This is a genomic window from Burkholderia ambifaria AMMD (assembly GCF_000203915.1).
Classification (GTDB): domain Bacteria; phylum Pseudomonadota; class Gammaproteobacteria; order Burkholderiales; family Burkholderiaceae; genus Burkholderia; species Burkholderia ambifaria.
Window position 1 is genome coordinate 172,121 of sequence record NC_008392.1, and the last position, 57,671, is coordinate 229,791.

General features: G+C 66.5%; 47 protein-coding genes (2 of these 47 running past the window's edge). 17 read left to right on the plus strand and 30 right to left on the minus strand.

Annotated features, from left to right (window positions below):
* On the minus strand, window positions 1-1,446 hold the 5' portion of the coding sequence (locus BAMB_RS28510) for a hypothetical protein (RefSeq protein WP_011660618.1). Its footprint begins 60 nt before the window's first position; the window shows 1,446 of its 1,506 coding nt (coding positions 1-1,446); the start codon lies at window positions 1,444-1,446; its stop codon lies off the left edge, out of view.
* A 402-nt stretch (window positions 1,447-1,848) separates the two neighbouring features.
* Between BAMB_RS28510 and BAMB_RS28515 the strand changes: the two genes are divergently transcribed.
* Window positions 1,849-4,020 carry a PA5441 family protein gene (locus BAMB_RS28515; RefSeq protein WP_011660619.1) on the plus strand — a complete coding sequence of 724 codons (2,172 nt, stop codon included), beginning with the start codon at window positions 1,849-1,851 and terminating at the stop codon, window positions 4,018-4,020.
* 7 nt (window positions 4,021-4,027) lie between these two features.
* Window positions 4,028-4,735 carry a DUF3142 domain-containing protein gene (locus BAMB_RS28520; protein ID WP_011660620.1) on the plus strand — a complete coding sequence of 236 codons (708 nt, stop codon included), beginning with the start codon at window positions 4,028-4,030 and terminating at the stop codon, window positions 4,733-4,735.
* Window positions 4,736-4,816: 81 nt separating this feature from the next.
* Here the strand turns inward: BAMB_RS28520 and BAMB_RS28525 are convergent, their stop codons facing one another.
* Complete coding sequence (locus BAMB_RS28525; RefSeq protein ID WP_011660621.1) at window positions 4,817-5,653, minus strand: alpha/beta fold hydrolase; 837 nt, start codon at window positions 5,651-5,653, stop codon at window positions 4,817-4,819.
* Window positions 5,654-5,898: 245 nt separating this feature from the next.
* Here BAMB_RS28525 and BAMB_RS28530 point away from each other — a divergent pair, with 245 nt between their 5' ends.
* Window positions 5,899-6,273: a VOC family protein gene (locus BAMB_RS28530; protein WP_011660622.1), complete on the plus strand. Its 375-nt coding sequence runs from the start codon at window positions 5,899-5,901 to the stop codon at window positions 6,271-6,273.
* 80 nt (window positions 6,274-6,353) lie between these two features.
* On the opposite strand, the gene BAMB_RS28535 is transcribed toward BAMB_RS28530, so the two are convergent.
* Window positions 6,354-7,187 (minus strand): oxidoreductase, encoded by an 834-nt coding sequence (locus BAMB_RS28535; RefSeq protein ID WP_011660623.1) that lies wholly within the window; start codon window positions 7,185-7,187, stop codon window positions 6,354-6,356.
* Between the two features lie 94 nt (window positions 7,188-7,281).
* On the opposite strand from BAMB_RS28535, the gene BAMB_RS28540 reads away from it, so the two are divergent.
* Window positions 7,282-8,253: an AraC family transcriptional regulator gene (locus BAMB_RS28540; RefSeq protein ID WP_011660624.1), complete on the plus strand. Its 972-nt coding sequence runs from the start codon at window positions 7,282-7,284 to the stop codon at window positions 8,251-8,253.
* A gap of 30 nt (window positions 8,254-8,283) precedes the next feature.
* On the opposite strand, the gene BAMB_RS28545 is transcribed toward BAMB_RS28540, so the two are convergent.
* Both BAMB_RS28545 and BAMB_RS28550 read right to left on the minus strand, forming a co-directional pair.
* Entirely contained in the window at window positions 8,284-9,456 is a 1,173-nt protein-coding gene (locus tag BAMB_RS28545) for an aldose epimerase family protein (protein WP_011660625.1), read from the minus strand.
* Window positions 9,457-9,634: 178 nt separating this feature from the next.
* Entirely contained in the window at window positions 9,635-10,963 is a 1,329-nt protein-coding gene (locus BAMB_RS28550) for an MFS transporter (RefSeq protein WP_011660626.1), read from the minus strand.
* Between the two features lie 235 nt (window positions 10,964-11,198).
* Here BAMB_RS28550 and BAMB_RS28555 point away from each other — a divergent pair, with 235 nt between their 5' ends.
* Window positions 11,199-12,104 carry a ketopantoate reductase family protein gene (locus tag BAMB_RS28555; RefSeq protein WP_011660627.1) on the plus strand — a complete coding sequence of 302 codons (906 nt, stop codon included), beginning with the start codon at window positions 11,199-11,201 and terminating at the stop codon, window positions 12,102-12,104.
* A gap of 420 nt (window positions 12,105-12,524) precedes the next feature.
* Here BAMB_RS28555 and BAMB_RS28560 read toward each other — a convergent pair whose 3' ends face one another.
* From BAMB_RS28560 to BAMB_RS28580, 5 genes are all read right to left on the minus strand, one after another.
* Complete coding sequence (locus BAMB_RS28560; RefSeq protein WP_041491753.1) at window positions 12,525-13,442, minus strand: anti-sigma factor; 918 nt, start codon at window positions 13,440-13,442, stop codon at window positions 12,525-12,527.
* Window positions 13,439-13,987 carry an RNA polymerase sigma factor gene (locus BAMB_RS28565; protein ID WP_011660629.1) on the minus strand — a complete coding sequence of 183 codons (549 nt, stop codon included), beginning with the start codon at window positions 13,985-13,987 and terminating at the stop codon, window positions 13,439-13,441. Before BAMB_RS28565 ends, BAMB_RS28560 begins: the two co-directional genes overlap by 4 nt.
* A 202-nt stretch (window positions 13,988-14,189) precedes the next feature.
* On the minus strand, window positions 14,190-15,035 hold the full coding sequence (locus BAMB_RS28570) for a CPBP family intramembrane glutamic endopeptidase (protein WP_011660630.1): 846 nt from the start codon (window positions 15,033-15,035) through the stop codon (window positions 14,190-14,192).
* Between the two features lie 57 nt (window positions 15,036-15,092).
* Window positions 15,093-15,509, minus strand: coding sequence for an organic hydroperoxide resistance protein (locus BAMB_RS28575; RefSeq protein WP_011660631.1), 417 nt, complete (start codon window positions 15,507-15,509; stop codon window positions 15,093-15,095).
* 46 nt (window positions 15,510-15,555) lie between these two features.
* Window positions 15,556-15,801 carry a DUF4148 domain-containing protein gene (locus BAMB_RS28580; protein ID WP_011660632.1) on the minus strand — a complete coding sequence of 82 codons (246 nt, stop codon included), beginning with the start codon at window positions 15,799-15,801 and terminating at the stop codon, window positions 15,556-15,558.
* Between the two features lie 325 nt (window positions 15,802-16,126).
* Here BAMB_RS28580 and BAMB_RS28585 point away from each other — a divergent pair, with 325 nt between their 5' ends.
* Together BAMB_RS28585 and BAMB_RS28590 are read left to right on the plus strand one after the other, a co-directional pair.
* The gene (locus BAMB_RS28585; protein WP_011660633.1) at window positions 16,127-16,573 is read left to right on the plus strand and encodes a cupin domain-containing protein; all 447 of its coding nucleotides are present in this window, start codon (window positions 16,127-16,129) and stop codon (window positions 16,571-16,573) included.
* Window positions 16,574-16,663: 90 nt separating this feature from the next.
* Window positions 16,664-17,917: a phthiocerol/phthiodiolone dimycocerosyl transferase family protein gene (locus BAMB_RS28590; RefSeq protein ID WP_011660634.1), complete on the plus strand. Its 1,254-nt coding sequence runs from the start codon at window positions 16,664-16,666 to the stop codon at window positions 17,915-17,917.
* A 92-nt stretch (window positions 17,918-18,009) separates the two neighbouring features.
* Here BAMB_RS28590 and BAMB_RS28595 read toward each other — a convergent pair whose 3' ends face one another.
* The 7 genes from BAMB_RS28595 to BAMB_RS28625 all read right to left on the minus strand — a co-directional run bounded on the left by BAMB_RS28595 (window position 18,010) and on the right by BAMB_RS28625 (window position 28,759).
* Entirely contained in the window at window positions 18,010-19,203 is a 1,194-nt protein-coding gene (locus tag BAMB_RS28595) for an MFS transporter (RefSeq protein WP_011660635.1), read from the minus strand.
* 172 nt (window positions 19,204-19,375) lie between these two features.
* On the minus strand, window positions 19,376-19,798 hold the full coding sequence (locus BAMB_RS28600) for a DUF3331 domain-containing protein (RefSeq protein WP_011660636.1): 423 nt from the start codon (window positions 19,796-19,798) through the stop codon (window positions 19,376-19,378).
* Window positions 19,799-19,820: 22 nt separating this feature from the next.
* Window positions 19,821-20,669, minus strand: a complete 849-nt coding sequence (locus BAMB_RS28605; protein WP_011660637.1) for an SDR family NAD(P)-dependent oxidoreductase — start codon at window positions 20,667-20,669, stop codon at window positions 19,821-19,823.
* A gap of 378 nt (window positions 20,670-21,047) precedes the next feature.
* Window positions 21,048-22,178, minus strand: a complete 1,131-nt coding sequence (locus tag BAMB_RS28610; RefSeq protein WP_011660638.1) for a sensor histidine kinase — start codon at window positions 22,176-22,178, stop codon at window positions 21,048-21,050.
* 135 nt (window positions 22,179-22,313) lie between these two features.
* Complete coding sequence (locus BAMB_RS28615; protein ID WP_011660639.1) at window positions 22,314-22,697, minus strand: response regulator transcription factor; 384 nt, start codon at window positions 22,695-22,697, stop codon at window positions 22,314-22,316.
* A gap of 227 nt (window positions 22,698-22,924) precedes the next feature.
* On the minus strand, window positions 22,925-23,569 hold the full coding sequence (locus BAMB_RS28620) for a response regulator transcription factor (protein WP_012372787.1): 645 nt from the start codon (window positions 23,567-23,569) through the stop codon (window positions 22,925-22,927).
* Window positions 23,570-23,701: 132 nt separating this feature from the next.
* A complete protein-coding gene (locus tag BAMB_RS28625) occupies window positions 23,702-28,759 on the minus strand; it encodes a trifunctional serine/threonine-protein kinase/ATP-binding protein/sensor histidine kinase (protein ID WP_011660641.1) in 5,058 nt (1,685 codons plus the stop codon).
* A 546-nt stretch (window positions 28,760-29,305) separates the two neighbouring features.
* On the opposite strand from BAMB_RS28625, the gene BAMB_RS28630 reads away from it, so the two are divergent.
* Window positions 29,306-29,542, plus strand: a complete 237-nt coding sequence (locus tag BAMB_RS28630; RefSeq protein ID WP_041491754.1) for a DUF4148 domain-containing protein — start codon at window positions 29,306-29,308, stop codon at window positions 29,540-29,542.
* 406 nt (window positions 29,543-29,948) lie between these two features.
* Window positions 29,949-30,380 carry a universal stress protein gene (locus BAMB_RS28635; protein ID WP_041491755.1) on the plus strand — a complete coding sequence of 144 codons (432 nt, stop codon included), beginning with the start codon at window positions 29,949-29,951 and terminating at the stop codon, window positions 30,378-30,380.
* 76 nt (window positions 30,381-30,456) lie between these two features.
* On the opposite strand, the gene BAMB_RS28640 is transcribed toward BAMB_RS28635, so the two are convergent.
* The 3 genes from BAMB_RS28640 to BAMB_RS28650 all read right to left on the minus strand — a co-directional run bounded on the left by BAMB_RS28640 (window position 30,457) and on the right by BAMB_RS28650 (window position 33,034).
* Window positions 30,457-30,897 carry a DUF3331 domain-containing protein gene (locus tag BAMB_RS28640; protein WP_011660644.1) on the minus strand — a complete coding sequence of 147 codons (441 nt, stop codon included), beginning with the start codon at window positions 30,895-30,897 and terminating at the stop codon, window positions 30,457-30,459.
* Between the two features lie 96 nt (window positions 30,898-30,993).
* Entirely contained in the window at window positions 30,994-31,383 is a 390-nt protein-coding gene (locus BAMB_RS28645) for a BON domain-containing protein (protein WP_011660645.1), read from the minus strand.
* Window positions 31,384-31,621: 238 nt separating this feature from the next.
* The gene (locus BAMB_RS28650; RefSeq protein ID WP_011660646.1) at window positions 31,622-33,034 is read right to left on the minus strand and encodes a sensor histidine kinase; all 1,413 of its coding nucleotides are present in this window, start codon (window positions 33,032-33,034) and stop codon (window positions 31,622-31,624) included.
* A gap of 332 nt (window positions 33,035-33,366) precedes the next feature.
* Here BAMB_RS28650 and BAMB_RS28655 point away from each other — a divergent pair, with 332 nt between their 5' ends.
* Genes BAMB_RS28655 through BAMB_RS28670 form a run of 4 tightly spaced genes read left to right on the plus strand, consistent with a single transcriptional unit; the run spans window position 33,367 to window position 39,064 of the window.
* Entirely contained in the window at window positions 33,367-34,044 is a 678-nt protein-coding gene (locus tag BAMB_RS28655; protein WP_011660647.1) for a TetR/AcrR family transcriptional regulator, read from the plus strand.
* A gap of 57 nt (window positions 34,045-34,101) precedes the next feature.
* On the plus strand, window positions 34,102-34,956 hold the full coding sequence (locus BAMB_RS28660) for an FAD binding domain-containing protein (RefSeq protein ID WP_011660648.1): 855 nt from the start codon (window positions 34,102-34,104) through the stop codon (window positions 34,954-34,956).
* Entirely contained in the window at window positions 34,937-37,759 is a 2,823-nt protein-coding gene (locus BAMB_RS28665; RefSeq protein WP_011660649.1) for a molybdopterin-dependent oxidoreductase, read from the plus strand. Before BAMB_RS28660 ends, BAMB_RS28665 begins: the two co-directional genes overlap by 20 nt.
* A gap of 27 nt (window positions 37,760-37,786) precedes the next feature.
* Window positions 37,787-39,064 carry an MFS transporter gene (locus BAMB_RS28670; protein WP_011660650.1) on the plus strand — a complete coding sequence of 426 codons (1,278 nt, stop codon included), beginning with the start codon at window positions 37,787-37,789 and terminating at the stop codon, window positions 39,062-39,064.
* 40 nt (window positions 39,065-39,104) lie between these two features.
* On the opposite strand, the gene BAMB_RS28675 is transcribed toward BAMB_RS28670, so the two are convergent.
* The 10 genes from BAMB_RS28675 to BAMB_RS28720 all read right to left on the minus strand — a co-directional run bounded on the left by BAMB_RS28675 (window position 39,105) and on the right by BAMB_RS28720 (window position 53,838).
* Window positions 39,105-39,884 carry a GNAT family N-acetyltransferase gene (locus BAMB_RS28675; RefSeq protein ID WP_011660651.1) on the minus strand — a complete coding sequence of 260 codons (780 nt, stop codon included), beginning with the start codon at window positions 39,882-39,884 and terminating at the stop codon, window positions 39,105-39,107.
* 149 nt (window positions 39,885-40,033) lie between these two features.
* Window positions 40,034-43,555, minus strand: coding sequence for a pyruvate carboxylase (locus BAMB_RS28680; protein ID WP_041491756.1), 3,522 nt, complete (start codon window positions 43,553-43,555; stop codon window positions 40,034-40,036).
* 345 nt (window positions 43,556-43,900) lie between these two features.
* Window positions 43,901-44,902 (minus strand): LysR substrate-binding domain-containing protein, encoded by a 1,002-nt coding sequence (locus BAMB_RS28685; RefSeq protein ID WP_011660653.1) that lies wholly within the window; start codon window positions 44,900-44,902, stop codon window positions 43,901-43,903.
* A gap of 417 nt (window positions 44,903-45,319) precedes the next feature.
* A complete protein-coding gene (locus BAMB_RS28690; protein WP_011660654.1) occupies window positions 45,320-46,813 on the minus strand; it encodes an aldehyde dehydrogenase in 1,494 nt (497 codons plus the stop codon).
* Window positions 46,814-46,829: 16 nt separating this feature from the next.
* Window positions 46,830-48,161, minus strand: a complete 1,332-nt coding sequence (locus BAMB_RS28695) for an NAD(P)/FAD-dependent oxidoreductase (RefSeq protein ID WP_011660655.1) — start codon at window positions 48,159-48,161, stop codon at window positions 46,830-46,832.
* 6 nt (window positions 48,162-48,167) lie between these two features.
* A complete protein-coding gene (locus BAMB_RS28700; protein ID WP_011660656.1) occupies window positions 48,168-49,055 on the minus strand; it encodes a dihydrodipicolinate synthase family protein in 888 nt (295 codons plus the stop codon).
* 159 nt (window positions 49,056-49,214) lie between these two features.
* Window positions 49,215-50,510, minus strand: coding sequence for a serine hydroxymethyltransferase (gene glyA / locus BAMB_RS28705; RefSeq protein WP_011660657.1), 1,296 nt, complete (start codon window positions 50,508-50,510; stop codon window positions 49,215-49,217).
* Window positions 50,511-50,632: 122 nt separating this feature from the next.
* Entirely contained in the window at window positions 50,633-51,514 is an 882-nt protein-coding gene (locus BAMB_RS28710; protein WP_011660658.1) for a glycine betaine ABC transporter substrate-binding protein, read from the minus strand.
* A gap of 150 nt (window positions 51,515-51,664) precedes the next feature.
* On the minus strand, window positions 51,665-52,552 hold the full coding sequence (locus tag BAMB_RS28715) for an ABC transporter permease (RefSeq protein WP_011660659.1): 888 nt from the start codon (window positions 52,550-52,552) through the stop codon (window positions 51,665-51,667).
* Window positions 52,549-53,838: a quaternary amine ABC transporter ATP-binding protein gene (locus BAMB_RS28720; protein ID WP_011660660.1), complete on the minus strand. Its 1,290-nt coding sequence runs from the start codon at window positions 53,836-53,838 to the stop codon at window positions 52,549-52,551. The genes BAMB_RS28715 and BAMB_RS28720 overlap by 4 nt, the downstream gene beginning before the upstream one ends.
* Before the next feature lie 436 nt (window positions 53,839-54,274).
* On the opposite strand from BAMB_RS28720, the gene BAMB_RS35630 reads away from it, so the two are divergent.
* From BAMB_RS35630 to BAMB_RS28735, 4 genes are all read left to right on the plus strand, one after another.
* A complete protein-coding gene (locus tag BAMB_RS35630; protein WP_158380559.1) occupies window positions 54,275-54,427 on the plus strand; it encodes a hypothetical protein in 153 nt (50 codons plus the stop codon).
* A gap of 668 nt (window positions 54,428-55,095) precedes the next feature.
* The gene (locus tag BAMB_RS28725) at window positions 55,096-56,751 is read left to right on the plus strand and encodes an AMP-binding protein (protein WP_011660661.1); all 1,656 of its coding nucleotides are present in this window, start codon (window positions 55,096-55,098) and stop codon (window positions 56,749-56,751) included.
* Window positions 56,748-57,635 (plus strand): beta-ketoacyl-[acyl-carrier-protein] synthase family protein, encoded by an 888-nt coding sequence (locus tag BAMB_RS28730; RefSeq protein ID WP_011660662.1) that lies wholly within the window; start codon window positions 56,748-56,750, stop codon window positions 57,633-57,635. Before BAMB_RS28725 ends, BAMB_RS28730 begins: the two co-directional genes overlap by 4 nt.
* Window positions 57,635-57,671 carry the 5' end (the start) of a 3-oxoacyl-ACP synthase III family protein gene (locus BAMB_RS28735; RefSeq protein WP_011660663.1) on the plus strand. It continues 1,079 nt past the right edge of the window, so 37 of the gene's 1,116 nt are visible here — the first part of the coding sequence; its start codon is at window positions 57,635-57,637; the stop codon falls past the right edge of the window. The genes BAMB_RS28730 and BAMB_RS28735 overlap by 1 nt, the downstream gene beginning before the upstream one ends.

Genomic DNA, 57,671 nt, shown 5'->3' on the forward strand with positions numbered 1-57,671 from the left:
CTGCCAGACGAGCGCCATCGACCCCGTGCCGTTGACGGCGAGCGCCGGCCACGATGCGCTCTGCGCCGCCACCGTCGATGCGCTCCACGCCCCTTTCCGGTAGGTGGCCGCAACGACGGCCGACGCGCCCGGCAAGCCCGTGTCCTGCCATGCGGCCGTCACGTTGCCGGCCGCGTCGATCACCAGCGGCGGATACTGCGCGGCCGCCCCGTTCAGGTGCTCCGTCAGCCGCTGCAGCGGTCCCCAGTTGCCGCTGGCATCGGATACGCTCGCCTGCAGCACGGCGCCGCCTTCGGCCCACATCGCGGCGGCCACGCCGTTTTCGTTGACGGTCAGCATCGGCGTCGCGATGAACCCGGTCGGCTCCGCGATCGCCGGCGCGACGGGCTGCGCGGGCTGCCACCCGGTGCCGGCCACGTAACGTTGCGACATCGTCGCCGTGAGGATCTGTCCGCCCGTCACGTCGAGCTGCCCCCAGAGCAGCGTGATGTTGCCGTTCGCGTCCATGCCGGCCACCGGAGAGATGATCGTCGTGAACAGGCTCGAGTTCGAGACGGCCTGGTTGACGTCGGTCCAGCCGTTGGTCGCGTCGTACGTGGCCGTCCACAGCGCCGCCTTCGTATGGTTGGTCTGCCGCCACGCGAGCACCGCGCGGCCGGACGGCAGCACCGACAGCATCGGCCTCACGTTGTCGGTATCGCCGGTCACCGCGCCTGGCCCGGTCTGCACCGGCATCTGGATCAGCGCCGTCGGCGACCACTGTCCCGCCTGCGTATAGCGTGTCCATGCGATGCGCGTATCGAGCAGGCTGATCGATTGCGTCCACGCGACGAGCGCGTTGCCCTGGCTGTCGATCCCGGCCGTATAGGACGAACCGGCCATGTCCGCCGCCAGCTCGAGCGGCACGCCCCATCCGGTAGCCGGGCTGTACGGGCGCGCCCACAGTGCGTACGTGTTGGGGCCCGGCATCCATTCCGTCCAGAACGCGACCGCTTGCCCGCTCGCGTTGCCGACCAGTTGCGGCTGAACGCCGGTCAGCCCGTTCATCGAATGCGACCCATCGCTCGTATCGAGCCGCGTCGCGCTGGCCCAGCCCGAGCCCGGGACATAGCGCGCGCCCCACATTTCGTTGCCGTTCGTGCCGGCCGGGCCAAGGGTCATCCACGTGGCGAGCGCATTGCCGCTCGCGTCGATCGTCACGCTGGGGTCGCCTTCCGGTCCCTTGCCGTCCACCGCGACGGCCGTCGACCAGCCGGCCTGCGGCTGCGCGGTGCCGCCGCCCGTCGGGCCGCCGCTCGAACCGCCGCCGGGCGGTGTCGTTCCGGACGGCGAACCGGGATTGCCCGGCGTCGACGACGACGCGCCGCCGTTCGTGGCGACGTCGTCGCCGCCGCATGCGCTCAGCGCGAGAACGGCTGACATGACCAACCATGCAATGGGTTTCATCGGAATCCTCTTGTTTTCTTTTTCCGGCATGCTCTCGTCTGCCGTTGGCCGAAATGCCGCCGCATCGCGTCGGTCGGCCGATCGATTAGCAATACTATTGAACAGGCATGCAACGCGGCGCCGTTTCATGTCCCAGTCAGGATCGATTCCGTCGCGCGCTTCTGCAGACCACCCCCCTCGGACGGCGAAGACGACGGCTTGTCGTCGATCGCCGGATGTCCGTCACTGCCGGCTGCATCTTAATTCATGCGCTCCGGATTCAAGGTGGCGTTGCGTCTACAGTAAGTGGACTTCCATCTCGCCGGGCCGGCGATCGACGCGGCTCGTGAGGTACGATACGCGCCGAGGCGAAATGCCCGCTGAGAGAACCGGCCGCCGCGGCCCCACACCAGTACAAGAAAAATGCCGAGAAACCCGACGCTGAACCGAAACCTGCTCGCCGCGCTGGCGACCAGCCTGCTTTGCCTGCCTGCCGCCCACGCCAGCTCGGACGACAGCTGCAACGTGCCGCCCACGCTCCGCCAGGGTACGTACTCGTGCGGCAACGTGCCGATACTGAGCCCCGCCAACGACACGCGCATCAACGCGATGCTGATGATGGTCGACAGCGCCAAGGTCGCGCGGGTGTTTCCGGATCCGAAAACCATCCCGCCGAAAGACCGGATCAGCCAGATGATCGTGCCGTTCCCGATGGATTTTTCCGGGTGGATCGATATCGGCCAGAAGGCGCCCGACCCGGCCGGCGGCGCAGCGGACGCCGATGCGCCGTCGAACCGGTACGCCGACGGCGAAGGCAGCATCTGTCGCAGCATGGACGCGGGCGCGGACGCGTTCAACGACGCGCTGGACGGCGCCGGCGGCCTTCCCCCCGACGAAGCCGCCCGCCTGCGCGCGGCGCGCGCCGACATCGCTCAGAAAACCTGTGCGGCGGGCGGCGCAAGCGCCGCGTGGACGAAGCCGCCGGTCAAGTCGCCGCTCGGCCAGCAGTTCGCCGCGTACCTCGACGGCACGAACGCGTTCTACCGCGCCGACTTCCACGCCGCGACGCGCGCCTTCGCGAGCGCATCGCACAGCGCGAACCCGTGGCTGAAGGAAGCCGGCCTCTATATGGCCGGGCGCGCGCAACTGAACGCCGCGCAGGCCAACGCATTCGACAACGACAGCCCGACGCCGTCGCGCACCCGCGTCACGAAGGTGTCGCTCGACGCCGCGAACACCGTGTTTCGCACTTACCTGAAGGTGTACCCGCAGGGTCGCTATGCGGTTTCCGCCAATGGGCTGCTGCGGCGCGTCGCGTGGCTCGGCGGGGACGTCGCGCAGCAGGCCGATCTCTATGGCCATGCGCTCGCGCGCTGGTCGCCGGCGACGTCGAACGTGCCGCTGATCCAACTGGCGAACGAACTCGACAGCAAGCTGCTGTTCGGGTCGGAACTCGACGCGCGCCAGATCCAGTCGCCGACCGTGCTCGCGACCGTCGACCTGCTGCGCATGCGTACGCCGGAAAACAGCGAGTCGAGCCGCGGCAAGCCGCTGACGCTGGACGACCTGCAGGCGCAGAAACCGCGCTTCGCGAACGCGCCCGCGCTGTACGACTACCTGCTCGCCACCTGGTATGTGCAGATCGGGCGCAAGCCCGATGCCGCGCTCGCGTTGCTGCCGCCGACGCCCGCCGCGCCGCTCGACTATTTCGGCCTGAGCCAGCAGGCGCTGCGCGCGTTCGCGCTGGAGGATAGCGGCCAGGGCGACAAGGCGCGCCAGCTGTGGCGCGACCTGATTCCGCTCGCGAAATTGCGCTTCCAGCGCGAGGCGTTGGAACTCGCGCTCGCGATCAACCTGGAGCAGGCCGGGCTCGTCAACGACGTGTTCGCCGACGATTCGCTCGTGCAAAACGCCGCGATCCGGGCCGTCCTGCTGCAGCACACGGCCAATGCGGACCTGCTGCGCACGCAGGCGCAGAACCAGGCGGCCGGCGGTGCGCTGCGCGACACCGCGCTGTACACGCTGCTGTACAAGGAGCTCACGCGCTCGCACTACGCCGACTTCATCGCCGATACCGCGCTGGTATCCGGCGCGCCCGCCGCTCCGTTGAAACCGTTCATCGCATCGGGCGCCCGGAACGACGACGGCTATGTGTGCCCGTCCGCGCGCGAGATCGCCGCGGCGCTGCAACAGAATCCCGCCGATGCGAAAGGGCTGAACTGCCTCGCCGATTTCGTGCGCCTTCATCCGCCCGCGGCCGGCCTCGAAGGCGACGCGGTGCCGCCGTGGATGCGCAACGCGTCGGCGGCGGCCACCGCACGCGTGCCGCCGACGCTCGGCGGCGCGCCGTCGCAGTTCGCGGGCAAGCCGTACGAACGGATGTCGAGCTACGTGACCGTGATCGCCGATGCGCAGGCCAGCCCGAACGACCGTGCGTACGCGCTCTACCGCGCGATCAAGTGCTATGCGCCGGGCGGCTCCAACGAATGCGGCGGCAAGGACGTGCCGAAGAACACGCGCAAGCGCTGGTTCGACACGCTGAAAACCGCGTATCCGGGCACGCCGTGGGCGCAGAAGCTCCGCTACTACTGGTGAGCGCCGCGTGAAGCGCATCGCGTGTGTCGCTCTGCTGCTGGCCTGCCGCGTCGCGCTGGCCGGCACCGTCGATGCCGCGCGGTACGACGCGTTCTGGCTGTGGGCCGGCGTGAAGCCGCAGCCGGTCGTCAGCGGCGCGCGCACGCTGTACGTGCTGCAAGGGCAGATCGAAGCGTCGCCGCGCGACGAGTCGCAGGTACGCGTCATCGCGCAGGGCGTCGCGCTGCCGCCCGTGCCGAACGCCCGGGTGTGGCTCGTCTATCGTGCGCATACGCTGCGCTGGACGCCGCGCGTGACGCAGATCATGCTCGCGCAGCTCGAACGCTGGCGGGCGTCGGGCCGCACGATCACCGGTATCCAGATCGACTTCGACGCGCGCACGCGGCATCTGCAGGACTACCTCGAATTTCTGCGGACGCTGCGCGACACGCTGCCGGCCGATTGCCGGCTGAGCATCACGGGGCTGCTCGACTGGAGCAGCCGCATCGATACCGACCAGGTCAACCAGCTCAGGGGGATCGTCGATGAAGTGGTCGTGCAGACCTACCAGGGCCTCAGCACGATTCCGGACCATGCGGCCTACCTGCCGCGCGTCGCACGGCTGCAGCTGCCGTTTCGCATCGGCGTGATCCAGGGCGGCGAGTGGGACGCGCCGCCGTACCTCGCCGCGAATCCGTGGTTTCGCGGCTACGTCGTATTTCTACGCAACGATTAGCGGGCGAAAACGCGGTGGCCGCCATCCCGCCCGCATATCGGCGACGCAGCCCGCCGAAGCGGGCATGCACCGCTTACACCGTTACGCCTGCACGAAAGCCAGCAGGTCGGCGTTGAGCACATCCGCGTTGATCGTCAGCATCCCGTGCGAGTAGCCCGGATAGGTTTTCAGCGAGCCATTCTTCAGCAGCTTGATCGACTTCAGCGCGGCATCCGCGATCGGCACGATCTGGTCGTCCTCGCCGTGCAGCACGAGCGTCGGCACGGTGATCGCCTTCAGGTCCTCGGTCTGGTCCGTTTCCGAGAAGGCCTTGATCCCGTCGTAGTGCGCCTTCGCGCTGCCGATCATGCCCTGGCGCCACCAGTTCTGGATCACGCCCTGGTGCACCGTCGCGCCGGGCCGGTTGAAGCCGTAGAACGGGCCGCTCGGCACATCGACGAAGAACTGCGCGCGATTGTCGGCGAGCGCCTTGCGGAAGCCGTCGAATACCTCGAGCGGCAGGCCTTCCGGGTTCGCGTCCGTCTTCAGCATCAGCGGCGGCACCGCGCTGACCAGCACCGCCTTCGCGACGCGGCCGGCCGGCTCGCCGTGCCGGGCCACGTAGCGCGCGACTTCGCCGCCGCCGGTCGAGTGACCGATGTGCACCGCGTTGCGCAGGTCGAGCGCCTCGGCCACCGCGAACGCATCCGCCGCGTAGTGATCCATGTCATGACCGTCGGACACCTGCGCCGAGCGGCCGTGCCCGCGGCGGTCGTGCGCGATCACGCGATAGCCTTTCTGGACGAAGAACAGCATCTGGGCGTCCCAATCGTCGGACGACAGCGGCCAGCCATGGTGGAACACGATCGGCTGTGCATCCTTCGCGCCCCAGTCCTTGTAGAAGATCTCGACGTTGTCCTTCGTGGTGATGTAAGGCATGGCTGCAGGCTCCTTTGGGGTAGATGAACGCGTGCCGGCCGGGCACCCGGGCGGGTGTCGGCACGAACCGCGGCGCGGCGGCACACCGCGCCGATCGATGCGGCACTTAGGCGTTGTAACGGAAAACCGCGACCCTGTCATGAAACGAACTGAATCCGGCATGAACGAGGCCCGGCGCACGGCCGCGCCGTATGGCAATATCGCGTCGGATCCGCCGTGCAGCCCCACTCACTTCAGGGACATTCATGTTCGATCACGTCAAATTCGGTGTCAGCGACTACGCAGCCAGCAAGGCGTTCTTTCTCCACGCACTCGAACCGCTCGGCGTGGCGGTCCTCGACGAAGGCGTGCCGACCTACGGCGTCGAACTCGGCGTGCCGGGCAAGCCGACGCTGTGCCTGTTCCAGACCGACGAGAAGCCGGCCCATCTTCACCTCGCCTTCGCGGCCGACACGCGCGCGCAGGTCGACGCGTTCCACCGTGCGGCGCTGGCGGCCGGCGGCAAGGACAACGGCGCACCCGGGCTGCGCCCGCAGTATCACGCGAACTACTATGCGGCGTTCGTCATCGGTCCGGACGGGCACAACATCGAAGCCGTTTGCTCGCGGCCCGAAGCCTGATCGTTCGCTCGGCCCACGATGCACTGCATCCGTGCGTCACGCAGCCGAGCGCGGATGCGTGACACGCGAGCCATTGCGCGTCAACCGTCCGTCGACACGGTCACCGCCTCCCACGCGCGCATCTCGTCTTCCAGCGCTGACCATTTGGCGCGCACGAGCCGCAGCGCATCGCTGCCGAGCAGCAGATGGGCCGGCGGACGGTCCGCCGCAATGACCGCGAGCATCGCGCGCGCGGCCTTGGCGGGATCGCCCAATTGCCGGCCGCTTTTTTCCTCGCGCGCCTGGCGGATCGGATCGAAGATCGCGTCGTAATCGGCGATCGAGCGCGGCGTGCGCGTCATCGAACGGCCGGCCCAGTCGGTGCGGAACGAGCCCGGCGCGACGGCGGTCACCGCGATGCCGAACGGCGCGAGCTCCTGGCCGAGCGTTTCCGAAATCCCTTCCAGCGCGAACTTGCTGCCGCAGTAATACGCGATGCCCGGCATCGTGATGTGGCCGCCCATCGACGTGATGTTCAGAATGCGGCCGCGCCGGCGCTCACGCATGAACGGCACGACGGCCTTCATCATTGCGACGGCGCCGAACACGTTCACGTCGAACTGCCGGCGCATCTCCGACAGCGGCGACTCCTCCAGGATGCCTTCGTGCCCGTAGCCGGCGTTGTTCACCAGCACGTCGATGGGGCCGACGCTCGCCTCGATGTCGGCGACGACGCCGTCGATGCGCTCGAAGTCGGTCACGTCGAGCACGCGCCCGATCGCCGCATGCGCGGACAGCGCTTCGAACGCCTGCCTCGCCGCTTCACTTCTGACGGTGCCGACCACCGTATGACCCGCGGCCAGCGCTTCCTGCGCGAGCGCGCGGCCGAAGCCGCTGCTGACGCCGGTGATGAGCATGAGGTTGCCGGATGCCATATGTGCTTCTCCCAAATGTCGATCGAAGCATGCATACTAGTCTGACGATCTACGTCGAATAAGCCCGATTCTGCTGATTTTCTTGCACAAAACTATGAGCGCCGCGCCCTCCTCGCCCCGATCGCCGTCGCTGCCCGCGCGCGGCCGCCAACGCCTGATCGCGTTGCTGCACGCGTTGGCGCCCGACGAAGGCTACAACCTGACCGCGCTGCCGAGCGTGCGCATCCTGCGCTCGAACCGCGCGCTGTCGCGCACGCCGGTGTTGTACGACCCGGGCATCGTGATCGTGTGCCAGGGCCACAAGCGCGGCTATTTCGGCGGCGAACGCTATCTGTACGACGAGGATCACTATCTGGCGGTGTCGGTGCCCGTGCCGTTCAGCATGGAAACCGACGCGACGGCGGAGCACCCGCTGCTCGCGCTGTATCTGCACCTCGATTTCCCGATGGCCGCCGAACTGGCCGCGCAGATCGACCGCGCGGGGACCCCGGAGCCCGTGCAGGCGCCGAAGAGCATGATGTCGACGCCGATGGACGAAGCGATGCAGGCGAGCGTGCTGCGTTTCGTCGAGGCGATGCATCGGCCGCTCGAAGCAGCGGTGCTCGGGCCGGGACTACTGCGCGAGCTGTATTTCCGCGTGCTCACCGGCGCGCAGGGCAGCGCGATGAGAAACGCGCTGGCGATGCGCGGCCAGTTCGGCCGGATCGGCCGTGCACTGCGCGTGATCCACGCCGACTACGCGCAGGCGCTCGACGTGTCGCGACTGGCCGGTGAGGCCGGGATGAGCGTGCCGAGCTTCCATAGCCACTTCAAGGCGATCACGCAGGTGTCGCCGATGCAGTATTTGAAGTCGACGCGACTGCATCAGGCACGCCTCTTGATGGTGCGCCAGGACCTGACCGCGGAGGCGGCCGGTTATGCGGTCGGCTATACGAGCCCGTCGCAGTTCAGCCGGGAATTCAAGCGGCTGTTCGGGCTCACGCCCGCGCAGGAGACGAAGCGCATGCGCGCGCAGTTCGCGATTCCGGCGGCGTTCGACGATGCGGTGTATGTGTCGTCGCATTGACGTGCCGCATCCCGCCGCGCGTCAACGCGATCATCGCGCGCCCACCTTCCACACCGTCACCTCGTGCAGCGTCTGCCCCGGCTTGAGCACGGTCGTCGGGAAGGTCGGATGGTTCGGCGAATCGGGGAAGTGCTCGGCTTCCAGCGCGAACGCGTCGGTCTGCCGGTAAGCCCGCCCGCCCTTGCCCGCAACGCTGCCTTTCAACCCGTTGGCCGTATAGAACTGCAGCCCCGGCTGCGTCGTGTACACCTCGAGAAACCGCCCGGACGCCGGATCGTACGCGCGCGCGGCAAACGCCGGGGCCGACTGGCCGCCCTGGTCGAGCACCCAGTTCTGGTCGTAGCCATGCGCGACGACGAGTTGCGCATCGTTGTCACGCAGATGCGCGCCGATCGGCGTCAACTGGCGCAGGTCCATCGGCGTGCCCGCCACGCTCGCGAGTTGCCCGGTCGGGATCGACGTGGCGTCGGTCGGCGTGAAACGCGACGCGGCAATCTCGATCAACTGCCGCTCGACGCTGCCGCCATCCTGCCCGGCCAGGTTGAAATAGCTGTGGTTGGTCAGGTTGACGACCGTGGTCTGGTCCGTCGTCGCGCGGTAGTCGATGCGGACCAGGTTGTCGCGCGTCAGCGTGTAGGTCACGTCCGTCGTCAACGTGCCGGGGAAGCCGTTCTCGCCGTCAGGGCTCACGTAACGCAGCGTCACGCTCGCGCCGTTGCCGTCGCTGTGCGTGCCCGTCACCGTCCACACCTTCGCGTCGAAACTGTCGGGGCCGCCATGCAGCGTGTTCGGCGGGTCGTTGACCGGCAGCGTCCACGTCTTGCCGCCGAGCGTGAAGCGCCCGCGTGCAATGCGGTTCGCATAACGGCCGATCAACGCGCCGAAATGGATGTTGCCGTTGTGCGCTTCGTAGTCGCGCAGCGAATCGAAGCCGAGCACGATGTCGGCGACCTTGCCGGTGCGGTCGGGCACCTCGAGCGTGGTCACGATGCCGCCGTACGTGATGAGTTTCAGCGTCACGCCGCGCGCGTTGGCCAGCGTGTACTGGCTCACCGCCTGCCCCGCGGCGGTCGTGCCGTAGTCCGCGCGGCCGAGGGTGACGTCAGGCGCCGTCGATGCGGCGGTTGCGTATGGCCCGAACGTTGCGAATGCACAGATCGCGAGTAGCGAGTGGAGCGGGTGGAGCGGCCAAAGTCGTTTCATGGAATGCCTCCGAAGCGGGTTTTTCGCGTGGGGCAAATTGTATGCCCGTGCGGCGCCCGGAGATAGGCCGACCGACGCGCTCGGGGAATGCCGCCGGCCATCGCGCATGAACACATTGGACGACGGTCGACCCGCGCCGGTTCACGTCAACGCAGGTCCCGATCTTCGTGCGGCCCGGTCACGGCTTCGAAATGGCCGCCTCGATCCCGGATGACGACCTTGCGGGGCGCAACGCGAAGCCCGCCAACGCGCCGACGATGCACAGCGCGCCCACATAAAACTCCGCCGCGTGCGGGTTCGACTTCAGCATCACGGACACGAACACCGGCGTCAGGCCGCCGAACAGCGCATACGCGACGTTATACGAGAACGAGATCCCTGAAAAACGCACGACCGGCGGAAATGCGTTGACCATGGCGACCGGGATCGCCGCCACCGCGCCGACGAAGAAACCGGATACCGCGTAGAGCGGCAGCAGCAATGACGGATCGACGGCGAGCTGCCGGAGCATGAAAAAATACGATGCGCCGAGCAGCAGGCAGCCGCAGAAGATCGTGCGGGCGGTGCCGATGCGTCCGGCCACCGCACCGGCGACGATACATCCGATCGTCAGGCAGAGCGTCGCGGCCGAATTGGCCTGCAGCGCGAGCGCCGGCTCGATATGAAAGCGCTTGGCGACGAGCGTCGGCGTCATCAGGATCACGACGACGATCGCGGCGGTCAGCGTCCACGTGAGCATCATCGACACCAGCACGGCCCTGCCGTGATCGCGCAGCACCGCCTTCAACGGCACTTCGCGGGTCAGCGCCCGGCTGCGCTTCATGTCGATGAACACGGGCGTTTCATGGAGCCAGCGTCGCAGAAATGCGGACAGGATTCCGAACAATCCGCCGACCACGAAAGGAATCCGCCATGCATACGCGCCGATGGCGGCATGCGAGTAGTGCTGGTTGATCCCCGCCGCGATCAGCGAGCCGAGCAGGATGCCGAGCGTGAGGCCGCCCGTCAGCAGGCCGCACGCATAGCCGACATGGCGCGGCGGCACGTGCTCGGACACGAACACCCACGCGCCGGGCACTTCGCCGCCCACGGCCGCGCCTTGCAACACACGGCACAGCAGGAGCAGCACGGGCGCGGCGACCCCGATCGATGCGTAAGTCGGCAGCAACCCCATCATCAACGTCGGCAGCGCCATCAGCATCACGCTCATCGTGAACATGCGCTTGCGGCCGACGAGATCGCCGAAATGCGCCATGATCACGCCGCCGAGGGGGCGCGCGAGATAGCCGGCCGCGAACACCCCGAACGTCTGCACCTGGCGCAGCCAGTCGGGAATCGACTGCGGGAAGAACAATTGACCGATGACCGTCGCGAAAAACACGTAAATCACGAAGTCGTAAAACTCTAGTGCGCCGCCCAGCGCGGCAAGCACCAGCGTTCGGTGGTCGCTGCCTGTCAGCGGACGGGGCGGCGCAAGCGGAATCTGAGACGCGTTCAATGAATTCATTCCTGGAAGAGGTTGGGTTTCCGATCGGCATGCCGATCCGATGACGTGCCACCTCACGAGAACACGCGACGCGTTCGCGTCATTCCGTCGCGCATCCGATTTATCGGCGTCACGAAGGTGCCGGGAATAAACCGACGGTCTCGCGTGTTTGACGTGCATGGACGGGCCGACGTGCCTGTTTCACCCATGCGGCTTGTTCGCGCATGCCATGTTCATTGATTCCCTCGGAGACATCATGCGGTTTGCAGTGCTCGGCGCCGGCGCGGTCGGCTGCTACTTCGGCGGCATGCTGGCGCTGCACGGCCACGAGGTCGGGTTCATTGGCCGTCCGCTGCATGTCGATGCGATCCGCGACCACGGCTTGCGCATTCAGACGCGCACATTCGACACGCGCGTGTCCGCCCATGCGTCGACCGACATCGCCGCCGCCGGCTCGGCCGACGTGGTCTTCATCTGCGTGAAAGCGGGCGATACCGCCGAGGCCGCGCGCGGGTTGCGTCATGTGCTGGCGCCGGACGCCATCGTGGTCAGCCTGCAAAATGGCGTCGACAACGCGGCGCTGTTGCGGGCGGAGATCGCGCAGCCGGTCATTTGCGCGGCCGTCTACGTGGCGAGCGAGATGGCCGGCCCCGGGCATTTGCTCCACCATGGCCGCGGCGATCTCGCGATCGAAGCGTCGCCGTGCAGCGAACGGCTCGCACAGGTACTGCGCGCAGCGGACATTCCCACCCGGATCGCCGACGACGTGCGCGCGGTACTCTGGCGCAAGTTCATGCTCAACTGCGCATACAACGCGATTTCCGCGATCGTGCACCTGCCGCTGGGCGAGATGCCGCATCGCGATGCGTTGCGCGAAACGATGTGCGCGATCGTCGCCGAATGCATCGCCGTCGCCGCGGCCGAAGGCGTGCATGTCGACGACGAGCCGGCCGATATCGTCGCGCACATCGAAGCGACGATTCCCCCGGGCCAGTATTCGTCGACAGCGCAGGATCTGGCGCGCGGCAAACCCGGCGAAATCGACCATCTGAACGGCGCGGTCGTTCGGCGCGGTCTGGCCGCACGCATCGGCACGCCGGTCAATCGGACACTCCATCTGCTCGTGAAGATGCTGGAAGCCAAGGCCGCGGCGCGCTCGTGACGGGCGACGATCCCGCGCGGTCGACCGGGGCAGGCAGTCAGGTCGACCGCGACGGACGAACACATTCAGCATATCGCGAGCGATCGGATACACCGTCGCCTTCGCCAACAGTGCAGCCGCGTCGCCGAATCCGCCCGTGGTGGCGGCAGCGACGCCGGCGCCCGATGGCGACAGAAGCCATCTATCGGCGTCACCGCGGTGCCGGGAATAAACCGACGGTCTCGCGTGTTTGATGCAGGCCTCGCGAGCCGGCGTGCTATCAGGGATGCCAGCCAGGTCATCGCGAAACTTCAGCCCCACGCGCGGCAAATGGCCGCCAGCCTCAACCGGCTGCTCACGCCGACGCCTGACGGCCCCCGCGAACCGTGACGCACCGGCATGCCGGCCGCGATGCGCGCACGGTGTCGCCGTCGCGAACGCTCAGCTCGCCATCGCCGGGCCGGCCTGCTGCAGCTCACCGAGCACTTCTTCGATGCCGTTGTCGGCGATCCGCTTGCCGATCGCGCCGAGATCGGTGTCGCCGGGCGCGGCGATCAGCGCATAGGTGACACTGGCACGGCGCCACGTCACGACCTCCATACTGCCGACCTGTTGTCGCGCGAGCGCCGTGTCGGGCCGCTCGTCCTTCATCACGCACAGCGCCACGGGCAAGCCTTTTTCGGGCAGATAGACGATCTGCACCAGCGGCTTGTGATTGAAATTCAGCCGCTGTATGCGCTTGAAGGTCAGCCCGACCGAGCGCAGGTCCGGAATGCGGATCCGCAGCCCGTCGTCGCGGCGAATGTTTTCAACCATATGCGCGGCGGCCGCCAGATTCGACGAATCGAAAGCAACGGTGTCGCGCGTATAGAGCCGCTGATAGTTCACGGCTGCCATGATCCACGGGGATATCTGCGTCCGCGCGGTCATCAACGCGTCCCGCGGCGCGAAGTGCAGGACGGCGCCGCAGCAGAACGCGCCCGCGACGAACGCGGCCGCGAGCCACGGCATCATCGTGCGAACGCGCGAGCGAACCGGCGCGGAAGACGGCGCGTGCGCGTCGGGCCGCGACGCCGGCGCCGACGCATCCGCGCGACGCGCGCCGCCAACCGCGGACGGCGCCGAAGGCCCGGCATACGCCCGCGCGATTTCCGCGACCTTGCTGATCAGGCTCTGCGGCAGCGGCGGCCATTCCTGGCGCTGGAACGCATACTGATAAGGCAACACCGATGCTTCGAACAGGGCAACCCGCCTGGCGATATCGGCCGACGTGTCGATCGCCCTGTCGACCTCCTCTCGCTCGTGCGACGTGAGTTCGCCATCCACGTATGCCATGAGCAGGATGTCGTCCATTTTCATGCCCCCTGATCCTCACTCTTCGCTGCGCCCTTCATGGGTCGTTCCTTTCCATCGCTGAACAGGGCGCCGATCGTCTGACGGGCACGCGAAAGCCGGCTCATGATCGTCCCGATGGGTACGCCGAGCGCCTCGGCCGCTTCGCCATAGCTGAGCCCTTCCACCGCGACCAGCAACATCACCACGCGCTGCGCTTCGGGCAGACGCTGCACCGCCCTGACGATCTGCGCATCGAGCGCCTGCTGCTCCAGGGTCGGCGCGGTGGGATCGGCGATGGTTTCGAGCAGGTCGTCGTCCCAGTCCATGCCCGAGCGCCGACGCACGCTGCGTGCGCGGAGTTCGTTGAGCCAGGTGGATTGCACGATCGAGAACATCCAGCTGAGCGGCGCGGTTCCCGGTCGTAGCTGATGCGCGCGTTCGAGCGCACGGACGCACGCGCCCTGCACGAGATCCTCGGCGTCGTGCCGGTCGCCGGAGATTCGCAGCGCGAAACTCCAGAGACGCGGCAGCATCGCGGGGAGCATGGCGGACAGTTCGGCTGCGGTCATCTACGTCGATCCTCCCGCGGTGCTACCAAGCCGACGTTGACGAACTGCAGTATCTGACGTGTATCCATGGGTTTAGGCGAAATTGAGCGGGCAACACCCCTGCAGTGCACGTAAACAGCTGGACGGCGCAGATATTCCATCCGCCGTCGCGTATTACCCGAACTGCCGGATCACAGGTCCACGTGCCAGAGCGCGCGTTCGCTCAGGCCCGGGCGATGAATGGATAGGTCAGCAACCCGAACTGCACCAGATTGACGCCGAAGTGCGCGAGCACGGCCGATTGCAAGCCGCCGGCGCGAGCGGCGAGCCCGTAACCGATGCCGGACAGGCCGGCCAGCAGAACCAGCAACACGCCGCCCTGATAGTGAGCAAGCCCGAACAGCACGGCGCCTGCGACAAGCGCGAGCCAGCCGGCATTCGGTTGCGCGCGCATCAACCGGGTCGCACCCGCCTGGATATAGCCGCGGAAAAACGCTTCTTCCGCGAACGCGACCAGCAGCAGGTTGTCGAGCACCCACAGCCACGCGAACTGCGGCCACTTCGGCGCCCACGCAATCAATCCGGCCCACCACGCGATCGAGAAGCAGACCGCCGATGTCGCCGCGCACGCGACGACTGCCGCGATCACACGTGTCGACAGCGGCTTCTCCGGCAGAACCCACGGGTAGGCCAGCACCAGCCAGAACGCGATCAGCGGCTTGTCGAAGTTCAGATACATCGTGTAGGGCGCCGCATCCGGCGTCAGGCGTGCCGCATGAATCACCCTGAGATTGTCGAAACCCGGCAGCCAATGCTGAAACAGTCCGACCGCAATGACGCAGAAGACGACGTTGCACACGACCTTGCCGGCGAACGGCAGATTCCGCTGCAACAGCACGCCGGTGCCGACCAGCAGCGCGATCGGCACGAGCGCGATCGGCTGCAACTGCCGCGACGCGAACGCGATCGCATAGCCGATGGCGAGCAGGCTCAGCGTGAGCCCGCGCGGCAGCCTCGAGATCGCCGTCAGTGCGGCCAGAAAAATCGCACACCACGTCAATGCGGTCATTGCACGTTCCGGAGAGTTGCCAACGGCGCGTCGATCGCGTCGAGCGCCGCACGCGTATCAGGCCACCGTGACGACCACGTCGATGTTGCCGCGCGTCGCCTTCGAATACGGACACGTCTGGTGCGCCGCATCGACCAGCGCCTGCGCGACGTCGGCGTCGACGCCCGGCACGCTGACGTTCAGCCGTGCCTGCAGGAAGTACGCGCCGTTGTTCGTGGCCAGATCGATCTGCGCATCGACATGCGTGTCGCGCGGCAGCGAAACCTTCAGCTTTTGCGCGGCCAGGCCCATCGCGCCGATGAAGCACGCCGACCAGCCCGCGGCCAGCAGCTGCTCGGGATTCGTGCCGGGCGCGGCCGAGCCGGGCGCGGAGAGCTTCACATCCAGGCGGCCGTCCGCGCTGTGCGCGGCGCCGTCGCGCCCGCCGGTGGTGCGAACTTCGCCGGTGTACAGAATTTTCGTTTCGTGGTTCATGGTCGGTACCGTGTTGAACAGGGTGGATAAATGGCGAGGCCGGCGATCAACTGCCGCGGTAGAGCTGTTCGAGCGCCGCGAGCTGGCCGTCCTTCTCCGCCTGCACCAGTTCCGCGCGAACCTGGGCGCGCGTCTTGCCCTTCGGCGCCTTGCCGCCCGTCGCCCATTGGCTCGCTTGCCCGACGGTCTGGTCGTTGATGCTCGTGTCGGCGGCGCTGCTTGCAAAAGCGGAAGTGGTGGCTGCAACGGCGGCGCACGCCGCGAAAACCAAAGCGATCGTCTTTACTTTCATGTCGTTCTCCTGGATAAATTCGGCTGTCGCGAATCTGTCGGGGCGCTCGGCGGTCGCTGATCTCGCGAAGCCGTCTCGCGCGCCCTGATCGGATTCGATCGATGAGATGCATTAAATCCAGACGACGTATCTGACGTGTGTCTCGACAAATGGCTTTTGCAAGGCCATGTATCCAGACCGGTTTCATACACATTGAGAAACAAAACTGCCGTCTCGTTTTCGATCGATCGCTAAACGAAGGCGGGTTTTTCCGACAAAATGGCGCCACGACAGCGCGTTCACCCTTTACGTCGCTGCCACGAAAAAACCAACGGAGAGATAGCCGATGTCCCGATACGCCCTCGCAGCGCTGCTGTCGTTCAGCGTCATGACTGCGGTCGACGCGCACGCCGAAACGATCAAGCCGGTCAAGGCGTCGAGGTCCGACCTTGCCGGTGCGATATTCAATCGCGCCGATGCTGTGAAAAAAGACGAAGGCGGCGAAACGAACGCGGACGTCGCGACGTTCACGTCGACCGACAACGCTTACCAGACCGGCGTCTATCGATCCGGCCCGTCGCATGAGGAAATCAAGGGGCCGCACGGGCTGCCGTACAACGAGTTCCTGTACTTTCTTTCGGGCAGCGTGAAGCTCACGTCATCGGACGGTTCGGTGATGCTCGTGAAGACCGGCGAGGCCGTCACGCTTCCGAAGGGATGGACCGGACATTTCGACACGCCGGGCTATACGAAGCTCTACGTGACCTACAACCCCGACGACAGGAAAAAATAGTCCGGCACATCGAGCAATCCGGCCATCGCGGAATAGCGCACCCACCTCGATTGTTCTGTTGAGGCAGACCATCACTTCGGGAGTCATAGGGTGCGGAATCAATCGCAGGAAATCGACGACAATCAGCGGCTCGTGCGCGCGCTCGGGAGCACGGAACATCTGTTCTGGCTGCTCGACCAGAATCGGCCGACGCATTTCGCGATGGTCGCGGAGATCGACCGGCGCTTTGCGACGGACGCATGGCACGCGGCGTTTCAGGCGCTCCAGCACCGGCATCCGCTGCTATCGACCTGTATCGCCATCGACGCGCAACAGCATTCAGGCTTCTATCGCGTGACTGACGCCACGGTGCCGTTGCGCGTGCTCGAGCAAGACCCGACTGCGTGGCAAGCGGAAGCGGCCCGCGAAATCGCCACGCGCTTTGTCGGGTCCGCGGCGCCGCTGCTGCGCGCGACCTTGCTGCAAGGCGAATGCAGCTCGACGCTGATCCTGGTCGCACATCATTCCGTGATCGACGGCATGGGCAGTGCATCGCTGATCGAGGATCTGTTGAGCGTCCTGTCGGGCGAGCGACTGGCGCCGTTGCCGCTGGCGCCGTCGCTGGAGACCGTGCTCGATACCGATCTGAGCCATGCCGCCGTGTTGCCGCCGCCGTCGCCGGCGCCCGCGCCCAAGCCATTTCGTCCGGACGCCGCGCAAGCGCCGCATGTCGACGCCATTGCGCTTTCCGCCGATGTCACCCGCCGGCTCGTGGCGCGCGCACGTGCCGAGCAAACCACCGTGCATGGCGCGATTGCCGCGGCCGTTCACGAAGCCGGCCGGCGTCTGTCCAGCGCGTGGACCGATCGCGCGTTGAGGACCGTCACGCCGATCGACCTGCGCGGTCTCTCCGACGATGCGTGTGCCGCCGCCGGCGTCTACATCACGCAGACCATCACGATCGACGATCACCCGCGCGGTACGGAGCTATGGACCGCCGCCCGCAAGATCAAACAGGATCTTGCACCGTCGCAAGCGCGCGAAAGCGTGGCGGCCGAACTGAAGGCACTGGATGCCGTGATGACCGCGCGGCCGAGCGTCGAGCATGCGGCCGGGTTTCTGTCGGCCGTGCTGGCCTTCGACGTCATGGTGTCGAATCTGGGCAATCAGCCGATTGCTTCCGCGTACGAAGGCGTGTCGCTGAACGCGCTGTGGGGCCCCATCGTGACGTCGGGCTTCGCCGACGACCAGATCATCGGCGCGTGCACGATCGACGGCGTGCTACGTCTCACGCATACGAGCCATGGCGCGATACGCGGACTGCTCGAAGAGGTCCGCGCGATTCTCGAGGAAGCCGTGAGCTGACCGTCGGAGGCTGCTCGCCTCGCGTGCGCGCGACGCCGACCATCGTCGCGCGCCGCAGCGGCAGACGGATTCCGGAACCCCGGCGCGTGCGTTCAACACGCCACCGGCAATACCCGCTTGCGGTGCTCGACGATCGACAGAAGCAGCACCGCGAGGCCGCATCCGGCGATCAGTATCAACAGCATCGTCTTGCCCATGCTCACCAGCACCATGCTGCCGAGCGCGGGAAATCCGAATGCGCCGACGAAGTACGACGCCACGAACCAGGTCAGCACCGCGTGCCGGTGCCGCGCGTCGGCACTGTTGACGGCCTGCGCCTGCACGATCGGATAGACGAGGCCATATCCGGTGCCGAGCAGCACGGCGCTGGCCGAATGAAGCAGTGCGTTGTGCGGCACGGCGAACGTCACGGCAACGCTCAGGATCATGAAGCCGAGCAGGATCTGCGTCGTCGCGCTGACGCGGATCTGAATCACGACCGCACCGAGCAGCCCGCGGATGACGACCACCGTGGCCGAATACAGACCGAAAAACGTTCCGGCTTTCACGCCCGGGCCCTGCGCCATCGACATCTGGAACGTCATCAGCCCCGAGAAGACGCTCGAGCCCAGCGCGATGATCGCGATCGGATAGATCGCAGGCGTGCGGACGATCGCGCCCATCTCGCGAACCCATCGATCCCGCACCGGCGGTGCGACGGCGTGCGAGGCAGGCGACAGGCGGCCGAAACATTCCAGCATCACCGCGGCCGTCGCGCACAGCGCGCCGACCGTGCAGAACACCGCGCCCGTCGTCCAGTGCCAATTGCGAATCGCAAGTGCCGCAACGGCCGGACCGCCGCCGACGCCGGCCATCTGAAACGACCCGAACCGCAGGAACCAGCGCTCACGTTCGATATCCGCCGTGCGCTCCGCGATCATCATCGGCGCGGCGAGGCAGAAGCCGCCCCAACCGATGCCGACCAGCAAGCCGGGCACGACGCTCAGCGAGCCGGTGCGCGCGATCAGCGCGAAGCCGACGACGCCTGCGCCGACGACCAGCGCCGCCAGCGCGGTCGCCCGCGCGGCGCCGATCCGGTGCGCGCACCACGCGACCAGCGGCAGGCCGAGCAGCGCACCGATCATCGCTTCGGCCAGTGCAGCCCCCGTGTCGATGTCGCTGCCGCCTGCCACACGGAAATGCATCGACAGTAGAAATGTCGCGCCGTAGCCGCATGCCGTCAGCAGCGCGCCGAGCAGCACGAACGCGGCGACGCGCGGCGACATCGTGCGTGGATCGGCCATCATGCTTCCCCTAGTTTCAAGATTCCGGTCGATTCGGGCGGCGGCGCGACAAGCTCGCCGCCCCCGGGCCATCGCAACATGATCCGCACAATCCGCAATCGCGGAAATGAACTGTTCCGATGATGCGCCGCATACGTTCGTATAGGCGCGACGACCGCCCACGTGCGCGACGCGCTCAGGTATCGGCGAGCGACAGATCGGGACGCTGCGCGACGGTGGCGGCGAGGATCGTGAGTTCCCGACTCACCGGAACGCGCGCCTCGCCGGCGTGAGGGCGAAACACCGGGTCGCCGCGGCCGATGCAACGCCCGCTCAGTGCACATATCGCCGCGCCGTCGGCAAACCCTCTGCTCCAGATCTGCTCGGTAGACTTGCCCAGACACGCGTCGCTCCACGAGACGCTAATCGCGCTGGCCGAGATGCGCCTCACGATCACGACGTTGACGGGCCGCCGCGCCATGCGCGAGCCCGTGCTTGCACGGCGCGGCCGGTGGCCGACGGCCCACTTCTTCGTGCACGCGTGGAGCTGCTCGGCGGACGGATCGAGCACATTCAGCAGCACCCGCGCGACGATGTTGTCTTCGGACAGCGTGATCATCTGCAGTCTCCGGCAGCCGGCTTCATTCGGTCTGCGCCGGCGGAAACGAAACCGATTCGCTCAATTCGCGCCATTGCGCGTCCTCTTCCGCACGGAACCTCGCCGCCGCGCCGGCTACCGCGACCGCGTCGCTGCCCATCAGCAATCGCAAAGGCGCTATCGGCGATCCGGCGATGCCGAGCAGCGCGCGGGCAATCCGCGCGGGATCGCCGGGTTGCGCACCGTCGATGCTGCGCAAGCGTGCCGCTACCGGCTCGATGATCGGCTTGTACGCGTCGCTGATCGGCGGAATAGTCATCGACGAGCCGGCCCAGCGGGTCCGCATCGATCCCGGCTCGACGATCGTGACCTGGATGCCGAAATCGCGGACCTCCTTCGCCAGCACTTCGGAGAACCCGCCCACCGCCCACTTGGCTGCCTGATAGGCGGCGAGCCCGGGGCCGCCGACTCGTCCGCCCACCGACGAGATCTGAATGATGTGGCCGGCCCGTTGCCGACGCATGAACGGCAGTGCCGCGCGCGTGACATTGCACACGCCGAAGAAGTTGACCTCGATCTGCTCGTGCAGCGCCTGGTCGGTGATGTCTTCGATCGACGCCAGATCGGCATAGCCCGCGTTGTTCACCAGCACGTCGAGACGGCCGAATTGCTCGACCGCCAGACTGACGGCGCCGCGCGCCGCGTCCGGGTCGGTGATGTCCAGCGGGATCGCCAGAATCCGGTCGCCATATGCGTCCGTCAGGCTGGCGAGACGCGTCACGTCCCGCGCCGTTGCCGCCAGTGTGTGGCCGGCGGAAAGTACCGCCTCGGCAAGCTGAAGACCCAGGCCGCCGGAGCAGCCCGTGATGAACCAAACTTTGCTGTCATGCATTGTCGTACTCCCGGTCAATTGCAATCGACGTCCGGTCCTGCACACGGTTGTGAATACGGGGGATTGCCGTGCGTCCGCGGGATCGCGGACTCGCCGAACCCGACGTCATGCACCATTGGGAGCCCACCATGTATCTCGTGTATGTCCGCGGCGTATCGGAATGTATCTGGCGATACCGTGAGTACGACGCGGTGATCGCGCAATTGTCACGAAGAACGTCGCGCAGTTGATGAGTGGCCTTCACATAACCAGTCATATGTAGAACTACACGATTTCGTGCGCGTTGTTGAATGGCTATGTGAAATCGGACGCCGGCAGAGCATGGGCCAGCATCGCGCATGTATCGGGATTCGCGGCGAGCGGGCCGCGCTGCGTGCGTCAGGACAGATAGCGTCCGCAACGACAGGCGCGTGCCGGCTCGCACGCGACATCGTGTCCACCAGTAGCAGCAAGCGGCAACGTCACGCGCGCTTCGAGGCCGCCGGTGCTGCGATTGTTCAGCTGCAGCTCGCCCTGCATCGCTTGCGTCAGCCGCCGTGCGATCGCGAGCCCCAATCCGGATCCCGGCGCACGCGCCGCTGTCTGCGGCGCCCGATACCACGGCGTGAACACCGCTTCCATCTCCGCCGGCACGATGCCCGGCCCCGAATCCACCACGGCAAGCATCACGCGCCGGGCATCGACGCGAACGCACAGGCGGACATCGCGGCCGTAACGCAGCGCGTTGTCGATCAGGTTGACGAGCACGCGCCGCAGCGCATGTGGAAACGTCACGAGCGGACAGTCCAGCCGCCCGTCCAGCGCGACGGCAAGCCCCGCGTCGCGATAGTTGTCGACCAGCGAGCCGAGCAACTCATTCACGTCGACACTGCGCGGCGGCTCCGCCACGCTGCACTGAAGCCGTGCGCAGGCAAGGCTCGCGTTGATCAGCTCGCCCATCTCGGCAAGGTCGCGCTCCATCGCATCGCGCAACGTGCGATCTTCCAGCATGCCGCTACGCAGCATCACGCGCGTCAGCGGCGTACGCAGATCATGCGCATAGGCGGCGAGCACATGCAGCAGTTCCGTCACGCGATCCGCATGCTGGTGATGCGCGCCGTTGATCGCGGCGGCCAGTCGCGCGATCGACGGCGTGCCGCGCTCGACCAGCGAACGGGGCAGCTCTTCCAGCCCATGATCCTCGAGTGTCGCGGCGAGTTGCCGGATTGCCGCGTCCAGTCGCAGCGCACGCAGCCACAGCACCGCCGCCACCAGCGCGAGCAGCGCGCACGTCGCGCTCGCCATCAGAAGATCGCGGTCGACGGCGGGAAGCAATGCATGCGCGAGCAGGTCGCGAGCGTCGTACAGCGCCGCCGCGACGAACAGCACGCCCGCGACGACGAACAGCCGGGCCGGACACGCGACGAAACCGCGTGCATGCTCGCGGCAAGTGCGGCTGAAGTTGCGTATGGAGCGCGTGAGCCGAGCGTCAAACCAGGCTCCGGACGATAAGGTAGGAATGTTGGCCATCTTCGTTCTCCTGTCGCCGTCGCGGCGGACGGTACAGGGAACATGAAAACATGCGTGCGGGGGTTCGCACCATCAAACAAGCGGCCATCTACCCCCTACGAAGGTTTAGGTTGCCGTTGCGGCGCGGGCCGGCGATCAGCCGTATCCGAGCGCGCGGGCGAGCCAGCCTTCGAGCTCCTGTGCGTCGATCGGTTTCTCGAGCAGGCACAGCGCGGTGCTGGCCCGCGCGCGCTCGGACGTGCGAGCGCTGACGAACGCCGTGACGAGCACCGTAGGAATGCGCAGGCCGAGCGCTTCCATCCGGGCCAGCACTTCGAGGCCATCCATCTCGGGCATCTGGAGATCGCAGATCAGGCACCGCGTGCGCGACACCGCGTCGGACGCCAGGAAGGCCGGCCCCGACGCGAATTCGCGCGCCTCTCCGCCCAGCGAACGCACGAAACTTCCCGCGGCGGCGCGCACGAAGGGATCGTCGTCGACAATGGACACGAGATCGGAGGCTGAGAGTGAAAAAGGCATCCCTGCTTAATGACGAGGGGGACGGACCGGGCCCGTCCCGAGCACTGTTACCCAAGTTGCCAGCATACCGTCACACCGCGGCATCGCCATCATACCTACGTATGGGTAGGCTCGGCGCGGGTGCCTGGGCCGGTCGATGAAGGCTCCGGGTAAACGAGTGACGCTCGGGCTTTCCCAAGCCGGGCGCGCGGTGCACCGCGCCGACGCGTTTCGCGCCCGCGCCGCCGCTAGCGCGACGGCACGTTGATGCCGAGCGCAGTCATCTTGCGCACCAGTTCGGCCACCGAGCGGCACTTCATTTTTCGCATCGCCTGGCTGCGATGAATCTTGGCCGTGATCTCGGCGATGCCCATATTGCCCGCGACCTGTTTGTTCATCAGGCCCGTCGCGACGTGTTGGAGCACCTCGCATTCGCGCGGTGTGAGCGATTCCCAACACGCGCGCAGGTCGAGCAGCGAGTGATCGTCCTGCAGCCGTTTCGCATCGCGCTCGAGCGCCGCGATCACCGCATCGATCATGTCCTGGTCGCGGAACGGCTTCGTCAGGAAATCCATCGCGCCGGCTTTCATCGCCTTCACCGTCATCGCGATATCGCCGTGCGCGGTGATGAAGATGATCGGCATCTGCGGGCCGCCGCTCTCGGCCAGCGACGTCTGAAACGCGATGCCGCTCTGCCCGCGCAGCCTCACGTCCAGCACGAGGCACGACGGTCCCGCGCCCTTCGGTGCCGCGAGAAACTCTTCCGTCGACGCAAAGGCGCGAACCTCCAGGTCGATCGATCGCAGCAGGCTGATCAGCGCGGCACGCACGAATTCGTCGTCATCGACGACGTAGACGGTGCGGCTGTTTCGATCAGGTGTCGCGTGGGGCATTCTGGTTTCCGGCATCGATATTCGCTGATGAATTTTCAGGAGTCACCGCTCAGCGGCTCAAACACAACAACGCGAAGAACCTGTCCGCCACCTGCGCGCTGCGCGCCGCGCGTCGCGCCGACGGACGACACATCATGGATCGACGCGCGGCAGCATCACGGTGGCGCGCGTACCGGCACCTTCTCGCGGCGACAGCGTCAACGTGCCGCCGTGCGCGTCCACGATCGAATGCGAAATGGCGAGGCCCATGCCCATCCCGTTCTCCTTGGTCGTGAAAAGCGGTTCGAGCAGCCGGTCCGCGATATCGGGCGCAATGCCGCTGCCCGAATCCTCCACGCTCACGCACACACTGTCAACGCCGTGCGCTTCGCACGCAAGCGAAAGACGACGCGCCGTCTCGAGCTCGGCCATCGATTCGGCGCCGTTCGTCAGCAGGTTGATCACGACCTGCTGGAGCTGGATCCGGTCGCCGTATACGTAGACGGGGCCCTCGTGACTGCGCAGCTCCAGCACCACGTCCAGCGTGTCGAGCTGCCGCGCGACGAGCGCCGCGGCCTCGCGCACGGCCTCGGCGAGGTCGACCGTCGCAAACTGCGGCGCGGCCTTGCGGGCCTTCGCGCGCAGCGCCTGGATGATGCTCTTGGCCCGCGCCGCGCTCCGGTTGATGTGCTCGAGCATTGCCCGCGCCTCGCCGAGGTCGGGCGGTTCCCGGTTCAGCCAGCGCAAGCCGGCGCTTGCCGACGTGTCGACCGCGGCGATCGGCTGGCCGATCTCGTGGACGATCGACGCGACGAGCTCGCCCATCGCGGTCAGCCGGCTGGCGCGCTCGAGGCCGGCCAGTGCGGCACGCAATTGCTCCTCGGCATGCGCGCGCTGACGGTTCTGCTCGAGCAGCTCCTCGTAGAGCCGCGCGTTCTCGAGCGCGAAAGCGGCCTGCGACGCGATCACCTCCACCAGCGCCGCCTTGGCCGCGGTAAACATCCGCGCCGCCAGATTGTTTTCCATATACAGCACGCCGACGAGCGTTGCATAACGCATCAGCGGCACGCACATCACCGAACGCGGGCGCCGACGGCGAACGTAGGCATCCTGACCGTGAACCGGCGACTCCGACGCATCGTCGATCACTACCCCTTCCTGCGTCCGGGCGACCGCCTGCAGGACCGAGACGGGCAGCACGTTCGCCGTCAACGACACGGCCTCCTGCGTCACGACGATCGTGCCGTCGATCACGTCCGCGCGCGCCGGTACGTGCCAGACGCCCTCGCGCAGCACCGCGAGCGCGCCATGCTCGGCGCCGGCGCTTTCGAGCGTCGTGCGCAACAGCGTTTCCACGAGACGCGCCGGCACGATGTCGCTCGCCAGCGCGTTCGACACGCGCAGCACCGCGTTCACGTCCAGTGCGTGCATCCGGCTCCCGACCGGATTGGCGGCTCCGGCATCGAATACATCGGGATGCGCGGCCTGCAACTCGCGCACCTTCGCGAGCGCCCCCCAACGCTGCCACGCGCTCAGCGCGTGGCGCAAATACGCGTGCGCGGCAATCGTGTCGCGACCGGCATGGAAGCGCGCCGCATACTCGGCGGCCAGCGCCTCGACCTGCGTAAAGCCATGCCTGCCCGCGTGCACCACGGCGCGCGCATAGGCTTCCGCGGCGTCCAGCGGCTGCCCGTTCACGCGCGCGTGCTCGGCGCGCACCAGCTCGCGTCGCGCGACGAAGTTCTCCGGGCATGCGCGCGCCCAGACGTCGAGCTGCTCGACATGGCGCTGCAGCGCAGCCTCGTCGGACGCATCGCGGCAGGGCAGCGCAAGCAGCGCGAGCGCGCCGTAGAACGGCAGATCGGCCCGCTCGGAAAACGAACGCGCCGCATGCTCGCAAGCTTCCGCGTGCCGACGCGCGTCGAGCGCGTCCGGAAGATCGCCGAACAACAGTGCGGCCTGCAGCCGGTAGACCCAATACGCGAGATCGACCAGGGTCGGCGGCCGGCCCTCCGGCGGCGCCAACCGGTCGCGATCGTCGCTCTCGCCTTCCTGTAATTGCTTCAGCAGCATCTGCTGCGCGAGCAGCGCATCGATCACGAGCTGGAAATTCGCATCGCGCGCGATCGCGAGCCCGTGCGTCACCGTATCGCGCACGTCGCCGAGAAATTCGCCGGCGAACAGCATGCCGGTCGCCTCGTTGCGCTTGCAATAGAGCGCGAACGTATGATCGCAGCACTCAACCGTGATCTCGAATGCCCGCGAGATATACGCGCGGGCCGAGCGCGCCGGCAACACCCACGGCACCACGATCGTGCCGTGCGCCATGTAGACGCGGCCGCGATACCGATCGAGCCCGCGCTCGTCGACCAGATGCAGCGCGAGCTCGCCGAATGCCAGCGACGCGGCGTAATCGCCGTAACGTACGCCGAAGATCTGGTTCATGCAGACGTAGACGTCGGCCGATGCATCGGAATGGCCATGCTCGATCGCCAGATTCACCGCGCGCAGCAGAATCATGTCGACCAGATCCTGGTCGGAATAGAGTGCCGGCGGGATCAGGTCGGCAAAGATGTCGACGATCGCGCGCTGCAGCGGATCGGCGATGATCGGCAGGTCGCGCAGCGCGTCGATCCCGTTGCGATCCAGCCAGCCGCGCAGGCGCAGGTATTCGCGATGCACGTCCGCGCTGTCCGGATGGGGCGGGATATCGATGCCGGCGCGCTTCAGGAACGCAAGGCCGACCCCGAGCGCCAGATCGAAGCGGCCCAGCGCCGTGTACAACGCCGCGCGCAGGCGCGTGAGATCCGCGCCGAACGTGCCGTCGCCGGCTACCCGCTCCAGCTCGGCCAGGCGTGCTTCGGCCGCTTCGAGCGCACCGGTCATGAACTCGGCCTCGCCGCACAGCATGCGCGCGTCGAGCCCGTCGTCGCTGGTGTCCCGTTCGCCGAGGAAATCGACGGCCGCGCGAAAGAAGCCGAGCGCGGAATGATGCGCGGTGGACGCCCGGGCTTGCCGTCCGGCCTCCAGGTTCACGCGCGCGAACGCGCGGCGCTGCGCGGGTGTCGCGACCACCGAGCCGGCGAGGTTCGCCTGCGCGGCCAGCACGAACGCGTCGGCGCAGGCCTCGCCGGCCGCCAGCAAACGGCACGCGATCGCGTGATGCAGCGGTGCGCGCTCGTCCTCCGGAATCGACGCATACGCGGCCTCGCGAATGCGATCGTGCCAGAACGTCCAGTCGTCGCCGTCGCGCTGGACACTGCCGGCATCGAGCGCTGCCTGCAGCCCGTCGATCGCATCGGGCTCGCTCAGGCCGGCGGCCGTGGCCAGCAGGCGCGTCGACGCGCGCTGGCCGATGCAGGCCAGCAGTCGCAACATGAATCGTGCGCCGTCCGGCAGCAGCTCGAACTGCCGCGCCAGCATCATCGCGACGTCATCGCCGCCGCGATGCGCGGCGATGCGTGCCATGTTCCAGCGCCACAGGCCCGCGCCCGCGTCGTAATCGAGCATGCCTTCGTCGGCCAGCAGGCGCAGCAGATGATGCACGAAGAATGGATTGCGGCCGGTTCTCTGCCCGATCAGGTCAGACAACGGCCGCAGCGCATCGGTGTCCTGATGCAGCGCATGGGCGATCAGCTCGGTCGTCGCGCGCTCGTTCAGCGGCCCGAGCTCCACCGTCAATGCATCGGCAACGTCGGCCAGCGGGCCGGCCCGCAACGGGTGACCGGCATCGATCTCGTTGCCGCGATAGGCGCCGACGAGCAGCAACGCCGTGTCGCGGTGTTGCTGCACCAGCCGCTCAAGCACCTGGATCGTGCCCGCATCGGCCCATTGCAGATCGTCGAGCAGCAGCGCGAGCGGGCGCTCCGGCGCCGCGAAACACGCGATCAACCGGGCGATCGCTTGCAGCACGCGTTCCCGCTCCAGCCCGGGCGCCAGTTCGGATTGCTCGGGCGGCCCCGCTTGCGGGCCCAGCACCGCCGAGAGCGCCGGCAGGAATCTCGCGAGCGTGCGTCCGACGGGCGCGACGGCCGTTCCGATTCGCGCGCGCCACCTGTCGAATTCGTCGTCCGCGCAACCCAACACGAACTGCAGCAGCGGCGCCAGCGCCTCGGCAAGCATCGCATACGGCGTGCCGCGGCGCCCTTCCTCGCCCTTGCTGGTGGCCACGAGCAGCGCGCCGTCGTGCCTGATGCGCGCGACGGCCTCCAGCAGCAGCGTCGACTTGCCGATGCCCGAGTAGCCGGAAACCCATGCGACGCGCATCTCGCCACCGGCGGCGACGGCACGGTACTGCGCGCGCAACGCGTCGATCTCCTGTTCGCGGCCCACCACGTGATCGGCTTGCTGCAGACGCTGCAGCGCCGCATGCACATCGAGCGCGAACATCGGAATGCGACCGTCGCGGCGCAGGCACTGCTCGCATCGCTGCAGGTCGGCGACGAGCCCCGCCGCTGTGCGGTAACGCTGCTCCGGCGCCTTTTCGAGCAACTTCACGACGATCCGCGAAATCTGCTCGGGTACGTGCGCAAAGAGTTCGTGAGGGGCGCGCGCCGAATGCGTGGCGTGCGCGTGCACGAGCCCGGCCGCATCGGTCGCATCGAACGGCGGCACGCCGGTCAACTGCTCGTAGAGAATGCAGCCGAGCGAATAAAGATCGGCGCGCGCGTCGACACGCAGGTTCATGCGCGTGCCGAGCTCGGGCGCCGTATAGACGAAATCCGTGTCGTCCCACTCGAGAGCGATGTCGCGCAACGGGTCGGTCGCATGGGGGCCCAGCGCATAGCCGAAGCCCGTCAGGAACGCACGATCGTCGTCATCCACGAGGAAGCGATGCGGCGCAAGCGCACGATGCACGATACCGGCCGCATGCATCTCGCCCAGCGCAGTCGCGAGCGCAATCGCGCGCCGCAGAAACGCAGACAACCGCTGCTGCGGGACAGCTTCAACGGAGAGCGGCATCCCGCCCGGATCGGCCAGGACGAGCACGGCGCCGCCACCGTGCGACACGATGGCTTGCGGCACGGCGGACCAGCGTTCGTGCAGTGCCGAGCGCAATACATATTCGCGTTGCAGCGCCGCGACCGCGGACGGCGCCGCCGCGCCGCGCCCGGCGACCAGAACCGGCGGCGCATGGTCGTCGATCGCGCGGTGCAGCCGTGGCGGGCCGGGGCTCAATTCGATAAAGCGGCGTGTCGAAAGTTCGATCATGCGAATGCAGTAAGGAAACGGTGGCGTTCATCAGCTCGAACGCCGCTGGCACGGCGGCGTGGAGCACGGCATGCGACACCCGTGCCACCGGCCACGTGTTGCGGCGGGATGCCGGGTTGTATCCGTTCGTTCGAACCCGCGGTCGTGACGCAGGCCGCGGGGCGCACTCGATGTCGCTCGTGCGGTGTCGCACCTCACCGGCCGCCTCGCCTTCTTCCAGGTACCCGTGATAACACGCGAACCCGCCGATTATTCCAGCCCGATATCGTCAATGCAACAACGCGCGCCGGCGAATGCCTGCGCGTTGTCGAAGCGCACTCGCGTCGCGCCGTGATCGGCGCTTTCGTATCCGGATGTATCGCGTGTCCGCATCGATACATGACATTGCAAAACGCCGCGCCGCGGACACATGCGGGATACCTTCGCGGCGCTCAATACAGATGCGACGGATTCTGACGACATTCGCGACGCGGCCGGCGCGTCCGGCTCCCGCGTTCGCCAGATACCGTGCATACCATTCGATCGACTCACCTTCCGGATTCCGACATGAAGACCTCAAGGATCACCTTCGCGCTCGTCGCGTTTGCTACCGCAGCCTGCGCCCATGCAGCGGCCCCCGTCGATTCGTTGACGGCGAATCAAGATGCCGTGGCCACGACCCAATGGACACCGGCCATTGCGATGCCGACGGGAAAGACCCGTACCGAAGTACGTCAGGAGCTCGCTCGTGCGCGCCAGAGCGGCGAGCTCGACGCGCTCAGGAAACTCTATTCCGGTCATTGAAGCAGCGACGTTTTCCGGAGGTCCGGCACGGGCAGGCGCGATGCTCGCCGGCTCGTGCGCACGCTTCATCGGCCGGCCTCGCATCCGCGTGTGGGCGAAGCCACGAAGATGCCGGGATTCCTCCGCACGGCATGTGTGACCTACGCGTCGCATGACGTGCACCACAAGACGGGACATCGCATCGACGCGCGAAGCTGACGTCGACGCGCGACGTCACGCGCCTGCCGATGCGAACCAACCGCGACACGATCGCCGCTCAGGGGGATCGCATCGGAATAAACGATCGCCATCGCGTGTTCAGTGTTAGCAGTCGCGCCCGCTTCCGCGCACGTACCCGCAACCGGTGCCCGTCATGGGCGATCTCATTCCCCCGCCGCCAATATCGAAGATGTCATCGCTGTCCAGAATGCTGCTCGTCTATGACGGATCCCACGAAGCCAACGCCGCGCTCGCACGATGTGCGTCGCTTTCGCGCGCATTGTCGGCCACGGTCGACGTCGTCGCCACCGTCGACAATGTCACCGCCAACGCACGGTCGGCCGGACTGCTCAGCGAGCTCGCCCATCAGCGGCTGGCAGAATCCGCGCATCGCGATCTTCAACGAGCGATCGACGACCTGACGGACCACGGCATCGCCGCACGCGGCTATGTCCGCTTCGGACGCGCGGCCGATGCCATCGCCGCGCATGCGTCGACAGCCTGCGTGGACATGATCGTCGTCGGATATCGCGCGCCCACCGGGTTCGCCCGCTGGTGGCGCGAGCATCCCGTTCACTTCGACCTGGCCGAACGCGTGCCGGGTGCGGCGCTTGTCGTCGTCACGGTCGCGTCGACCTAGCGCCGCAGCGCATCGATACGCGCGGACGACGCGCGATCGCGTTCGTCCGCGGTTCTTCCGCCGTTCTCCGGCCGACTTAATTCGCGTCGGCCGCATCGATGCACGGCTGAACGGTCGCGGCAAGAATCATCCGCTGGCGGTTGCCGGGCAGACAGACATCGCTCCCGCGCGGACGAAACACCGGATCGCCGCGTTGGATCGCGCGCCCCGTCAGCGCGCAGATCGACGGCACGCGCGCGCGGCTCCTGCACCAGATTTGCTCCGCATACCGCCCTGAACACGAGTCGCTCCACGAAACAGTGATCATGGACAACGACAGGCGCTCCATCACGGCTATCCTGGTAGGCGGCTCGCTGCGCGCACGCGCGTCGTCCTCGTTCCATTGACGCAGCCCCACGCGTCGCGCCTTGTATCGCGTGCGCTGCGCTCGCAAGCACACGCTGCGCTGTTCCTGCGAAGGATCCAGGACATTGATCAACGTGCGAGCCACGATGTCCGCTTCATGCAGCATCCCCATCACCTCTTCTCCCAATCAATCGGATCGATCATGTGAAAGCGGACGCACGAATCACCGACACCCTGTCATTCGGCCCCGCGATGCGCGCGCCCTCGCTCAGGCGCCGCCTTTCTCACGCAGCATCAGCTCGCTTTTCACCGACTTGACGCCGCGGATCTTCCGGGCCGACTCGACCGCGAGATGATCTTCGTCTTCGGTTTGTACCTGGCCGGCCAGCGTCACCTGCCCGGTCGCGGCATTGGCGAAAACCGTGATTGCTTGCCCCTGCAGCCCCTTCGTTCGCGACAGCGTCCTTTGAATCGACCGCGAGAACGTGCGATTGGCCGCACGCGTGGCCTTCTTCGTCTGGGCGGCTGTCGGAGTGGACGTCACCGCGGCATCCGTTCCCGCCGCATTGGCACTTTCGTCTGCAAATGCCTGCAGTTGCAGGCCAGCGAGCAGGACGGCCGCGAGGCCGCCGTTCAGGATGACTTGTCGAATTTTCATGATGGGTTCCTTGGGTTGCTGGTATCGAATGGCACGCAGGTTCCGGCCGCATCGCGAAGCCGACTCGATCACCTGTCGCCCGAGCCGTCACCGATGCGATTCGTGTACCGGTGGAACCAGAATAAGGCGCTGCGTCGACGGCATCCATAGCATCTGTAGCTAGCTGCACAACCCGTCAGGATAGATGGCCGCATACGTTCGTATAGGCTGCGGACATGGCTGCACGCGTCGCCGCGCATCACGCCGCCCGAGGCGCGGCCGCTGCGTCGTCAACCGCAAAACGCGGGAGCGTCACCATTGCGCGCGTGCCGCCTTCCGCGCGCGGCGTCAGTGCCAGTTGACCATCGTGCGCATCCACGATCGACTTGCAGATGGAAAGGCCCATGCCCATCCCGCGCGGCTTCGTGGTGAACAGCGGTTCGAAGATGCGTTGCGCCACCCGCGGATCGATGCCGTCGCCGCTATCGTCGATCCGGATACGCAAGCCATCCTGAGCGGCCTCGCACGCCAGCACGAGTACGCGGCGCTCCTCCGGGATGTTCAGCATCGCTTCCGCGCCGTTCATCAGCAGGCCGATGACGGCCTGCTGAAGCTGAATGCGTTCGCCGCGCATCGGCATCGGAGAAGCGAGCCCGTCGACGCGCAAGCGCACCTTCATCGCATCCAGCGTGCTTGCCATGATCTCGGCCGCCTCGGAAAGCGCGTCGGCGAGATCGAACGTTGCAAAGGCGGGAGCCTCATGCCTTGCGTTGGCGCGCAGCGCGCGGATGATGGTGCGCGCCCGTTCGGCGCACGCGCAGATATGAGCGAACATCTCGCGCGCGGCGTCGAGGTTCGGCGTGCCGCGATCGAGCCACTTCAGCCCCGCGCGCGCGGACGTATCGATGGCCGTGATCGGTTGCGCGACTTCATGCACGATCGAAGCCGCCAGCTCGCCATAAGCCTGCAGGCGATCCGCACAATCCGCGTCGGACGGTGTGTCGCCGATCCTTGCCGCGATGCTGTCCGCGCGGGCCTGCCGGGCGGCAAGCTCGTCGTGCAGCCGCTGGTTTTCCAGAACGAGCCCGGCATGCAGCGCAAGGATCTCGACCAACGCGGTGTTCGCCGACGTGAAAATGTCCGGCAAATCCCCGTGCTCCAGATACAGCGCACCCATCAATGCGCCATTGCAGCGGATCGGCACGCACATCACCGAGCGCGGCTTGCGACGGCGCACATAGTCGTCGGTCCGCCAATGGTCGGCGGCGCACGCGTCGCGCAGCACGAGCCCGTCGCGCAGATGCACGGCGGCGGCCATGATCGGCACCGGCAACCGGTCGGCCGCCAGCCGCTCGACGTGCGACGGATGCGCCACCGTCGCGCTGGCGGCTCCTTCCCAACCGCCGTCGCGCATCACCGCAATCACGCCCCACGTCGCCGCCGTGCCCTGTATCGCGGCCTCGAGCAATTTCCCGACGCGCGTCGCGGGCGCGACCTCGTCCGCCATCGTGTGGGAAAGCTGGCGCAACACCTGCACGTCCAGTGCGAGAAGCGATTGAGACATGAGTTCCTCGATGACCGGGGTCATTTCAGGGCCGCTCGGGCCGGAGAGCGATTTCCAGGTAGTCCGCGCAGCGAAAGCGCTGCAGGAATCGTCGAGTTCGTTGTTCATTCGTCTATCTCCTGCGTACCGGGTTGCGGCCTCTGCCAACCTGAAATTAACGTTTCATGTAGTGAGTACTCCACAAACGAATGTTAGCAGCAGTTTCTCGAAATAAAAATATGAAGATAGCGAAATTCGTTCGCCACGGCGCGGGATCAGCCGTGTAGTGCGGATGCAAGCCATTGAATCTACGGTGAATTTATGTCATGTTGCGGACACGAGCAGAGTTCCGTAGAATTCGAAGTTCATGTAGCGTTCCCTGTACGAAAGTTTGCGGGAACGCCGCCCGTGCAAGTTTTTTCAGGCGGCATGGCCCGGTTGGCGGCCGCCATAGGAACGGTATGGCTCAAGCAGCAAAAGGCAAGACTGTGCGTGGAACCGGCGTCCGCGAGGCGGCGGCGCAGGAAACCCGCGACAAGATCCTGCACGCGGCGACCAAGGTCTTCGCGCGCTACGGTTACGAAGGCGGCAGCGTCGAAAGGATTTCGCGGCTCGCGAAGTCGTACGACCGGATGATCTATTACTACTACGGGAGCAAGGAGGGGCTGTTCGTTGCGGTGCTCGAAGGCATCTATCGACGGATGGACGAGGCGGAGCTCAAAATGGCGCCGGATGCTTCGAACCCCGTGGAAGCGCTGAAGTCCGTGATTCGCTTCAAGCTGGACTATTATTGGCGCAATCCCGATTTCATCACGCTGCTCAACACGGAGAACCTGCACAAGGGCAAGCACTTGTCCAAGCTCGAGCGCCGGGGCGAGTACTCGTCGCATGCGGTAGAGATCATCGCGAAGATTCTCGAGAACGGCGTCGAACAAGGCCTGTTTCGCACGGGCCTCCGGGCGCGCGACGTTTTCCTGCTGATCATCTCGACCGCGTATTTTTATACGTCGAACCTGTATACGTTGTCCGCGTTCCTCGGAGAGGAGCTGAACGCGCCGGATGCCGTGCGCCATTGGGAGACGTTCGTGATCGACAGCGTGCTGCGGGTGGTCCGCAAGGACGCGTCAGTCGATGCTTGAGCGTGTGCCGGCGCCGCTGTCGACCCTCGTGACCATCAAGATGCAGGCCCTGTTGCGATGAACTATCTTCGCGCCCACACCATCGACGAAGTGCTCGGCCGGCTGGCAGCCCAGCCGCGGCCGCGCATCGTGTGCGGGGCCACCGATGCGTTCGCCGATATCGGCCTCGTGCCCGCCCGCTCGGCATGGGTGGATATCAGCCGCGTCGACGCGTTGCGCGCCATCGAGCAGCACGACGGCGAAATTCGCATCGGCGCGGCGAGCACCTGGGAAGCCATCGCCCGGACGGCATCGCTGCCCGTGGCGCTGACGGCGGCCGCCGCTTGCGTCGGCCCCCGTCAGATTCGCGTCCAGGGCACGATCGGCGGCAACGTGTGCCATGCGTCGCCGGTGGCGGACGGCATCCCGGCGCTGCTGGCGCTCGACGCGCGCGTCGAATTGGCGAGCCTGCGCGGCGTGCGCCGCCTGCCGTTGGCCGAATTCCTGCTCGGCAACGGCCGGACCGCGCTGCACGCGGACGAACTGCTGGTCGCCGTGCTGCTTGCACCAGCGCACCCGCACGACCGGACGTCGTTCATCAAATGCACGAATCGCGACGGCTCGGCGATCGCCGTCGTGTCGGCCGCCGCGCAATTGCGCGTGGGCGCGGACGGCACGGCCGACGCGGTCGCCGTTGCGATCGGCGGCGCATCCGACGTCGCGCGCCGGATGCCGGCGCTCGAGGCGGCACTCGCGGGCCGGCGGCTCGACGCACTGGCCGGCGCGATCGCGACGGCACCGCTTGCGGAGTTGTCTCCGGTCGACGACTGCCGGGCGACCGCGTCGCATCGCATTCATCTCGCGCGGCTGGCGGTCACGCGCGCTTTCACATGCTGCATCGAGGAGAACGCACGTGGCGCATCCACTGCCTGATCAGTTGGCCGACGTTCGCGAAACCATCGCCGGGGGCAGCACGCCGGTTTCGCCGGAACCGGACTGGTTCGAGCTCAACGGCACGCGGCGAAGCCTGCCAGCGGACCACTCGCAGCGGCTCATCGACCATCTGCGCGCGGACCTGCGCCAGTTCGGCACCAAGGAAGGTTGCCGCCAGGGTGATTGCGGCAGCTGCACGGTAATCGTCGACGGCGACGCGCGCTACGCGTGCCTGATTCCGGTCGGACAGGTCGCGGGACGCCGTGTCGTCACCGTCGAAGGCCTCGCCGAAGGTACCCGCTGCGGCGGCCGCCTGCAACACGCGTTTCTCGCGCATCAGGCGGTGCAATGCGGCTTCTGCACGCCCGGCATGCTGACGGCCGCGGCGGCGGCGATCGACGCCGGCGAGGTGAGCGATCGCGCCAGCGCGCGGGCCGCCATCGACGGCGTGCTGTGCCGCTGCACCGGCTACCAGAAGATCGTCGACGCGGTGACCGAGGCGGGCTGCGGCGCCGCCGCGCGATGCGTGACGCCTCCTCCGTCCGACGGGCCGTCCGTCGGCGTACCGCTGACGCGCCTCGATGGCCCGGAAAAGGTCGACGGAAGCCAGCGTTTCGGCGCCGACGGCTATCCGGCCGACAGCCTGTTCCTGCGCGCGGTCCGCAATCCGCATCATCGCACGCGTTTCGTGTTCGGCGACCTCGACGCATTCGTGCGCGCCCATCCGGGCGTGCACCGCGTCCTCACCCATGCCGATGTGCCTGGCATGAATCTGCACGGTGTCGCGACGCCGTACATGGATCAGCCCGTCCTTCCGGAGACGGAAGCGCGCCACCATCTCGAGGCGGTGGCGCTGGTGGTCGGCGAACGCGGCGCGATCGCGGCGCTCGACCTCGACTGCTTTCCGGTGAACTGGGAACCGCTGACGCCGGTGCTCGCGATCGCCGATGCGGTGCTCGACGACAGTCCGCTGCTGCACGCCGATCGTCCCGGCAACGTGCTGATCGAGGGGCACGTGCGCCGCGGCGACCCGGAACGCGCGATGCAACGCGCGCGTCACGTCGTGAGTGCAACGTTCGAATCCAGTTTCGTCGAGCACGCGTACCTGGAGCCCGAGGCCGGATGGGCGCGACGCGTGGGCGACACGATCGAAATCCATTCGTCCACGCAGGCGCCGCATCCGCATCGCGCCGATCTCGCCCGCATTCTCGCGGTCGCGCCGGAGCAGGTGCGCGTCGTGGCGACCGCGGTCGGCGGCGGTTTCGGCGGCAAGCTCGACATGACGGTCCAGCCGCTGCTCGCGATCGCCGCCTGGCATCTCGACAGGCCCGTCGCGATGGTGTTGTCGCGCGAGGAATCGATGGCCACGTCGACCAAGCGCCACCCCGGCCGAATGACGTCCAGCATGGCCGCCGATGCCGATGGCCGGCTCCATGCGGTGACGTTCGACGGCGACTTCAACACCGGCGCGTTCGCGTCGTGGGGCACGGCCGTCGCCAACCGCGTACCGGTGCATGCCGGCGGCCCGTACGTCATTCCCCACTATGCGGCACGCGCACGTGCGATTCATACGCACGTGACGGCCGCGGGCGCGTTCCGCGGCTTTGGCGTGCCGCAAACGACGATGTCCCAGGAACAGCTCATCGACGAGCTGGCGTTCACGGCCGGCATCGATCCGCTCGAATTCCGCGCGATGAACGCGCTGCGGCCGGGCGACACCCTGCCGACCGGGCAGGTGCTTGACGACAGCGTGGGGCTCGTCGCCTGCCTCGATGCGCTGCGACCGGCATGGCGTGACGCACACGCGCGCGTCGCCACGCTGAATGCGGCGGCGCCGGGCCATCTGCGTCATGGCGTCGGGATGGCGGCGTTCTTCTACGGCTGTGGCAACACCGCGTTGCCGAACCCTTCGACCGTGCGCTTCGGCATCCGGCCCGACGGCACGATCGTGCTGCACCAGGGCGCGGTGGACGCCGGCCAGGGCGCGAACACCGTGATTCCGCAAATCGCCGCCGATGCGCTGGGTGTACCGGTCGATCGGCTGCACTTCGTCGGTCCGGACACGTCGGTGACGCCCGATTGCGGTCGCACGTCCGCTTCGCGCCAGACGTTCATTACCGGTCGAGCGGCGTTCCTCGCCGGCACGACGCTGCGCCATCGGCTGCTCGCCTTCGCCGGTGCGTCATCCGACGCGCGGATTTCGGCCGATGCGCGCGGTGTTGCTGTCGATGGAAAGGTACTGGATCTCCGGGCGCTGCCGGTCGATGCACACGGCTACGTCATCGCGGCCGAAGAGAGCTTCGATCCGCCGACCACGTCGCTCGATGCGTCGGGGCAAGGCTCGCCTTACGCCACCTATGCGTTCGGCGCGCAGATGGCCGAAGTCGCGGTGGACTGCGACAGCGGCCGCGTCCGCGTGCTCAAGGTCGTGGCCGCGCACGACGTCGGCAAAATGGTCAATCCGACGCTGCTCGAAGGACAGATCGAAGGCGCGGTGGCCCAAGGTATCGGCATGGCGCTGATGGAGAAGTACCACCCCGGCCGATACAACAATCTGCACGACTATCTGATTCCGACGGTGCATGACATGCCCGACGTGCAGTCGATTTTCATCGAAGCGCCGACGGCCGTCGGCCCGTACGGGGCAAAAGGCATCGGCGAGCCGGCGCTGGTGCCCACGGCCGCGGCCATCCTGAATGCGATCCATCACGCAACCGGCGTGCGCATCCGCGAAGCCCCGGCCACGCCGGATGTCGTGCGTGTCGCGCTCGCGGCCCGTAAAGCGCCTTCCACGCGCCGCTAGCGCCGTTCCCACCCAGCGAACAACACGATGACGTCAACAAGAAATGCCGAGGAAGTCTCACTGCGGGCCGGATCCGGCTCGTCCTGGTACGCGGAACTCGATCCCGCCGGCAAGCGCGCGTTCAAGGCGTCGTTCGCCGGCTGGGCGACCGATGCGTTCGACTTCATGGTGTTCAGCTTCGTGCTGGCTTCGCTGATCGACCTGTGGGGCCTCGATCGCGGCAAGGCCGGCCTGCTGAGCACCGTGACGCTGATTTTCTCGTCGGTGGGCGGCTGGATTGCCGGCATCCTCGCGGATCGCTATGGACGGGTCAAGGTACTGCAAGGCACGATCCTGTGGTTCTCGGTCTGCACGCTGGCGATCGGCTTCGCGCAGAACTTCGAGCAGATCTTCGTGCTTCGCGCGCTGCAAGGGCTCGGCTTCGGCGGCGAATGGGCGGTGGGCGCCGTGCTGATCGGCGAGATCGTCGCGCCCGCACATCGCGGCAAGGCGGTCGGCCTGGTACAAAGCGGCTGGGCGATCGGCTGGGGTTGCGCGGCGATTCTCTACAGCATTGCGTTTTCCGTCCTGCCCGAGTCGCTGGCGTGGCGCAGCCTGTTCTGGGTTGGCATCGTGCCCGCCCTGCTGGTGCTCTACATCCGCAAGCACGTGCCGGAGCCCGACGTGTTCGTGCAGGCGGACGCAGCCCGGAAACAAGGCGCGAGCCAGCCGTCGGTGTGGGCGATCTTCTCGCGTTCGCAGGTGCGACGTACCGTCCTCGCCGCGCTGCTGTGCACGGGCATCCAGGGCGGCTTCTATGCGATGTCGACCTGGCTGCCGGCCTTCCTCAAGATCGAGCGACACTTGTCCGTGCTCAACACGAGCGCTTATCTGTTCGTGATCATCGTGGGGTCGTTCTGCGGATATGTCGTCGGCGCGTACCTTTCCGACCTCTGGGGACGCCGGCGCAACTTCATGCTGTTCTCCGCGCTGTCCCTCGTGTCGGTGTGCCTGTACCTGACGCTGCCGCTGTCGAATGCGCAGATGCTGTGGCTGGGCTTTCCGCTCGGCTTTTCTTCATGCGGGATCTTCAGCGGCGTCGGCGCCTACCTGACGGAACTGTATCCGTCGAACTTCCGCGCGAATGCGCAAAGCTTCACGTACAACTTCGGTCGCGGCATCGGCGCGCTGTTCCCGAGCCTCGTCGGGATGCTGAGCCATTCGCTCGGTCTCGCGCTGGCCATCGCGATTTTTTCGGGCGCGGCCTATGGCGTCGTGCTGTTGGCCGTGCTCCTGTTGCCGGAGACGAAAGCGCGATCGCTTTGATGGTTGGCGATGGAATGAGCGCCTGCGCCCCCCGCGTCACTCAGCCACCGACGTACACTTGCCACTCCTCGCCGGTGGTAAAGCCCATCGACTCGTACACGTGACGCCCTGCCGGCGTGCAATGCAGAAACGCGGTATGCGCGCCGGCGTCGAACGCGGCATCCATCACCGCCTGAGTCGCAGCCCGCGCGTAGCCTCGTCGCCGATAGGCCGGTAGCGTCGACACATTGAATACGCCGACCTGAGCGTTGCGCACGACGCCGAACGAGGTCGCGACCGGCATCCCGTCGACCTCCACCCAAAAGCCCATCATGCCGTCCGCTTCCAGCACGGCCGGCGCGCTCAGTCTTCGAAATACGCCCTCCGGCGCCTCATAGCCCGCGGCAAGCGCGCCGTTGTACCGTTCGCTGTCCGCTGCCGTGACGCGCCGCACGACCACGTGCCCGTCGCTGTTCGCCGGCGCGGCGACGCGCGCCAGCCGCTTCGTCATGAACGGCAACGCGACGCGTTGTGTCAGGCCGTGATCGTCCGCGATGCGCGCGATCTCGTCGGCGTGCGTGCTCGCGCCGCGGGTCTGAATGCTCCACGGCACTGCGCACGTGCTGAATGCGTCGGAAAGCAGCCGGATTTCGTCGACATCAGGCTGCCGCGTCATGCTGATGACCGCGTTCAGCACGGACACGGGTGCGCCACTGTAGATCGCCTTCGTTCCATGCGCGCCGCGCTCCACAAAGCCCACATCCTGCAAGCGGCAAAACGCGTCGATCGACGCGTGCCACGCAGCCACGGAAGCATCCAGTAGTTCGGTCGGAGAGGTCATTTCGGTCCTGACTAGGTCGGTAGCTGATATCTATCGACAACACTCGAGCAAACCGATTCATTCCGTGCCGGCGCGCGGATTCCATGTGCGAGACGTGCCGCGAGCGCAACGCGTTGCGACCTCCGGCACGGTCAGCACCACGGCACCACTCACTGCGTCGGGTCTTTCAACTCGATCAGCAGATCCTTCGCCGCGACCCGCTCACCCGGCTTCACGTGCACGGCCGCGATCTCGCAGTCCCGCTCCGCCGCGATGTGGGTTTCCATCTTCATCGCCTCGAGCGCGAGCAGCGTCGTGCCGGCCGTCACGCGCTGCCCCGGCTGCACGGCGACCGTCACCACCGAGCCCGGCATCGGCGCGGCGACATGCAGCGGATTTGCCGCATCCGCACGCTGCAGACCATGGCGCTCCTTGCCCGCCTGCACGACCGTCTTCTGCTCGACGAGCGCGGAACGCGACTGGCCGTTCAGCTCGAACAGCACCTTCACGATGCCGTCCTGCGCATCGGCGTGCTGGCCCTGCAGCGACACGAGCAGCGTCTTGCCCGGCTCGATGTCGATCGCCACTTCCTCCTGCGGCTGCAGCCCGTACAGGAACGCCGGGGTCGGCACCACCGACGTGTCGCTGTACGCGCGAACGTGCGCGTAGTAGTCGACCGTCTGCTTCGGATACATCAGATAGGAAGCGAGCTGCCGATCGTCGAGTGGCTGCTCGCACGCGGCCTCGGCCTGCGTGCGTACCGCGTCGAGATCGACCGGCGGAATCTGGTCGCCGGGACGATACGGCGCCGGCGGCTCGCTCTTGAGCACCTTGCGCGACAGCTCCGCCGGGAAGCCGTCCGGCGGGAAGCCCAGCTCGCCCTTGAACAGCGACACGACCGACTCGGGGAACGCGAGGTCCTTGTCCGGGTTGCGCACGTCGTCCACGCTCAGGTCGTTCGCGACCATCATCAGCGCCATGTCGCCGACCACCTTCGACGTCGGCGTGACCTTCACGATGTCGCCGAACAGGCGGTTCACGTCCGCATACGCGCGCGACACCTCCGTCCAGCGATGATCGATGCCGAGCGAGCGTGCCTGCTCGCGCAGGTTCGTGTACTGGCCGCCTGGCATCTCGTGCCGATAGACGTCGGCCGTGCCCGCGCGGATCTCTGATTCGAACGGCGCGTAATAGCGGCGCACGCCTTCCCAATACATCGACGCTTCGTGCAGGCGATCCGCGTCGAGCCCGGGATCGCGCTCGCCGCCGGCCAGCGCGGCCGCGATGCTCGACAGGTTCGGCTGCGACGTGAGGCCGCTCATCGCGTCGAGCGCGCCGTCCACCGCGTCGCACCCTGCTTCGACCGCCGCGAGCACCGACGCCGCGGCGATCCCGCTCGTGTCGTGCGTATGGAAATGCACGGGCAGCCCGGTTTCCTCCTTCAGCGCCTTCACGAGCGTCGCCACCGCCTTCGGGCGGCAGATGCCGGCCATGTCCTTGATGCCGAGCACATGCACGCCGGCCTGCTGCAATTCGCGTGCGATGCCGACGTAATACTTGAGGTCGTATTTCGAACGCGACGTATCGAACAGGTCGCCGGTGTAGCAGATCGCGCCTTCGCACAGCATCCCGCTTTCGCCGACCGCGTCGATCGCCACGCGCATGTTGCGCACCCAGTTCAGCGAGTCGAACACGCGGAACACATCGACGCCCGCGCTTGCGGCCTGCTGCACGAAGAAGCGCACGACGTTGTCCGCGTAGTTCGTGTAGCCGACCGCGTTCGAGCCGCGCAGCAGCATCTGGAACAGGATGTTAGGCACGCGTTCGCGCAGCAGCGCGAGGCGCTCCCACGGGTCTTCCTTCAGGAAGCGCAGCGCGACGTCGAACGTCGCGCCGCCCCAGCATTCGAGCGAGAACAGCTGCGACAGCTCGCGCGCGTAGAACGGCGCGATCGGCAGCATGTCGGCCGTGCGCATGCGCGTCGCGAACAGCGACTGGTGCGCGTCGCGCATCGTCGTGTCGGTCATCAGCACCTGCTTCTGGTCGAGCATCCAGCGCGCGAACTTCTCGGGCCCAAGCTCGCGCAGGCGATCGCGCGTGCCGGCCGGAATCGCCACGGCCGTATCGATCTTCGGCAGCACCGGTTTGGGCAACGGCAACGCCGGCAGCGCGCGACCGTTCATCTCCGCGTTGCCGTTCACGTTCAGTTCGCCGAGATAGCGCAGCAGCTTCGTCGCGCGATCGCCGCGCTTCGCGAATGCGAGCAGCTCCGGCGTCTTGTCGATGAAGCGCGTCGTCACGTCGCCCGCGATGAAGGCCGGATGATTGATCACGTTCTCGAGGAACTGCAGGTTCGACGTGACGCCGCGAATCCGGAACTCGCGCAGCGCGCGATCCATCCGGTGAATCGATTCGGCCGCCGTCGGCGCCCACGTCGTCACCTTCACGAGCAGCGAGTCGTAGTACGGCGTGATCACCGCGCCGCCGTAGGCCGTGCCGGCATCGAGCCGCACGCCGAAGCCGGCCGCACTGCGGTACGCGGTGAGCCGCCCGTAATCAGGCAGGAAGTCGTTCTCCGGATCCTCGGTCGTGATCCGGCATTGCAGCGCGTTGCCGTTCAGCGGAATCGCCTGCTGTTCCGGCACGCCGGCCGCGCGCGCGACGAGCGCGCCGTCGCCGCTCGTCGTGTCCTCCGCCAGGCCGATCCGTCCGCCTTCGGTGATGCGGATCTGCGCCTTCACGATGTCGATCCCGGTGACCATCTCGGTCACCGTGTGCTCGACCTGGATACGCGGATTCACCTCGATGAAGTAGAACTGGCCGGTGTCGGCGTCCATCAGGAATTCGACGGTGCCTGCGTGCGTATAGCCCACCGCGCGCATCAGGCGCAGCGCGGACTCGCACAGTGCGTGCCGGCTTTCGCGATCGAGATACGGCGCGGGTGCGCGTTCGACGACCTTCTGGTTGCGCCGCTGCACCGTGCAGTCGCGCTCGTACAGATGCACGACCGTGCCGTGCAGATCGCCGAGCACCTGCACCTCGACGTGCCGCGCATTGCGCACGAGCTTCTCGACATACACCTCGTCGTTGCCGAACGCGGCCAAGGCCTCGCGGCGCGCGACGGGCAGCAGCGTTTCGAGATCCTGAGCATTTTCCAGCACGCGCATCCCGCGTCCGCCGCCGCCCCAGCTCGCCTTCAGCATCAGCGGATAGCCGACTTCCGCGGCCAGCACCTTGCACGCGTCGAGATCGTCCGGCAGCGGCGCGGTCGCGGGCATCACGGGCACGCCGGCGGCGATCGCCGCATTGCGCGCGGCCACCTTGTTGCCGAGCGTGCGCATCACGTCGGGCGACGGGCCGATCCAGCGGATGCCGGCGTCGATCACGGCCTGTGCGAAATCGGGGTTCTCGGACAGGAAGCCATAGCCGGGATGGATCGCGTCCACCTTCGCCTGCCGCGCGACGCGCAGGATGTCGTCGATGTCGAGATACGCGGCGAGCGGCTTCTTGCCCTCGCCGATCAGGTAGCTCTCGTCCGCCTTGAAGCGATGCAGCGCCAGGCGGTCTTCCTTCGAATAGATCGCGACCGTGCGGATGTTCAGCTCGGCGGCGGCACGCATCACGCGGATCGAGATTTCCGAGCGGTTCGCGATCAGGATGGACTGGATGGGGGTAAGCATCACGGCAGCCATGGATAGTGAAGGGTTGAATTGAACGCGCCGATGTGCCGTCCGCCACGCGCACCACGTGCACGCGTCGCCGGTCGGCATGCGGAGCTTCGCATCGGTCGTTCGCGGCGGCATCGTCCCGGCTTTCGCCAGCCAACATGTTCGCCATATCGCGCGACAGCCGCTATCGACATCGCGACGGCGAATAGCATCCAGCCGACCAGCAGGAAATAAGGGACCGGCTCACGGGCCGCTCGACCGGCCGGTTCATTTCACTCGGAAAGACCGGTCAACTAATAGACATCGATGGAGACTGTCGCTCGTCGATGCAAACGGCACGCCCCATCGAATACCCGACGGACCGGTCGGTCATTGCTCGCCCTCGACGCCGGCATCGAGCCAGCCGCGCATCATCACACCGACCTCGTCGTTCAGCCACTGCCGGAACTGCTGATATTCGGGGCGCGGCTGCGCATTCCGGTGCGTGATCAGATAGTGATGGCGATCGCGAAACACCAGCACGTCCTGTACCGGCCGCATCAGGATGCCCTGGTCGATCTGCCGGTGCACGAGGTGATGCCAGCCCAGCAGCGTGCCCTCGCCGGCCTCGGCCTGCGCGACGAGCAGCCGGTAGTCGTTGCTTTCCAGATACTTGTTCTCGGTCAGCGTGTCGGTGCCGTCGCCCTGCTGGAACCAGTTGCGCCACACGCGCCAGTCGACGTGCTCGCACACCTGCGCGCGGCCGAGCATCGACAGGTTCAGGGTGGGACGCGACAGCAGGTCCAGCGGCTTCAGCGACCGGCCATGAAAGTGACGTTCGTGAAACGCGGGGCTGCACACCGGATACACGATGTCGTGAAACATCGGCTCGACGTCGAACTCGGGCTCGCGCGGCGGGTTCTTCGTGATGATCACGTCGGGCTCGATGAGCCCGTCGAGTTCCATGAAGTGCTCGGTGACGATCAGGTTCAACCGGATATCCGGAAACCGCTCGCGAAAGGCCGGCAACCGCGACGACAGCCACAGCGCCGAGAACGTGTGCGACACGCAGATCATCAGCGCGTGCTTGTCGGTGCGGCGCACCGCCTCCGCCGCCTCGGCGATGTTCATGATCGACAGGTACGACGCGTTGTAGAGAATCCGCCCGGCATCCGTCAGCGCGATATGTCGGCCGGTGCGCTCGAACAGAGCAACGTCGAGCGAATCCTCGAGTTCCTTGATCTGCCGGCTGACCGCGGCCTGCGTCACGCACAGCACCTCGGCCGCCTGCGTGAAGCTCTCGTAGCGCGCCGCCGTCACGAAACACCGCAGCGCCCGAAGCGACGGCATCTGCGCGAGGAGTCGGTCTGCAAACAATTGCTTCTTCAACATGGCTTTCACTCTCAAAACGGAGGCCGGACGCGGCGCCGGAGAACCCGTCGTCCGCGGCCCGCCGGTTGCCGGCGGGCCGTGTCATCGCAAACCTTTCAATTGTCAGAATAGTGCGGCTTGCGAGTCAGCCGGGCGGCTGGCGACGGTGGGCACCGCCGAAGCGGTGTCGCGATGACGCTATTGTCGATCGATTGTGCACCGCATCGCCATTATCGGAAGCGATGATGGGGAGCGCAACGCGGGCGGCGGACCGGCATGCTCCGACCGCGCCGCTCGCGCACCGCGCATTTGCGCAGCGCACCAGATACCGTGCAAGGGCCGCCATCTCAGGATGCCGGGCCGTTGGTTGACATGCCGCAGCTTGCGCCGGCCGGGGCCGCACGGACCCGGCATGCCGCGCTGCCGCGGCGCGCGCGCTCAGTCAAGCTTCAGCCAAGTGGTCTTCAGCTCGCAATATTGATCGTGCGCGTAGACCGACTTGTCGCGCCCGCCGAACCCCGACTGCTTGAAGCCGCCGAACGGCGTCGACAGGTCGCCTTCGCCGAAGCAGTTCACCGTGACCGTGCCCGCGCGAATCCGCGCGGCGACCTTGTGCGCGCTGTTCACGTTGTCGGTCCACAGCGACGCGGCCAGCCCGTAGCACGTATCGTTGGCGATCCGCACCGCATCGTCGACGTCGTCGTATTCGATGACGCAGACGACCGGCCCGAACACCTCGTCGCGCGCGATGCTCATCTCCGGCGTCACCTGATCGAAGATCGTCGGTTCGACGAACCAGCCGCCCGTCTCGGCGAGGATCGCGCGTCCGCCGCACACCACGCGTGCGCCTTCCGCCTTCGCCTTCTCGATATGGCCGAGCACCTTCTCGTAGTGCTTCTGCTCGATCAGCGCGCCGAGCTTCACGTCCGGGTCGAGCGGATCGCCGGTCTTCCACCCGGCGAGCACGGCCTGCACCTTCTCCAGCAGTTCCGCCTTCCGGCTCGATGGAACGAGGATTCGCGAGCCGGCGCTGCAGTTCTCGCCCATGTTCCAGAACGCGGCCGCGACGGCCTGTTCCGCCACCGCATCGAGGTTCGCGACGTCCGGCAGGATGACCTGCGGATTCTTGCCGCCGCACTCGAGCACGACGCGCTTCAGGTTGGTGTCGGCCGAGTAGTGCAGGAACCGCTTGCCGGTCGCGGTCGAGCCGGTGAACGCGACGAGATCGACGTCCGGATGGCGGCCGATCGCCTCGCCGGCCTCACTGCCGAAGCCGGTGACGACGCTGAACACGCCCGGCGGCACGCCGGCCTCCAGCGCGAGATCGGCGATCCGCAGCGTCGACAGCGACGTCTGTTCGGCCGGCTTCACGACCACGCTGTTGCCGACCGACAGCGCGGGGCCGATTTTCCATGCGAGCATCAGCGCGGGGAAATTCCACGGCAGCACGGCACCGACGACGCCGATCGGCTCGCGCGTAATCATGCTCACGACGCCCGCGCCGGACGGCGACAACGCGTCGTAGCGCTTGTCGGTCACTTCCGCGTGCCAGCGAATGCACGCGGCCGACTCGGGAATGTCGAGCCCCAGGCATTCGCCGATCGGCTTGCCGGCTTCCAGCGCCTCGAGTAGCGCGAGTTCCTCAGCATGCTCCTCGATCAGTTGTGCGACGCGCAGCAGCACCGCCTTGCGGTGCGCAGGCGCGGCCTTCGACCAGACACCCGATTCGAACGCGTCGCGCGCGGCCGCGACCGCCCGGTCGACGTCCCGCTCGTTGCATCGCGCCACCTCGGCGAGCACCTTGCCGGTTGCGGGGTTGAGCGTGGCGAACGTCTCGCCCGACGCCGCCGCGCCGCGTTGCCCCGCGATGAACGCGCGACCGTCGAGCGACAACGCGTTCGCCTTCTGTTTCCAGTCCTGATGGTTCGTCATGTCGTTTCCTCAATAATCAAAGTTCGGCACCGGCCGAAAACTCCTTGGCCCAGATCGTCGCCGACACGGCCAGGTCGACGATCGGTCGAACCGGCAGCGGACGCGGATGCGGCTGCTTCAGCAACTGCTGCACGAGACTGTTCGATTCGCCGAGCGCGTACTCGGCGATCAGCTTGCCGGCGGACGACCCACGGCTCAGGCCGAGGCCGTTGCAGCCGATCGCTTCGTAGAGGCCGTCGTCGCGCTTGCCGAACAGCGCGCCGTTGTTGGCGGACAGGCACAGCGGCCCGCCCCACGTATATTCCAGCTCGACGCCGCCGAGCATCGGAAAGCGGCGCTCGAACGAGCGCTGATGCAGATGCCGCGACTTCGCGAGATCGGCCTGCGACACCTTCACGTCCGGCCGGAACGCGAAATGGTTGCGCACGCAAATACGATCGTTGCTCAGGCGCCGCACCGTCGTGCCCATCGGGTCGGCCGGAATCAGCGCCCACGAACGCGTGCCGCCGAGCTTCGCCACTTCGTCCGGATTCATCGCGCGCGTGAGCGAGGCGAACGTATAGACCGGCAGCAAGCCGTTCGAATGCATGCCGAAGGTCGCCGCGTACGCATTCGTGCACAGGATCACCTGCTTCGCGACGATCCTGCCGCCGGCGAAATGCAACACGCGCGTGTCGCCGCGATGCTCGATGCGCGTCACCGCGCTGAGCTCGAACACCGTCACGTTGTCCGGTTGCGTCGCCGCCAGGCCGCGCATCAGCGCGGCCGGCTGCGCCGTGCTGCAACCCGGCGTGAACAGCGCGCCCGTATAGAAGTCCGTGCCGGTCACGGCCCGGATCCCGGCCTGATCGAGCCATTCGAACGCTTCGCCGATGCGCGACAGCCCATCGGCGAAATGCGCGAGCGCGGCCGCGCCCTTCGGGTTGACCGACGCGTGGAATTTGCCGTCGTCGCGCCAGTCGCAATCGATGCCGAAGCGCCGCACGATCTCGCGCACATAGTCGATCCCGTGCCGCTGAAACCGCACATCGGCGCGATCCTCGTCGATGCTGCGCGAGTAGCTTTCGCTGCTGATGTCGTGCGGCAGGTCGACGAAGAATCCGGAATTGCGCCCGGCCGTCGTGCGGCCGATCCGGTCGGCCTCCACGAGCGCGACGGACGCACCGGGCGCCAGCTCCGCGAGCCGGCGCGCCGCGCAAAGCCCGGTGATGCCGCCACCGACCACCACCCAGTCGAACCTGCTGTCGGACGTGACGGTGCGGGCGTCCTGCGCGGGCGGCACGCTCTCCCACCATCCGTTCACCCCGTCGGGCGCCGGAAACCGCGCGAATTCCAGATTCGGGCCCATGATCGATTACCGGGCGTCGCGCAGCAGCGGCTTCACGAGCTTCGCGAATGCGTCACGTTCGTCACCCGACAGCGCGCCGAGCGGTGCGCGGGCGACACCGACCGGCAGGCCGGCCAGCTCGCAGCCGTAACGCACGTACTGAATGAACTTGCCGCTGCGCTCAAGCAGTTCGAGCACCGGCAGCAGTTGCGCCATCAGCTTGCGGCCGGCGGCGAAATCGCCGCGCTTCACGCACGCGTCGAACAGGTCGGTGTGCGCTTCCGGCAAAAAGTTCGACGCGCCGCCGACCCAGCTGCGCGCACCCCATGCGAAGAACTCGAGCGCCTGATCGTCCATCCCGCAACTCAGCACGAGCCGGTCGCTGAAATGCGTCGACAGATGATGCAGATGCGCGATATCGCCGGTGCTTTCCTTCATCGCGACGAAGTTCTTGCGCTCGAGCAACGTCGCGAGAATGTCGTCGCCGATTTCGGTGCCGGTGCGCGCCGGGAAGTTGTACAGCATGATCGGCATGTCCAGCGCGTCGTCGACCGCGAGCAGGTGCGCGAGCAATTCCTGCTGGGTCGGCTGCGCGTAGTACGGCGCGGCCACCAGCAACGCGTTCAGTCCCGCGCGTTTCGCCTCGCGGCCGAGCCGCAGCACTTCCTTCGTCGTCGTCGCGTTGATGCCCGCGGTCAGGAACGTCTTGCCGCCGGCCGCGGCGGCGACCGTGTCGAACGTGTGCGCGCGCTCGTCGAAGCTCAATGCGTAATATTCGCCGGTCGTCCCGCCGATACCGAGACCCGACACCCGGCCCGCGAGATCGGCCGCATGACGGCCCAGCAATGCATGATCGATTTCGCCGTCCGTGTCGAACGGGGTGACCAGCGGTGTGTGTACGCCCTCAAAGCTCATTTCGATTCCTCACTCAGGTGGATGCGCCGGGTTCCGCCGTCGAGCGGGAAACCGGCAATTCGACAAAAACGTCGTCGGCGCGTCGCGGCATTCGTGCACCCACGCCGACCGATTCGCTACGTAATCCGAACGATGTTGCTAGCCCGGACCGATGCGGTGTCAGGCGAACGCCTCCGCATGTGCGTAAATGGGGAACTGGCTGCACAGGTCGCGCACGCGGGTCCGCACCGACCGTTCGACCGCCTGGTCGCCACTCGGATCGCGCTCGAGCGCCGCCAGCACGTCGACGATCATTTCGCCGATCTGCTCGAACTGCGCGGGCCCGAAGCCGCGCGTGGTGCCGGCCGGCGTGCCGAGCCGGATGCCGGACGTGACCATCGGGTTTTCCGTATCGAACGGAATCCCGCTCTTGTTGCAGGTGATGCCGGCGCGCTCCAGCGCCTTCTCGGCTTGCGCGCCGGTCATGCGCCGCGAACGCAGGTCGACCAGCAGCAGATGGTTGTCGGTGCCGCCCGTGACGAGCGAGAGGCCACCGGCCGTCAGCACGCTGGCGAGCGTCTGCGCGTTGCGCAACACCCGGTCGATATGGCGGGCGAACTCCGGGCGCAGCGCCTCGGCGAACGCCACGGCCTTGCCGGCGACGACATGCATCAGCGGGCCGCCCTGCAACCCCGGAAATACCGCCGCATCGATCTGCTTCGCGAGCTCGGCATGGTTCGTCAGGATGAAGCCGCCGCGCGGGCCGCGCAGCGTATTGTGCGTAGTGGACGTCACGACGTCGGCGAACGGCACCGGATTCTGATGCCGGCCGGCCGCGACGATGCCGGCGAAATGCGCGATGTCGACCATCAGCTTCGCATCGACGCTGTCCGCGATCTCGCGGAACGCGGCGAAGTCGAGCGCACGCGGATACGCCGAGTAACCAGCGATGATCAGTTTCGGACGATGCCGCCCGGCGAGCCGGCGCACGTCGTCGTAATCGATGCGCAGCGTGTCCGGGCTCACGCCGTACTGCACCGCGTTGAACCACTTCCCCGACAGCACCGGCCGCGCGCCGTGCGTGAGATGGCCGCCCGCGTCGAGCGACATGCCCATCACCGTGTCACCGGGCTTGACGAGCGCGAGCATCGCCGCGCCGTTGGCCTGCGCGCCCGAGTGCGGCTGGACGTTCGCATGCGCGGCGTCGAACAGTGCGCACGCGCGGTCGATCGCGAGCGACTCGATCCGGTCGACATGGTCGCAGCCGCCGGAGTACCGCCGGGACGGATAGCCTTCCGCGTACTTGTTCGTCAGCACGGTCCCCTGGGCTTCCAGCACCGCCGCCGACGCGATGTTTTCAGACGCGATCAGTTCGATCTGGCTCTGCTGACGACGCAGCTCCAGTGCGATCTCCGATGCGATCACCGGATCCCGGCTCTGGAGCGTTTCGGAAAAAAAGCGGGCGTTCTCGTTCACTTGGTGACTCCGCGGCGCGATTCGTGACGTGCTGCATGGACTGCATGAACTACATGAACTGCGTGTACCGCACACCGCAAGGCCGTCGGCATCGGGCGATGTGCGTCCCCGGCAGCGCGGCTTTACTGCTGCAGCCAGGCCTTCAGCTTCTCCGGATGGGCGTCGACGAACTTCTTCGCGGCCGTCGCGTAGTCGTTGGTGCTGTTCCCTTCGAACTCGATTGCCTCGACGTCGGCCAGCGTCAGCTTCAGGTGCTTGAAGAACACGTCGGCGCGCGGGAACTTGCCTGCGAACTTCTTCGATGCGAACGCGTGAATCTGCTCTTCACCGCCCAGCGTGCCCTTCGGATCCTTCAGGTAACGCATCTGCCACTTCTGGAACAGCCAGTGCGGGCTCCAGACCGTCGCGACGATCCACTGCTTCGACTGGTACGCACGCGACACGCTCGCCAGCATGCCGGCCTCGCTCGACGCCTGCAGGTTGTAGCCGTCCAGGTTGTAGGCCTTGATGGTTTTCTCGGACGCCTGCATCAGGCCGCCGCCCGGCTCGATGCCCTGGATCGTGCCGTTCAGCTTGCTCTTGACCTCGGGCTTGCTCAGGTCGGCGATCGACGACAGCTGCGATTCCGGAATGTAGGTCGGTACCGCCCAGCCGTTCCGGCCGCCCGTGTAGATGATGCCGACGTCATCCAGGTCGTTCTTGTACTTCGCGTAGTACGTCGCGTGCGTGACTGGCAGCCAGCCGCCGACCATGATGTCCAGATCGCCGCGGGCGACGCCCTGGTACTGGATGCCGATGTCGGCCTGGACGAACTGCACCGGCTGCTTGAGGTTCGTCTCCAGCACGTACTTCGCGACGTTGGCCACCGCGAGCACGTCGGCCCAGTTGGTCACCGCGATCTTGACCGGCTCGGCCGCGACCGCCACGCCCACACCTGCGCTGCGGGCCACCACCGTCGACACCGCAAGTTTCGCCAGAAGCGATTTGAACGTATGGGTATTCATATAGTACTCCTTGTTAATCACGCGAGTCTTTCAAGGATGAGGAACGCCTCGATCGGCGTTTCTGGTCTCCACGCACTGCTACACCGGTTCCGCCGCGGCACCGTGGCCGCGGCGCTTCATTCCGTCAACTGCCTTCGTCTGCCGTTTCGATCAGGTGCGTGCCGCGCCCTGCGGGCCTGCCTTGCCTGCACGCGCGGCCGGCCGCGCCTTCTTTTTCTTCGCGTTCACGCCGAAGCTCTCCGTCAGCCGGTCCAGCACGATCGCGAGCAGCACGACGCCGAGCCCGCCCTCGAAGCCGATCCCGATGTCGAGGCGCTGGATCCCGCTCAGCACGTACTCGCCGAGGCCGCCCGCGCCGATCATCGACGCGACTACCACCATCGACAGCGCCATCATGATCGTCTGGTTCACGCCGGCCATGATCGACGGCAGCGCGTTCGGCAGCTGGATCTTCCACAGCAGCTGCCAGTCGGTGCTGCCGAACGAGCGGCCGGCTTCGATCAGTTCCTCGCGGACCTGCCGGATGCCGAGCGTCGTCAGCCGCACGACGGGCGGCATCGCGAATACGATCGTCGCGATCACCGCCGGCACGCGTCCGAGCCCGAACAGGATCACGGCCGGGATCAGGTACACGAACGCGGGCATCGTCTGCATGAAGTCGAGCAGCGAGCGCAGGATCATGCCGATCCGGTTGTTGCGCGCGCCCCAGATCCCGAGTGGCACGCCGATCACCAGGCTGAAGAACGTCGCCGCGGTTACGAGCGCGAGGGTCGAGACCGTCTGCGCCCACAAGCCCATGTAGTGAATGACGAGCAGCGCGAGGCCGACGAAAATCGAGAACGCGATGCCGCGACGCCAGAGCGCGAGTCCGACCAGGATCACGACCATCGCGATGAACGGCACGGCGGCCAGGCCGTCCTCGAGCAGCTTCACGACCGCGCCGAGCCCCGCCGAGAACGTGTCGAAGCCGACGCGGAAATGCAGAAACAGAAAGTTGACGACATTTTCCGCAAACTTGCCGATCACCGACGCATTCATGCTGCCCTCCGTTGCATCATCTGCTTGAGTATCGTCCGGCAGGACACGACGCCCGCCAGTTGTCCCGCCGCGTCCGTCACCGGCACGTCGTGCTCCTGGGTCAGCGCGATCGACGCGAGCCGATGAAGATCCGTATCGATCGAAACCGCGTTGAAGTCGTGCAGGAATGCCTCGCGGATCGGTCGCGCACCGGAGCGGTGCAGCGTGGCGGGCGTGACGCAGCCCAGATAATGGCCGGCCTCGTCGCACACGTAACCGCATTCCGCGCCGCTGTCGATCAGCTGGTTCAGGTAGCGGTCGGACGGCGCCGCCGCATCGCACCGAAGCAGCCCGCGCCCGATCGTCGTCATCAGGCTGGACGCCTTCAGGAAGCGCGACACGTCGACGTTGCGGAAGAAGTCCTGCACGTATGCATCCGCCGGCGTCTGGATCAGTTCGGCCGGCGTGCCGACCTGGATCAGGCGGCCGTCCTTCATGATCCCGATGCGGCCGCCGATCTTCACCGCCTCCTCGATATCGTGGGAAATGAACACGATCGTGCGCTGCTCTTCCTTCTGCAGGCGCAACAGCTCGTTCTGCATTTCGAAGCGGATCAGCGGATCGAGCGCCGAGAACGCCTCGTCCATCAGCAGGACCGACGGATTCACCGCCAGCGCGCGAGCCAGCCCCACGCGCTGCTGCATGCCGCCGGACAACTCGCTCGGCAGCAGCTTCTCGTACGACCCGAGGCCGACGCGCTCCAGCGCGGCACGCGCCACCTCGTAGCGCTGCGCCTTCTTGACGCCCGCGACCTCGAGCCCGTAGGCGATGTTGTCGATCACGGTGCGGTTCGGCAGTAGTGCGAACGACTGGAACACCATCGCCATCTTCTGGCGCCGCACGTCGCGCAGTTCCGGCGTCGACATCGGCGCGATGTCGCGGCCTTCGAGCACGACCTGGCCGGATGTCGGCTCGATCAGCCGGTTGAGCAGTCGAACCAGCGTCGATTTACCGGAGCCCGACAGGCCCATGATCACGAAGATCTCGCCGGCCCTGACGCTCAGGCTTACGTCGTTGACCGCCACCATGTTGCCGGTTTCCGCGAAGATCTCGTTGCGTCCGACACCGCGCTTGAGCAGCTCGATCGCCCGCTCGGGCTTCGGACCGAAGATCTTCGACAGGTGCTTGACGGTCAGGATGTCGGTTCCGGTCGCGATGCTCGACCGGGCGATCGACGGCGCACCGTCGGTATGGAGTGCTCCGGGGGGAAGTACGTCGCCCGGCGCAAACGTCAGATTTGGGGCCATTCTGTCATCCCGACTAGCTGGTGATGGAAACCGCGAACTTCAGACGAGTCGCCTTCGATTGCCCGCTTGCCGCGCGGGCTCGATGCGCTCCTGCGTTGGTTGACGGCGCTGATTCAGTGAACGCAGCGTATCAATCCAATTACATCGGTCCCGATACATTTTCTGTGCGCTTTTCCATACCTTTGGTAATGCATCGAAAACGTGCGGCAAAGCGGGAATGGCGCGGAATGGTGCGAACGACGCGAAAACGCAATGCCTGCGCGGATGTGCGGGATGGCGCGGTGACTGAGGCACGGTGGGGCGTGCGGTGCGCGGGATGGTGCGGTAGGGGAAAATCCTGACGGGGGGTGCGTAGGGGAAACTACTGATAACGGCGGCGCGCGACGCGGGCGGCGCGGCAGATGGCTGATGGCTGATGGCTGATGGCTGATGGCTGATGATGATCGCGGCGGCCCGTGCGCCACGCGATCACGCGCGGCAGATCTTCGCGATGTTCAAGCGGGCGTTGCCAGAAGATTTATCGGTGCTTGACAGCCAGGATGTGCTCGAATCCTCGAACCGAGACATTCCGATTTCTCACTTAAAATAAAATATTCGTTAATACAATTACGCAAATCCATATGGGCGCAATCCGAGACCCCGGCGCCCGAACCCGTGATTTTCCATCCAGATCGACTCAAGCCCCGCTGGTCATGAGAGCGCGGGTCTTTCGCCTTTCGCGCGGAGCAATCTACTTCGTGACGCGATGCTCGTTTCGCCTTGATGAACTTCCCGACGCTTTATTCAGTGCTCCGACAACCAGCTCCACCGAAGTCAACAAATCGCAAGATGGTTAACCGAAATCGATTAATTCAATAAAACGTCGGCGCTTAATGGAATCGATTTCAACAAATAATTCCAATCACCCCCTCATATGACCGTTTACTTTCCAAGTTTACTTCCGCTAAGCTTACGGCACACTTTCTAAACCAACCGAATCGATCGACGCATTTCCAACTTCAAGCAATCCGCACTAAATAGCTCGATTATTGTTTATTTTTAAAATCAAATGAGACGGAATCAATTCATAAACACCGGCAAGCCATCATGTGATTGACCGGGCTCTCCGTGCGTCGGCCGTCGACATGTGCCTGCCGCCCCGACGCCGTCTCTTTGGCATCGCGATTCAGGTCGGGCGGGCCGGGCCCGATCATCTGGCCCGGCCCGCGCCGCACCGCTATCGCGAACTTCAAACTCACCCTCTTGCGAGCGCTGACGATGGATGACTTTTGCCGCGCGAACTTGCCCCCTGCCGAAGATTGGCCGACGTTTGTCTTTGAGTTGCCGGGGCTGCAGTTTCCGCCGTTTCTCAATTGCGCCGCCGCGCTGCTGGATACCGCAGTCGAAGAACGAGGCTGGGGCGATCGCATTGCGATCAAGACCGAGTCGGGCATCGCGTGGTCGTATCGCGAATTGCGCGATGCCGGCAACCGGATCGCCAACATGCTGGTCCGCGATGCGGGCCTGGTGGCCGGCAATCGAGTGCTGTTACACGGCACCAATCACCCGATGCTAGCCGCCGCGTGGTTCGGCGTGGTCAAGGCCGGTGGCGTGGCCGTCGCGACGATGCCGAAGCTGCGCGCGGGAGAGCTGTCGACCATCATCGGGCGAGCCCGGGTCACGCACGTCATCTGCGAAGCCGGTCTGTCGACCGAGCTCGACGGGGCGATGGCGAGCGTGCAGTGGCGCGGCGAAGTTCGACGCTACGAGACGGACGACACGCATCCGCACGCGCGCTGGCTCGATGGCTATTCAGCGGAATTCGCGGCCGCCGACACGCGCGCGGACGATCCTTGCCTCATCGCGTTCACATCGGGGACGACCGGGGAACCGAAGGCAACCGTCCATTTTCATCGCGACGTGATGGCAGCCTGCCACTGCTTTCCGGAGCACGTGCTCCGGCCCACCGCCGATGACGTGTTCTGCGGATCGCCGCCGCTCGCGTTCACGTTCGGGCTCGGCGCGCTGCTGCTGTTTCCGATCAGTGTCGGCGCGAGCGTCGTGCTGTTGCCGAAAGCGAGCCCGGAACGGCTGCTGGCCGCCATCGACCGGCACAGGGTCAGCATCCTGTTTACGGCACCGGCGGCCTATCGGTCCATGCTCGACCATCTCGACAGGCATGACGTGTCGTCCCTGCGCAAATGCGTGTCGGCGGGCGAGGCGCTCCCGTCGTGGACGCGCGACGCATGGCAGGAGCGCACCGGCCTGCACCTGATCGACGGAATCGGGTCGACCGAGATGCTGCATATCTTCGCGTCGACAGGCGACACCGGCGCGAAGAACGGCGCGATCGGCAAGGCGGTGCCCGGTTACCGCCTTGCCGTCGTGGACGAGCACGGCCAATGCCTGCCGCCCTACGAAATCGGCTATCTGGCCGTGCAGGGGCCGACCGGGTGCCGCTACCTGAATGACACGCGGCAACGCGACTACGTCAAGTACGGCTGGAACCTGACGGGCGACAGCGCCTACCTGGACGAGGACGGCTATCTGTTCTATCAGGCGCGCGCGGACGACATGATCATCAGCTCCGGCTACACGGTGTCTCCCGGCGAAGTGGAGCAGGCGCTGCTGCGCCATCCCGATATCGCCGAATGCGGCGTCGTCGGCCAGATCGACGAACGGGGCGGCACGCTCATCTGCGCGCACGTGGTGCTGCGACCTGGCGTCGACGGCTCGGAAGCGTTGACGATGCAACTGCAGCAGCACGTCAAGAGCGTGATTGCGCCGTACAAATGTCCGCATCGTATTGCCTACCACGCCTGCAGTTTGCCGCGCAACGAATCGGGCAAATTGCGTCGCGCCGTGCTCCGGCAGGCGGGTCATGGCGTGACGCGTCCCCTGAATCAAGCAGTCCAGAACGAACATACCCTATGAAAATTCTCGGAGCCGCGGTGGCCATTCCGGACCGAGCGACCACGGCGCAATCCTGCGCCAACGATTACGCGATCAAGGCAGCCAGGCAGGCGCTGCTGCAAGCCGGTTGCCTGCCGTCGGAACTGGATCTGATCGTCAGCCTGTCGATTTCTCCCAGCCGGATGGCGGACGCACCGACGATCGCCGGGCCGCGGCTGGCGCACCCGGTGCAGCGCGATCTGCGTGCGCGACATGCGGCCGTATTCGATCTGCTCGACGCGGACTGGACGCTCGCACTCGATCTCGCGCAAAGCCATTGCAAACAGCTCGGCTATCGACGCGCGCTCGTCGTTCGCGCGGAGGCGCTCGCGGACGTCGAACAGGTGGCCACGAGCGGCTTCGCCGACGGCGCGGGGGCGATCGTCCTGACGCCTGCCGGCCATGACCGAGTGTATGCCAGCCGCTACGCGGATCTCGAGTCGCCCCCGTTCGCGACGCTCGACGCGCTTCCCGCCCGGCGCGTGAACGGCATCCTGTCACTGGCCCGCTTCGAGAGCCGGTTCGATCACGCAACCGGTCGATTCGACGCCGAACCGGCCAATGCGGCCACCGCGCTGCGCGCGATGGTCGATGCGGTGCAGAGCCGCATCGACCGGCGCGTCGCCACGCTGTTTTGCGAATCGTGGTTGAGTGGATGGCCATCGATCGTCACCGGCGTGGGTCGCGATTTCCACGTCGATGTCGTCGCCGGTTCGACGGACATCCCGAACCCGTTCCAGTTGCCCGCGTGGCTCGCGTCCCGCGTCGCACATTCGAGGTCGTTGCGTGACGATGAACGTACGGTGGTCGCCATGACGCTGGATCCGTTCAGGCCGCGCATCGCCTGCAGCACGATGGAGATCTGATGGTGCACAACGTCCGAATCGCAAGTCTTGCGTGCC

Excerpts from the sequence above, each read along its gene's own strand:
- BAMB_RS28515 (WP_011660619.1), top strand. The coding sequence starts at position 1,849 with ATGCCGAGAAACCCGACGCTGAACCGAAACCTGCTCGCCGCGCTGGCG.
- BAMB_RS28525 (WP_011660621.1), bottom strand. The coding sequence starts at position 5,653 with ATGCCTTACATCACCACGAAGGACAACGTCGAGATCTTCTACAAGGAC.
- BAMB_RS28530 (WP_011660622.1), top strand. The coding sequence starts at position 5,899 with ATGTTCGATCACGTCAAATTCGGTGTCAGCGACTACGCAGCCAGCAAG.
- BAMB_RS28535 (WP_011660623.1), bottom strand. The coding sequence starts at position 7,187 with ATGGCATCCGGCAACCTCATGCTCATCACCGGCGTCAGCAGCGGCTTC.
- BAMB_RS28540 (WP_011660624.1), top strand. The coding sequence starts at position 7,282 with ATGAGCGCCGCGCCCTCCTCGCCCCGATCGCCGTCGCTGCCCGCGCGC.
- BAMB_RS28545 (WP_011660625.1), bottom strand. The coding sequence starts at position 9,456 with ATGAAACGACTTTGGCCGCTCCACCCGCTCCACTCGCTACTCGCGATC.
- BAMB_RS28550 (WP_011660626.1), bottom strand. The coding sequence starts at position 10,963 with ATGAATTCATTGAACGCGTCTCAGATTCCGCTTGCGCCGCCCCGTCCG.
- BAMB_RS28555 (WP_011660627.1), top strand. The coding sequence starts at position 11,199 with ATGCGGTTTGCAGTGCTCGGCGCCGGCGCGGTCGGCTGCTACTTCGGC.
- BAMB_RS28560 (WP_041491753.1), bottom strand. The coding sequence starts at position 13,442 with ATGAAAATGGACGACATCCTGCTCATGGCATACGTGGATGGCGAACTC.
- BAMB_RS28565 (WP_011660629.1), bottom strand. The coding sequence starts at position 13,987 with ATGACCGCAGCCGAACTGTCCGCCATGCTCCCCGCGATGCTGCCGCGT.
- BAMB_RS28570 (WP_011660630.1), bottom strand. The coding sequence starts at position 15,035 with ATGACCGCATTGACGTGGTGTGCGATTTTTCTGGCCGCACTGACGGCG.
- BAMB_RS28575 (WP_011660631.1), bottom strand. The coding sequence starts at position 15,509 with ATGAACCACGAAACGAAAATTCTGTACACCGGCGAAGTTCGCACCACC.
- BAMB_RS28580 (WP_011660632.1), bottom strand. The coding sequence starts at position 15,801 with ATGAAAGTAAAGACGATCGCTTTGGTTTTCGCGGCGTGCGCCGCCGTT.
- BAMB_RS28585 (WP_011660633.1), top strand. The coding sequence starts at position 16,127 with ATGTCCCGATACGCCCTCGCAGCGCTGCTGTCGTTCAGCGTCATGACT.
- BAMB_RS28595 (WP_011660635.1), bottom strand. The coding sequence starts at position 19,203 with ATGATGGCCGATCCACGCACGATGTCGCCGCGCGTCGCCGCGTTCGTG.
- BAMB_RS28600 (WP_011660636.1), bottom strand. The coding sequence starts at position 19,798 with ATGATCACGCTGTCCGAAGACAACATCGTCGCGCGGGTGCTGCTGAAT.
- BAMB_RS28605 (WP_011660637.1), bottom strand. The coding sequence starts at position 20,669 with ATGCATGACAGCAAAGTTTGGTTCATCACGGGCTGCTCCGGCGGCCTG.
- BAMB_RS28610 (WP_011660638.1), bottom strand. The coding sequence starts at position 22,178 with ATGGCCAACATTCCTACCTTATCGTCCGGAGCCTGGTTTGACGCTCGG.
- BAMB_RS28615 (WP_011660639.1), bottom strand. The coding sequence starts at position 22,697 with ATGCCTTTTTCACTCTCAGCCTCCGATCTCGTGTCCATTGTCGACGAC.
- BAMB_RS28620 (WP_012372787.1), bottom strand. The coding sequence starts at position 23,569 with ATGCCCCACGCGACACCTGATCGAAACAGCCGCACCGTCTACGTCGTC.
- BAMB_RS28625 (WP_011660641.1), bottom strand. The coding sequence starts at position 28,759 with ATGATCGAACTTTCGACACGCCGCTTTATCGAATTGAGCCCCGGCCCG.
- BAMB_RS28630 (WP_041491754.1), top strand. The coding sequence starts at position 29,306 with ATGAAGACCTCAAGGATCACCTTCGCGCTCGTCGCGTTTGCTACCGCA.
- BAMB_RS28635 (WP_041491755.1), top strand. The coding sequence starts at position 29,949 with ATGCTGCTCGTCTATGACGGATCCCACGAAGCCAACGCCGCGCTCGCA.
- BAMB_RS28640 (WP_011660644.1), bottom strand. The coding sequence starts at position 30,897 with ATGGGGATGCTGCATGAAGCGGACATCGTGGCTCGCACGTTGATCAAT.
- BAMB_RS28645 (WP_011660645.1), bottom strand. The coding sequence starts at position 31,383 with ATGAAAATTCGACAAGTCATCCTGAACGGCGGCCTCGCGGCCGTCCTG.
- BAMB_RS28650 (WP_011660646.1), bottom strand. The coding sequence starts at position 33,034 with ATGAACAACGAACTCGACGATTCCTGCAGCGCTTTCGCTGCGCGGACT.
- BAMB_RS28655 (WP_011660647.1), top strand. The coding sequence starts at position 33,367 with ATGGCTCAAGCAGCAAAAGGCAAGACTGTGCGTGGAACCGGCGTCCGC.
- BAMB_RS28660 (WP_011660648.1), top strand. The coding sequence starts at position 34,102 with ATGAACTATCTTCGCGCCCACACCATCGACGAAGTGCTCGGCCGGCTG.
- BAMB_RS28670 (WP_011660650.1), top strand. The coding sequence starts at position 37,787 with ATGACGTCAACAAGAAATGCCGAGGAAGTCTCACTGCGGGCCGGATCC.
- BAMB_RS28675 (WP_011660651.1), bottom strand. The coding sequence starts at position 39,884 with ATGACCTCTCCGACCGAACTACTGGATGCTTCCGTGGCTGCGTGGCAC.
- BAMB_RS28680 (WP_041491756.1), bottom strand. The coding sequence starts at position 43,555 with ATGGCTGCCGTGATGCTTACCCCCATCCAGTCCATCCTGATCGCGAAC.
- BAMB_RS28685 (WP_011660653.1), bottom strand. The coding sequence starts at position 44,902 with ATGTTGAAGAAGCAATTGTTTGCAGACCGACTCCTCGCGCAGATGCCG.
- BAMB_RS28690 (WP_011660654.1), bottom strand. The coding sequence starts at position 46,813 with ATGACGAACCATCAGGACTGGAAACAGAAGGCGAACGCGTTGTCGCTC.
- BAMB_RS28695 (WP_011660655.1), bottom strand. The coding sequence starts at position 48,161 with ATGGGCCCGAATCTGGAATTCGCGCGGTTTCCGGCGCCCGACGGGGTG.
- BAMB_RS28700 (WP_011660656.1), bottom strand. The coding sequence starts at position 49,055 with ATGAGCTTTGAGGGCGTACACACACCGCTGGTCACCCCGTTCGACACG.
- BAMB_RS28710 (WP_011660658.1), bottom strand. The coding sequence starts at position 51,514 with ATGAATACCCATACGTTCAAATCGCTTCTGGCGAAACTTGCGGTGTCG.
- BAMB_RS28715 (WP_011660659.1), bottom strand. The coding sequence starts at position 52,552 with ATGAATGCGTCGGTGATCGGCAAGTTTGCGGAAAATGTCGTCAACTTT.
- BAMB_RS28720 (WP_011660660.1), bottom strand. The coding sequence starts at position 53,838 with ATGGCCCCAAATCTGACGTTTGCGCCGGGCGACGTACTTCCCCCCGGA.
- BAMB_RS35630 (WP_158380559.1), top strand. The coding sequence starts at position 54,275 with ATGATGATCGCGGCGGCCCGTGCGCCACGCGATCACGCGCGGCAGATC.
- BAMB_RS28725 (WP_011660661.1), top strand. The coding sequence starts at position 55,096 with ATGGATGACTTTTGCCGCGCGAACTTGCCCCCTGCCGAAGATTGGCCG.
- BAMB_RS28730 (WP_011660662.1), top strand. The coding sequence starts at position 56,748 with ATGAAAATTCTCGGAGCCGCGGTGGCCATTCCGGACCGAGCGACCACG.